A 56114-nucleotide genomic window follows, 5' to 3' on the forward strand; every position below is an offset into this window, starting at 1 on the left:
TGGTGTTGGACGCGCGGTATTTCCAGGCGAACAGGAAGGTCATGACGATGACCGGAACCACGACCAACAGCATCAGCAGCGTTGCGGTGATGATCAGGTTTTTCTGTTCCAGGCCAACCTGGCCCGTGGGATTGAGCAAGGTCATGTTGCAGCCTCCCAGCAACAACGTGCCGAGCAGCGGCACTAAGCCTAGTAGTCTGGGGTACCTGTTTTTACTCATCTCACGACCTCTAAAGCAGCTTGCGCAATGCAGTTGGGTTTTGATCGCCAACACTTCACCCTGCCAAGGGTTGGCATTTCTTTGGATTGAATAAGGGCTGCCCGTCGAGCGTCAGACGCGTTTCGACAAATCCTGGGCCAGCGGTGAGTTCTTATTCGAATTCGTGGTCAAAGGCCTTGTTACAGACCAATTCCATTTGGTGCGGATAGTTGGAGGCACCGACACCTGGGAGTCGCATGAAGCCACCCGGCCTCTCGACACCCTGATTCCGCTCAAACACCCCGAGAGGGTGAGCAGCGCCGGGAATTCAGTGCGGGCGATTGTAGTTATGTAGCGTTTTTTAAACCATGTCTCATCCCGAAATAATTTATATCCCGAGCCGCAACAATGCTTCGCCGAATTCGAAAAAGCGGCGCATTTTATCGAAATTGATTCTCAACAAAAACACCAAAAATAGTAGGGCTACCACCGGCAGTTCAGACAGTTTCCGCTGCTCGGCAACATCGCCCTACCCGGCGCAAGCCCCCATGTGACAAGGGCTCTGGCAAATCGCCAGAGCCTGTTAAAACTGCCTGTTCCAGCCTGATCACGAAGAGACCCGGCAGGCCGCAAAACAGACCAATTTCATTGCATGATCGCGTTCCAATCCGCAGCCTTGAAGGCCGCTGCGACACTCAAGATGTGACAACATGTCGCACACGTGTCGCACCCCTGGTTGCCGCATATCACGACCTTTTTACCTGACCTCTGACAACACAAAAACGCCCTGGCCCTCTCTATGAGGACCGGGGCGTTTTTTGTCCTGCAAAATGACCTCAGCGCAGTGCCTTGCGGTTACGCATCGTCAGTAACGGCACCAGTATGACCACCAGTACAAAGGCAACCAGCGCCCACTGCGCCAGCGACAAACCGAGGATCGGCGGGTACGGCGTGGAGCAGAAACCGTCGACCTGGAAGCCCAGCGGGAAGATCTTCGCCAGCGGCAAGCCATCGACAATCGGCTGCAAGACATCGATGCCACAACTGACGGCGGGATAGAACTGCGTGTAGACGTGATGCCCCGCCACGGCGACGCCTGCCAGGGCGCAGATCACCACCAGGGTTTCAAACACGGTAATGCTGCGACGGTTGCGCATGGCCGCGCCGATAAAGGCGAAAATCGCGATCAACAGCAGGGCATAACGTTGCAGGATGCACAGCGGGCATGGCGCCTCGCCCAGTACGATTTGCATGTACAGCGCGCCGCCGATCAGCGCCAGGCAGATGATGCCCAGCAACACCAGATAGCGCCGCTCACGGCCCAACCGCATTGTTTCCTCGCTCATCGCGTTTCCCTTGAAGATATCGATTGCCCGCCAGTCTACACGCTGGGCGCGTGCTGGGGGATGTCGAGGGAATAGACGATAAGCGGGTTAAGAAGGGATTAACTTTTGAATCGAAAAATCAAAAGATCGCCGCCTCCGGCAGCACCTGCATTGAGAGGATGAACATCCTGCAGGAGTTGTCGAAGGTGGCGACCTTTCAAGGGTTATTCCAACGCCGCCGCCGGCCCGAAGAACTCGTAACGGCTTTGCTTCTCCGGCACACCCAAGGCTTTGAGGTGGCGCTTGATGGCCGCCATGAAACCTTTCGGCCCGAGGAAGTAAGCGTCCAGGTCACGCTCTTGCGGCAACCATTCGCCCAATTGCTCCAGGCTCAACAGCCCGACCTTGTGCGCCGACGGGCTCACGCCGTCATCTTCGGCATAGCAGTAGAAACGCTTGAGTTGCGGATGACGCTCAGCCAGCCCGTCGATCCAGTCACGGAAGGCGTGGACGCTGCCGTTGCGCGCGCAGTGGATGAAGTGCACCGGACGCTCGGTCTGCAGCGCCGCTTCGAGCATCGCCAGGGTCGGGGTGATACCGACGCCGCCACTGATCAGCACCAATGGTTTGTCGCTGGCGGTCAGGGTGAACTCGCCCGATGGCGGGAACAGCTGGATGGTCGAACCCACGTGCAGTTGATCGTGCAGGAAGTTGGACGCGCGGCCACCGGCCTCACGCTTGACGCTGATGCGGTACTGACCTTTGTTCGCCAGGGCCGACAGCGAGTAGTTACGACGGATTTCTTCGCCATCGAGGATCAGTTTCATGCCGATGTACTGGCCAGGTTCTGCTGCCAGAATCAAGCCTTTGTCCACCGGTTCGAAGTAGAACGAGGTGATTTCGGCACTTTCCTCGATCTTCGCCGCGACGATGAATTCCCGCGCCCCGCGCCAGCCCCCCGGGGCCTGTTCCTTTTGGTCATAGATACTGGTTTCGGCACCGATCAGGATGTCCGCCAGTTGACCGTAAGCCGCGCCCCACGCTGCAATCACTTGCGGGGAGGCGATTTCTTCGCCCAGCACTTCGGCAATCGCGCGCAGCAGGCAGGTACCGACAATCGGGTAGTGTTCCGGCAGAATCTGCAAGGCCACGTGCTTGTTGATGATCTTGGCCACCAGGTCGCCCAACTGATCGAGTTGGTCAATGTGGCGCGCGTACATCAGCACGCCGTTGGCCAAGGCACGCGGTTGGTCACCGCTGGATTGGTGAGCCTGGTTGAACAGCGGGCGGACTTGCGGATACTCGGTGAGCATCATGCGGTAGAAGTGAGTGATCAGGGCTTCGCCACCGCTTTCCAGCAGCGGCACAGTAGATTTGACGATGGCACGGTCTTGAACGCTAAGCATAAAATGACTCCTGAGCAGCAGGGCTTTTTCTTGACTGTTGCCCTATGCACTTCAGTTTCCATGCCAACTACTAAATCTTTATAAATCAATAACTTAAAAACACGGTAGTCATAACGACACTGCCTGGCCTATAGTCGCACTGACTACATGGAGTCACTATGACTGCAAAATCCTTGCTTACCGCCCTGTTGCCACTGGTCTCCGACCTGTCCCGCGAACTCCCCGAAGGCGAGCGCTATCGACGCCTGCTCGAAGCCATGCGCGCCCTGCTGCCCTGCGATGCCGCCGCCCTGCTGCGTCTCGATGGCGAATGGCTGGTGCCGCTGGCCGTCGACGGGTTGAGTACCGACACCCTCGGCCGACGCTTCAAGGTCAGCGAACATCCACGCTTCGAAGCGTTGCTGAGCAACAACGGCCCGACCCGGTTCGCCGCCGACAGTGACATGCCCGATCCTTATGACGGCCTGGTCGATGGCCTCGATGACCATCTGGAAGTCCACGACTGCATGGGCTGCCCGCTGCTCATCGACGAGCGCCCATGGGGTTTGCTGACCCTTGACGCCCTCGACCCGGAGCAGTTCGAACCGATCGAACTGGACGCGCTGGAAGCCTTCGCCAGCCTCGCCGCCGCTACCGTCAATGCCGTCGAGCGCATCGAACGCCTGAACAATCGCGTCGAAGACGAGCATCAGCGCGCCGAGGTCTACCGTCAGGCCAGCGGCCAGCAGCATCGCGAAATGATTGGCCAGAGCAAAGCGCTCAAACGCCTGGTGGAAGAAATCAATCTGGTGGGCGGTAGCGACCTGACCGTGCTGATCACCGGGGAAACCGGGGTCGGCAAGGAACTGGTGGCCCAGGCCATCCATGCCGCCTCCCCACGCGCCGACAAACCGATCATCAGCCTCAACTGTGCGGCGTTACCCGACACGCTGGTGGAAAGCGAATTGTTCGGCCACGTGCGCGGCGCCTTCACCGGGGCGATGAATGACCGCCGTGGCAAATTCGAACTGGCCAACGGTGGCACGCTGTTTCTCGATGAAGTTGGCGAATTGTCGCTGACGGTGCAAGCCAAACTGCTGCGCGTGCTGCAAAGCGGTCAGTTGCAACGTCTGGGTTCGGACAAGGAGCATCAGGTCGATGTGCGGCTGATCGCGGCGACCAACCGCGACCTGGCTGAAGAAGTGCGCAGCGGCCGTTATCGCGCCGACTTCTATCATCGCCTCAGTGTTTATCCTTTATTGGTCCCGGCTCTGCGTGATCGTGGCCGGGACGTGCTGCTGCTCAGCGGTTATTTCCTGGAGCAGAACCGCTCGCGCATGGGACTCAACAGCCTGCGCCTGGGCAGCGATGCCCAGGCCGCGTTGCTCGCCTATGACTGGCCGGGCAACGTGCGGGAACTGGAACACCTGATCGGCCGCAGCGCATTGAAGGCGCTGGGCAACTGCAAGGAACGGCCGAAGATTCTCAGCTTGAGCGCCGCCGACCTGGACCTGCCCAACGGCAGCATTGAAGCCACTGCCGAGCAACCGGCCACGGCCGCTGCGGCGTTGGTGACCGGAGATTTGCGCGAGGCCACCGAGAACTATCAGCGCCAATTAATTGGGGCATGCCTGGAACGACACCACAACAACTGGGCCAGTGCGGCACGGGAGTTGGGACTGGATCGGGCGAACCTGGGGCGGATGGCTAAACGGTTGGGCATGAAGTAACAACCTCTCTACAGGGGTCGCGTTTACCGGTGCTAGAGGAATCAGTCTAAAGCCTGCCCCAAACAAGTCGATAACCCGGCATCGATAGCTGTCGGCAACTGTGACAGCCCATCACCTTTTGCCCAAGTAGGTTCTTAATGTCCTCCACCAAAGCCCGCGCAGATTCACTTTCGCTTCTGCTCTTTACCTTGCGCAGTGGCAAGTTGATGGCGATCAACCTGCTCAAAGTCAGTGAAATCATCCCCTGCCCGCCGCTGACCAAGCTGCCGGAGTCGCACCCGCACGTCAAAGGCATCGCCACGTTGCGCGGCGCCTCGTTGTCGGTGATCGACCTGAGCCGCGCCATCGGCGAGCGTCCGCTGGAAGACCCGAACGGCGGCTGCCTGATCGTCACCGATGTCAGCCGCTCCAAACAGGGCCTGCACGTGCAGGCAGTGAGCAAGATCGTCCACTGCCTGACCACCGACATCCGCCCGCCGCCGTTCGGTTCTGGCGGCGTGCGCTCGTACATCACGGGCGTGACCTCGGTCGACGGCACGCTGGTGCAGGTGCTGGACATCGAGAAAGTCATCCACGGCATCGCCCCGGTGCAGATCGAAATGGCGCCGACCGAACTCAGCATGGAAGACGCCGAAGTCTTGGGCAGCGCGCGAATTCTGGTGGTCGATGACAGCCAGGTCGCGTTGCAGCAATCGGTACACACCCTGCGCAACCTCGGCCTGCAATGCCACACCGCGCGAAGTGCCAAGGAAGCCATCGATTGCCTGCTGGACCTGCAAGGCACCGCCCAGCAGATCAACCTGATCGTCTCTGACATCGAAATGTCCGAGATGGACGGCTACGCTTTCACCCGCACCCTGCGCGAAACGCCGGACTTCGCACATCTTTATGTATTGCTGCACACCTCGCTGGACAGCGCGATGAACAGTGAAAAAGCGCGACTGGCCGGGGCGAACGCGGTGCTGACCAAATTCTCGTCGCCGGAACTGACCAAATGCCTGATCGAAGCAGCCAAGGCTGTGGCCGAACAAGGTCATTGAGTTGACCGTGGATTATTGCTGGCTGATGCGGCGCGACCTCGCCGAGGTGGTGCCGGCCATCGACTGGCCGACCGGCATCCAATTGATCGATTATCGCCCCGAGCTCGCCGAAGCGGTCCATCGCTTGATGGAACTGGGTTACCGCGACGGCGGTGGCCAGGTGCCGACGCTGGAACTCTGGCAGCAAAAGTTTGAAACCGATCCGGAATACGATCCCGCCCTGTGCTTCATTGCCCTGGATGGCGAAGGCGTGGTTGGCGTATGCCAATGCTGGACCAGCGCTTACATCAAGAATTTGGTGGTGCATCCACGGGCGCAACGCGAAGGCCTTGGCCGCGCGTTGCTGTTGCACGCCTTCAATGTATTCCAGCTGCGACGTGAAGGCTTTGTGGATTTGAAGGTACTGGAAGACAACCGGCGGGCGCGGCGGTTGTATGAACGTGTCGGAATGCATGAGGTGCGCCGGGAACCCGTTCCGGTCTGACACACTCAAACCCTGGCCCTCACCTGCCCAAGGAGCCCCGAACAATGAAAACCGCCACCCTGGCCTTCCTCTGCCTCACCGCCCTCGCTTCTCAGGCCCATGCTTCCAGCCCTGACGCCTGGGCCGCCTACGACAAAACCGTGCTCGCCAGTTGCACCAAGGCCAGCGGTCTGAAGGATGCCAAACCCGTCGGCAACGCCGCGCAGTTCGATGATCGTGTCGGCTACACCGCACTCCTGCTGCAAGGCCAATATCCGCAAAAACACATGAAAGGCGCTCAAGGCACTGAACTGTGCCTCTATAACAAAAAGAGCAAAACCGCGTACATCACTGAATGGGACTCCATCCGTCCGACCGCCAAGGCGCAGTGAGTGGCGCATAACTTGCTTTGATAGCAGTCTTTGCGGCGACATTCTGTCGCCGTTTCATGCTCTCGGATGCGACTGACCGTTCAATGAATACGACGTTTTCCTGCGTAGGCTGCGGCAAATGCTGCAATGATCACCATGTATCCCTGACCCTGCCCGAAGCCCGCATGTGGGCCGCCGACGGCGGTCAGGTGATCGTGCTGGTGGAAGCCTTCCTGAGCAACGGCCTGGGCCTGCCGGCGCAACAACGAGAACACGCCGAACGCCGTTCGGCGGTGGTTCGCAGCGCCGACGCCGAGGTTTACGTCGCCATCACCTTCGCCGCCTACAACGTCGGCCCCTGCCGTAATCTTGACGAAGACAACCTCTGTCGTATCTACGAACGCCGGCCGCTGGTGTGCCGCATTTACCCGATGGAAATCAATCCGCACATTGTGCTGAACACTGCCGTGAAGGAATGCCCGCCCGAGTCCTGGGAAAAAGGGCCGGACCTGATCGTCGGCGGCGAACTCGTCGACCGCGAGTTGTCGGAATTGATCCAGCGCTCCCGTCAGGCCGATCGCGATGACATCCATATGAAGGACGCGATTTGTGCATTGCTGGGGATTCGGACCACTGCGCTGAAGGGCGACGGTTTCACCGCTTATCTACCGGACATGAACGAGTTCGCCACGATCATCGATGAACTGACCGGGCAGACGTTGCCGCAGTGGAGCAGCGAGTGGCAGTTCCATGTGTCGGGAGAGGAGACCGCCGGGCAGGTGGTCGCGGCCGGGGCACTCGTGACGACAGAAGCGCCGACGAACTATGGGTTTATTTCGTTGCGGGCGGCTTGATCCGGAATCGGCAATGTTTGTACCGACCCCATCGCTAGCAGGCTCCCACAATGGTTATGAGGTGTTCACCACCGACCCTGTGGCAGCTAGCCTGCTAGCGATGACGATGATCCTGACAGCGCAAGGCCTGAAACTTAACGCTTGCCCATCGACCGCCGAGTCCCCGGAGGCGCCATGCCTGGGGTCTTGGTGTGGCCGTTCTTGGCGCCGTTCTTGTACCACGGCTGGTTCGAACCCTTGGCGGACGCCAGCTCTCCCGGTTTGAACGGGAACTTGAACGCCGGGATTTCGGCTTTGGTTTCGCTGTCGGCACTGGCGTCGACGTTGTCGCTCAAGTCGTCGGCGACCGGCGGTTGTATCGGGGAAGTCATGAAAGCTCCGGGTGATGCGCAAAGTGTCGGGCCCGGTCAGCGAGCCGCGAAAGGCGCCAGTATAACTGGATGAAGCGCGGCTAGCTGCTGTTAAGCGACTCGCACAAATCCCGGGAAGAATGTTAGCGTGCTCAGCATTCTCCTCCGCCAGACGAGCCTGCCTCCATGAAAAAAACCGTCCTCGCCTTCAGCCGCGTCACGCCTGAGATGGTCGAACGCCTGCAACAAGACTTCGACGTCATCGTGCCGAATCCGAAAAACGGCGACATCAACGACCAGTTCAACGAAGCCCTGCCCCACGCCCACGGTTTGATCGGTGTCGGCCGCAAGCTCGGTCGTGCGCAACTGGAGAGCGCCGCCAAGCTGGAAGTGGTGTCCAGCGTCTCGGTGGGCTACGACAACTACGACGTCGCGTACTTCAACGAACGCGGGATCATGCTCACCAATACCCCGGACGTGCTCACCGAAAGCACCGCCGACCTGGCCTTCGCGCTGTTGATGAGCAGCGCCCGCCGCGTCGCCGAGCTGGATGCCTGGACCAAGGCCGGTCAATGGCAAGCCTCCGTCGGCGCCCAGCTGTTCGGTTGCGATGTGCACGGCAAGACTTTGGGCATCGTCGGCATGGGCAACATCGGTGCCGCCGTCGCCCGCCGTGGTCGCCTGGGTTTCAACATGCCGATCCTCTACAGCGGCAACAGCCGCAAGACTGCGCTGGAACAGGAACTCGGCGCGCAGTTCCGCAGCCTCGATGAACTGCTGGCCGAAGCCGACTTCGTCTGCCTGGTAGTGCCGCTCAGCGAGAAAACCAAACACTTGATCAGTCATCGCGAACTGGCGCTGATGAAGTCGAGCGCGATTCTGGTGAACATTTCCCGTGGTCCGGTCGTCGACGAGCCGGCACTGATCGAAGCGCTGCAAAACAACCGCATTCGCGGCGCCGGGCTGGATGTCTACGAAAAAGAACCGCTGGCCGAGTCGCCGCTGTTCCAGCTGAAAAACGCCGTGACCTTGCCGCACATCGGCTCCGCCACTCACGAGACTCGCGAAGCGATGGCCAACCGTGCCCTGGCCAACCTGCGCAGTGCCTTGCTGGGTGAACGACCACAGGATCTGGTCAACCCGCAAGTCTGGAAGGGCTAAAGCGAAACGGGCAGGCGCCAGACACGCCTGCCCGTTTACTCGCAGATCGCTTCAGGCCAACTTGCCGTTGCACTGCACCAGCGGTGCCTTGGGCTTGCGGAACACCAACACGTTCCCCAGCATCACCATCACCAGTCCTGCGAGTGCCGGCGCGGTCCACTGGTAGCCTTCAGCGAACGCCGACACGTTCAGCGCCACCACCGGGAACAGCACGGTGCAATAGGCCGCCCGCTCCGGCCCCATGCGACCGACCAGCGTCAGGTAAGCGGTGAACCCGATCACCGAGCCTGGAATCACCAGGTACAGCAGCGAGCCGATGTAGCGCGCATTCCATTCCATATCGAACGGTATGCCTTTGACCAGGCACCACACCGACAACATTGCCGCGCCGTAAGCCATGCCCCAGGCGTTGGTCGTCAACGGCTTGAGCCCGGCTTTCTGTTGCAGGCTCGAGAGCATGTTGCCCGCCGAGAAACACAAGGTGCCGAGCAGCGCCAGGCCCAAGCCAAGGAGGGTTTCCGGGCTGGCGGTATGGCCGGCAAGCTCCGGCCAGAACAGCAGCCCCAGACCGAGCAAACCCAATGCACCGCCCATCAGCACATTGCGCGCGATTTTCTGGCCGAAGAACACCCGTGCATTCAGGGCGTTCCACAGCGTCGCGGTGGAAAACACCACGGCCACCAGACCGCTGGGGATCCACTGACTCGCCGTCAGGAAACACATGAAGTTGATGCAAAACAGGCACAGCCCTTGCGCCAGGCAGATCAAATGCCCGCGGCGGTTCATCACTTGAAGCTTGCGGCTGAGCAGCAACATGACGAACAGCACCAGCGCGGCGAGGCCGAAGCGATAGACGATCGACACGGGAATCGCCACCACGCCCAGTTGCCATTTCAGGGCAATCCAGGTGGTGCCCCAGATCAGCACGGTCAGCAGGTACAAAGACAGGTTCATGACAAAGGCTCCTCGATAGGTGCCCAGTGTCCTGCGCAGCGCCTTGGCGCACTTGCATAAACTTGCGCTTTTGTCAGGCGACGGGCTGGCAGGCGAACGTCTACGGAGTAGGATGCAAGGCGTTGGAGAGAACCGATCATGGCCGCACTGGATACCCTACAAGTCTTTCAAGCCCTCAACCGCTCGCCCAATGCTCGACTCGAGCACAGCGCCGAGCTCGGTGACGGCTTGTCCGCAGCCTTGTGGAGCAACCACCACGACGCCCAGGATTACGAAGCGCCGAGCCATCACACGCTGTCGTGCTACATCGCCGGCGGCACCGGCACCTTCCGCCGCGACCAACCCGGTAACAAGGGCGGTCCCGACAAGTTGTGCATCCTGCCCGCTGACCATCAGTCAGGCTGGGTGATTAATGGCGACATTCGCCTCGCGCACCTGTATTTCAGTCCCGAACAATTTGCCCTTGGCTGCGTCACCCTGCTCGACCGCGAACCGCGGGAATTGCAGTTGCGCGAGCAAACCTTCCTCGATGATCCGCAGCAGGCCGTGCGTTTTCGCCAGTTGATCACGCTCAACTGGGACGAACCGGGCGAGCGTTTGCTCACCAGCAGCCTGGCCCACGAGATACTCAGCCATGCACTGCTCAGCCAGGTCAGCGTGCGCCCGAACTTGCGCCTCAAGGGTGGTTTGGCTGCGCATCAACGGCGGTTGTTGGTGGACTACATTGACAGTCATCTGGCCGAAGCCATCAGCCTGGGTCAACTGGCAGCGCTGTGTGCGCTGTCGGAATACCACTTTGCGCGGATGTTCCGTGAGAGCTTCGGTTTGCCGCCGCATCAATATGTGCTGGCGCGACGCCTGAATCGGGCGCGGGAGTTGTTGCGCTCGACTGCACAGCCGTTGGGGGAGATTGCATTGGCCTGCGGGTTTGCCAGTGCCAGTCACTTTACCAACCGGTTTCGGCAGACGTTGGGTGGGACGCCGGGCGAATACCGGCAGGCGTTTTTGCGCTAGTCCGGGATATTCACACCCGTCAGACCGCCATCGCGGGCAGGCCCGCTCCCACAGTTTTTTGAGTCGATTTGTGGGAGCTGGCTTGCCAGCGCTGAACGATGACGCGATTTTCGATCAGAACTCCAAAGTGCTGGAAAGCGTCACCTGCCGCGAATCCCCCATCGACACAAAGAACCGGCTCGCCGCCGAGGTGTAGTACGTGCGGTCGAACAGGTTCTTCACGTTGAGCTGGAACTTGACCTTCTGCCCGTCGAGTTGCGTGTCGTAGGTGGCGAACGCATCGGCGACGGTGTAGCTCGGCAGCTCGAAATCGTTCACCGCATTCCCCGCCCGCTCGCCGACGTAACGCGCACCCGCACCGACCCGCAATTGATCGCCGCCCATGATCCTGCCGAAGTCATACACCGCCGACAGTGAGCCGCTGTTCTTCGCCACGTTTTGCAGTTTCTTGCCTTTGTAATCCGGGTCTTCTGTCACTTCGGCATCGGTGTAGGCATAGTTGCCGATCAGGCTCCAGCGGTCGCTGAGCTGGCCGCTCAAATCCACTTCCAGGCCACGGGAGCGCACTTCACCGGCGGCGCTGTAGATCGTCACTGGCCCTTCTGAGTTGGCGATCAGCACGTTGCGTTTCTTGATGTCGAACAGGGCGACGTTGCCCGTTACACGGCCCGGCATATCGAGCTTGGTGCCGATCTCCCAGGACTTGGCTTCTTCCGGCGCGACACTGCCGTCGAGCACAACGGTGCTGCCGCTCAATGGCGCGATGGTCGAGTTGGGTTTGAACGATTCGGTGTAGCTGCCGTAGAACGACAATTCATCGGTATAGCGGTAGACGAGGCCGGCGCGCGGTACCCATTTCTGCCCGTTGCTGTCGGTGTTGGCATGGAACGGCACGCCTTTGCCGGCGTATTGGTCGTACGCCTGGAAACGCCCGCCTGCCACGAAAATCCATTGGTCGGTGAGGTGGATCGAGTCCTGCAAAAATACCGAGTTGCTGCGCAGTTTATCCGTTTGGGCACTGTCAGCCGGGCTAACGGTGGAGCCTGGCACTTCGCGACCATACACCGGGTTGAGGTAGCTGAAGGTGGTCAGGCTTTTCTGGCGGATCAGGTCTTCACGGTAGATCTTGCGGTACTCGTCATCGATGCCGAACACCAGGTCGTGGCGCATGCCTGCAACATCGACGTTGCCTTCCAGACTCAGCGTGGTGAAACGGTCGGTGCTGATCGCATTCTGCGTGCCGTCCATGCTGCGGGTCAGCGTGCCTTTCTGGGTGTCGATGGCGGTCACACGGACCTGACTCGCGTCGTAGGTTTCGCGGTTCCAGCTGTAGCCGAAGTGGGCTTTCCAGTTGTCGTTGAGCTCGTGATCGGCCTCGAAGTGATAGAGATCAGAACGCCCTTCCATGTTGTTGAAAGGCTCGTCGAGCCGACGATCACGGGAAATGTCCAGCGGGTGGTTGTCGCGCGGGTCGATGATCGTGCCACGGTCGAACGGGGTCAGAAATTCACGGTGTTCGTAGGCGAACAACAACTTGGTGCTTTCGCCGAACCAGGCCAGCGACGGGGCGACCAGGGTTTCGCGATGCACGCCGTAGTTGCGCCAGTAATCTTCGTCTTCGTGGTCCAGCACCATGCGATAGGCGAGCCCGGTATCGCCCAATGCGCCGGTGCTGTCGAAGGTGCCACCGCTGCCGTTCTTGCCATCGCCATAGGTCGAGCCGCGCGCCGTCAAGGCGTTGTATTGCTCAAGCTCCGGTTTCTTGCTGACCATGTTCACCACACCGCCCGGGTCTTGAATGCCGTAAAGCAGCGAGGCCGGTCCCTTGAGCACTTCGACCCGGTCCACCGTGGCGTTCATGCCACGGCCCTGCACGATCGGCATGCCGTCGCGCATGATCGAACCGTTGCGGTTGTCGCCGAAGCCGCGAGTCATCACCGAATCCTGGGTGCTGCCCAACGTGTTGCCTTGGGTGATGCCGCTGACATTGGCCAGGGCATCATCGAGATTGCGCGGCGCCTGATCGCGAATGACCTGCGCCGCGACCACGTTGACGGTCTGCGGAATTTCCTGGAGCGGTGCGGAGCTGCGCATCACCGAACTGGTGGGCGGCGGCTGGTAGCTGGTGGACTCGTCCATCATGGAAGTAATGGTGGTCGCGCCCAGGTTCAGCGCGCCGTCGGTGGGCAGCGGCTCCAGCACCATCGTGTGGCCGTCGGTGCGGCGGAAGGTGAAACCGGAACCGCTGAGCAAACGTTGCAATGCCTGTTCGGCACTCAACTGGCCAATGACGGCGGGTGCAGTGATGCCATAAGGCGCTTCATCGGTGTAGACCACGCTGACGCCGGTGGTGCGGCTGAAATCGCTCAGGGCCTGGGGCAACGGCTTGGCGGCTATCGAAAAGCTGAATTGCGTCTGTTGCTGCGCACTGGTTTGCGCGGCCATCGCCACATTCAGCGGCAACAATGCCAACGCCGAAAAACTCAATGCAGAAACACCCAACCATTGTTTGACCGAACCCGATTTTGCCCTGGACTTCATGACTCATGACCTGTGTAGAACCGCAGCGGATGCGAATGACTCGCAGTTTCAGTCACTACACGGATGGCGTTCGGTTTTACCTCAGCAGAAAGTTGAAAATATTTTCATGCGAGTACTGTGGTGTTTGATCTACCGCTATCGCGAGCAGGCTCGCACATTTGGAATGTTTTCCCCTGTAGGAGCGAGCCTGCTCGCGATGAGGCCATTTGCCTCAGCGCAAAATAATCAGATGCCCCAACACCTGATGCTGCTCAAACCCTAAAACGCCCTGCAATGAACTCAACACCGCTTGCGGGTTCTTGCTCGGAAAGCTGCCGCTGACCCGGCGCTGGGCCAGTTCATCGTTGAGCAGCATGATCCGCCCCGGGTAGTAACGCCCCAAGTCCTGCACCACATCGGCCAGCGTCGCCTTGTAGTAATTGAGCCAACCCTGGCGCCAGGCCAGTTGCGCTTCGCTGTCCACCGCGTGAAGTGTTTCCGCCGAACCATTGCCGTACGCCACTTGCTGACCCGCCGTGAGGATTTGCTGCCCGGCGTTTTTGTCCGCCGTCACCCCGACCCGACCGGACAACACCGTGACCTGCGCGCCGTGGGGTTGCAGGCGCACTTCGAACTGCGTGCCGAGCACCCGCGCCTGGCCCTTTTCCGCGTCAACCACAAACGGCTCGCCGGTGTGGGTCACGCTGAAAAAACCGGCACCGCGACGCACCTGCACATGACGCTCACCGCCGCTGAAATCCACGGCGATGGCGCTGTCAGCATCAAGAGTGACTTGCGATTTGTCGGCCAGCGTAATGGTACGGATTTCCCCCGGTGCCGACACATAATCGGCGCCCAGATCATCGACCCAGCGCAGCGGTTGCCAACCTGTGCCGAGGCTGATCATCAGCATCAGGCAAGCGGCCATGGCCAGCGCGCCGGACCAACGCCGAACGCTGCTGCGCCGCGAGCGGCTCATCGCGTTGAGGTAACCCTGCAAGGCCAAGGCGTCTTCATCGGCCAGGGTGCGCGCCGGCACTTCACTCAATTCCCACAGCACTTGCGCACGCGCATAGGCTTCGGCGTGGGCCGGGTCGGCCTTCAGCCACTGGCTGAAAGTCGCCTGATCGCCACTGCTCGGCTGGTCATGCAACAGACTCAGCCAGGCCAGCGCGGCCTGTTCCTGAGCGGGCGTCGGGGTGACGCTCTGAAAATTGTTCACGGTGCTTTCCCTGGCGTACGCGGTTGCGGTTCTCGCAGGCTGGCCTTGCAGGCCTCGAGCGCGCGCATCATATGTTTTTCCACGGCACTTTGGGACAGGCCCATGGCCTTGGCGATCTCGGCGTACTTGCGGCCATGGATGCGGTTCAGCAAAAAGATCTGCCGCGTGCGCTCGGGCAATGCGCGCAACGCCGCTTCGACGTGGCGCAAATCGTTGCCTGCTTCCAGCGCCGCTTGCGGCTCGCCACCCACGCTGTCCGACGGTTCCGCCATCAAGCCTTCGCTGGCCCGAACCCGTGTGCCTTCGCTGCGCAAATGGTCGATGGCAATGTTGCCGGCGCATCGCAAGAGATAGGTGCTGAGCTCCTCGACCTGCACCAGCGGCCGTCGCCAGAAGCGCAGAAACAAGTCCTGCACCAGGTCCGCCGCCGTCGCCCGACAACCGACGCGCCGATTCACCAGCGCTTCCATTTGCGAACGTTGCGAGAGGAACACCTGAAGAAAATGCGCACGGTCGCCGCGCGGTTCATCGCGCTGGGTATCACCGGGTTCGGCTGGACGGTTGATCATCGATTCAGTACTGCGCAAACGCAACAAGCGGGCTGGCCAGCAGGCTGAACCCGGCCAATGCCAAGGCCAGGCGCGGGCGATACGGCATCAGCATGACCAGCATCAAGGCACTGAGCATCAGCACCGCAAACCACTCGACCAGACCCAGCGCCCAGCCTGTCGTCGACACCGCCGCCCACAGCGAAACGGCCAGCAGCAACCATCCCGCGAGTTTCATCTGTCGACGCATGACCCGCGTCGGCTTGCGACCCAACAACTCCGCATGGTGACGATCCATGGACAAACACAGCGCAGTAAAACCGCCGTAACACAGCAAGCAGGCCAGCAACATTCAGTTCGCCTCTTGCTCAAGGATGATCGATTGGGCACGTGGCCGGACGGACTCGGTCTTCCCGGCGCGCTGCATTTTCCACGCAGCCCAAGCGAGGAAAAATCCACTGCCCAGACACGCCAGGTCGAAACCGGCCATGGCCCAATCGCCCTGCACCAGTGTGACGCCGAGGTGATAAGGCGTGGTCAGCGCGTTGAGCAACGGCACCGCGCCAAACAGCAACGCGGCCAGCGCCAATTGTTCAACCCACGCCGCGCGACCTCGGCGGACCATGGCATGCAGCAGGCTAATACCCCAGACGATGAAGAAGCTGTTGACCTCCCAACCGGCCCGCTCGGCCATGCCAAGCGGCAACAAACGGTTGGCCCAGAAAAACGCCGCCACCGCCACGACCAGGCCTGACATGCCGGCAATGTTCAGCACTTCCACCAGCCGCAATTCGAAGGGCATCATACCGCTCTTGGCATGTTTGAGTTGACGCTTGCCGAGCCAGATCACCAGCCCGGTGCCGATCATCGCCGTACTCGCCAGCCCGCAGATGAAATACAACCAGCGCAACAGCGGGCCGGCGAAATGGCCCATGTGCAAACCGTAGAAACTGCCGGCAATGGCCATGGGCAGCGGTTGTGCCGGGGTCGCAGCGAGCAGTTGCCCTGTCACGCCGTTGAACGTCACGGCGCTGCCAAAATCGTGAACCACACGGTCCGCCCCACTGCGCGCCAACACCACCGAGGCGTTCGCATCGCCCGGATTGTTCACCGTCAAGCGCCCGACCTCTCCACCCGACCATTGCTCGCGGGTCTTTTCCAACAGTGGTGCCAGGGGCAGCAACGGCGTCGGTTGACCCGCGGCTTTCGCCGTATTGGCCGCTGGAAACACGTCGCTGAAGAACGCCTGCACGTCACCTTTGTACGCCGCCAGAATGCTCGCCGGCATCACCATGCTCATGAAAATCACCAGGCTGCTGTAGGTGATCATCAAATGAAACGGCAACACCAGCACACCCACCGCGTTATGCCCGTCGAGCCAGGAACGCTGGCCCTTGCGTGGGCGGAAGGTGAAGAAGTCCTTGAAGATTTTCTTGTGGGTGATGATCCCGCTGATCAGCGCGACGAACATCACCATGGCCGCGATGGTCGACAGCCAACGCCCCCACGGATAGGGCATTTGCAGTTGAAAGTGGAAGCGATAGAAAAATTCGCCGCCCTGGGTGTCCCGGGCCTGGACTTCGCTGCCGGTTTGCGGGTCGAGCAGTTTTGACGTGAGTTGCCCGCGCTCACCGGGCTTGGCCGGCGCCTGTTGCCAGCGCACCGATAGCGCGGGTTCACGAGCATCGGGTAGTTCGATGAGCCAGCGCGATGCGCCGGGCGCGTGCTGTTGAAGATACGCTTGGGCCAAGGTCAGACTGGCTTCGGAGGACACCGAACGCGCGGGGATTTCCGGCTGCATCCAGTGACTGGTCTCGTCCTTGAAGTAAGCAAGCGTACCGGTCAGGAAAATCGCAAACAGCAACCAGCCGAAGGTCAAACCGGCCCAGGTATGCAACCAGGCCATGGCCTGACGAAAGCCCTCTTTCATGACAGTTCCATCCAGTACGCCAGCCCGGCCAGTGCAGCCAAAAACAGGCTTGTCAGCAGCAACCCGAACCAGGCCCGCCATGCCGTTCGGCAGGCAAAGCACCAGATCACCGCCAGCAGATAGACCACGAACGAACTGGTCATCCCGGTCACTACCGCCTCGGCGCGGGCCATGGGCACCCACAACGTCAGACAGACACTCGCCAGCGCCGTGACCCCATAACCTCCGAACACAGCGGCAAGCACTCGCGAAGTGACCGCCAGTCGATAGGAAACGGGGAGCGTGGGGCTTTTGGCTTTCATGAACGACCTGGAAAACGGGTGGGCCCGCGTGCGGGGCCAGCAAGGCGCAATATTAATGATAAATATTCTCATACGCAAAACTGTCGGATGGGATTGGCTTGTCAGGTCGATTGCCGGAAAGCCCTCCTGACACTACAATGCGAACAATTCTTGTTCTCTAACGCATCCACATGCGTGCGGAGTGGTCCCGTTGCCGCCAGCCAATACCGTCGAAGTGCTCTATCACGCCCATCACAACTGGCTCACCGGTTGGTTGCGGCGCAAACTCGGCTGCCCGGACAGCGCCGCCGACCTGGCCCAGGACACCTTCATTCGGGTGCTGACCGCGCGGGAAACCCCGCAGATCATCGAACCGCGAGCGTTCCTCACCACTATCGCCAAACGCGTGCTGTTCAACCATTACCGTCGCCAGGATCTGGAGCGCGCCTACCTCGACGCGCTCGCGCAAATGCCGGAAGTGGTCGCGCCGTCCGAGGAAGAAAAAGCCATCATCCTGCAAACCCTGATGGAGCTCGATCAACTGCTCGACGGTTTACCACGCCTGGTCAAACGCGCCTTCCTCCTGGCCCAGGTCGATGGCCTGACTTATCCACAGATCGCCGCCGAACTGGGCATTTCCATTGCCACCGTCAAACGGCACCTGAACAAAGCGGCCATGCGCTGTTATTTCGCCTTATGAACACGCCACCGGACTTTTCCACCCAGGTCGCCGAGCAAGCCGTGCACTGGCTGATGGAAATGCAGCAAGGGCCGTTGAATCCGCGCCAGCAACAGGCCTGGCAGCAATGGCACGACGCGCACAGCGAGCATCAACGGGCGTGGGCGCATATCCAGCGGGTCAACCAGCGGTTGCGCGGTTTGTCTTCACCGCTGGCGCACGCTGCACTCAACGCGCCGAAATCCAGCAGCCGACGCCAGGCACTGAAGCTGCTACTGATTCTCGGTGCCGGTTCGGCGATGACCTGGGGCATGCGCGAGCACAACATGTTGCCCCCGCTGCTGGCCGATTACCGCAGCCCTATTGGTCAGCGACGCAACGTGCCGCTGGGCGACGGCAATCAGTTGCAACTCAACACCGCGAGTTCGGCAGACGTGCACCTCGACGGCCCGCAGCGCCTGATCCGCTTGCTCGAAGGCGAAATGCTGCTGACCGCCGTTCAGTCATTCCAGGTGCAAACCGCCCAAGGCCTGTTGATCACTCAGGGCGCGCGCCTGAACGTGCGGCAGTTTGCCGATCGCACCCATGTGGCCGTGTTTGAGGGTCATGTCCAATTGACGTCCAACGGTGGTTCGCCGTTGATGCTGCCAAGCGCCCGCCAGTTGAGCTTCAGCACAAAAGGCGTCGGCGCAGCTCTGCCGCTGGACGCCAACAGCGGCGCCTGGGCCGACGGCATGCTAGTGGCTGCGCACATGCGCCTCGGTGACTTCCTCGACGAACTCGGCCGCTATCGTCGCGGGCAACTCAATTGCGACACGAAGGTCGCCGACTTGCTGATCTCCGGCACTTATCCACTGGATGACAGCGAACGGATTCTGCAATTGCTGGAAATCAGTCTGCCGGTGAAGGTGAGGCGCTTTACGCGGTATTGGGTGACGGTTGAGGCAAAGGTCTAAAAAAAGATCGAAACACGTGAGCCGTTTTTCAGATCTGGCGTGACAGAGAAGGAAAGCCACCTTGATTCCACCTTCTCAGGACCGTCCTTCATGCAGCCCACCCGTCTCACCCCGCTTGCCCGCACCCTGCGACAACTCTTGCTCGGCGCCAGCCTCAGCTTCGGCGCCCTGCCACTGGTTCACGCTGCTGACACCCGCGCGTACCACATCGCGCCGTCTTCGCTGGAAAACGCCCTGAACCAGTTCGGCCGAGAGGCCGGCGTGCTGATCACCTTTGGTTCGCAGGTCACCAGCGGTGTGCAGAGTCGCGGCCTGGAAGGCAATTACACCCCCGAGCAAGGCTTGACCGCGCTGCTCGAAGGCACCGGCCTGCAAGCCCGCACCGAGGGTGACAATGCCTTCAGCCTGCAACCGGTGGGTGGTTCTGCATTGGAGCTGGATACCTCGACAGTCGTCGGCGACTGGCTCGGTGATGCTTCGCAAATCAACGTCTTCGAACATCCCGGTGCGCGCGATGTGATCCGTCGCGAAGAGTTCGAACGCCAGGGCGCGACCCAGGCTCGCGACGTGCTTAACCGCATTCCCGGCGTCAACGCGCCGGACAACAACGGCACCGGCAGTCACGACATGGCGCTGAACTTCGGCATTCGCGGTCTCAATCCGCGCCTGGCCTCGCGCTCGACGGTATTGATGGATGGCATCCCGGTGCCGTTCGCGCCTTACGGCCAGCCGCAGCTGTCGTTTGCGCCGGTCAGCATCGGCAACATGGACGCGGTCGACGTGGTGCGTGGCGGCGGCGCGGTGCGTTATGGGCCACAGAACGTCGGCGGCGTGGTCAACTTCGTGACCCGGGCGATTCCCGATGAACCGACAGTCAAGGGTGGCTTCCAAACTGAAACCAGCCCTTCCTCGAGCCACGACGGCTTCAAGACCACCGGCAATCTGCTGGCCGGCGGCACGGCCGACAATGGCCTCGGCGGCGCGCTTCTGTACTCGGGCACTCGCGGCGGTGACTGGCGCGAACACAGCGACACCGAAATCGACGACCTGATTCTCAAGGGCAAATACCAGCTCGACGACGCCAACAGCTTCAACGCCATGGCGCAGTATTACGAAGGCAAAGCCGATATGCCCGGCGGTTTGAACGTCGCCGACTACGATGCCGACCCGTATCAGTCGACCCGCCCGAAAGACCAGTTCTGGGGCCGTCGCACCCTGTTCAATCTCGGGTATCGCTATCAGCAAGATCGCCGCGAGTTCACCGCCAACACCTTCTTCACCAAGACCCTGCGCAGCGGTTATCTGGACCAGGGCACCTTCCTCTCGTTGTCGCCCCGCGAGTATTGGGTGCGCGGCCTGGAAACCCGTTTCGCCCAAGGCTTCGATCTCGGCGCTACCAGCCACGAAGTCGGCATCGGCTACCGCTACATCAACGAGGCGGGCCACGAACTGCGCTACCGCACGCCGATCACTAGCAACGAACTGCCCTCCACCAGCAGCCGCAATGATCGCGACACGCGCGGCGGCACCGAAGCCAATGCGTTCTTCGTCGATGACCGGATCGATATCGGCAAGTGGACCATCACGCCGGGCATCCGTTACGAGATGATCGACTCGCAGCAGACCAACAACCTGACCAACCAGAAATACCAGGGCGACTACAACACTGCGTTGCCGGCGCTGAACGTGCTCTATCACCTGACCGACACCTGGAACCTCTACGCCAACACCGAAGGCTCGTTCGGCAGCGTGCAATACAGCCAGATGCCGAATCGTGTGAACAGCGGCGAAGTCAAACCAGAGAAGGCGCGAACCTGGGAATTGGGTACGCGCTATGACAACGGTGCGCTGAGGGCAGAAATCGGCGCGTTCCTGATCAACTTCGACAACCAGTATGAAAGCAACCAGACCAATGACACGGTGATTGCCCGTGGTGAGACACGCCACCAAGGCATTGAAACCAGTATCAACTATGCCCTCGACGACCTGAGCCCGGCACTCGCCGGTTTCGACGTGTACGCCACTTACGCCTATGTCGATGCGACCATCCGCGAAGATGGGCCGAACAAGGGCAATCGTGTTCCGTTCTCGTCGAAACACAAAGGCACCCTTGGCGTCGGTTATACCGAAGGCGCGTGGAAGTTGAATCTCGACAGCAGCTACCAGAGCGACCAGTTTGCCGACAACGCCAACACCGCCGCTGAAAGCGCTGATGGCAGCACCGGCAAGATTCCGGGTTACATGCTGTTCAGCAGCCGAGCGGCCTATGACTTCGGGCCACAGCTATCGGACCTGACCGTGGCCGTAGGCGTGAAGAACATCCTCAACCATCAGTACTTCACCCGCTCGTATGACGACAATAACAAGGGCAAGTACGTGGGGGAACCGCGGACGGTTTATCTGCAAACATCCGTGGCGTTCTAAGCCGTAGCGCGCCCTGTGGCAGCTGGCGACGCCTGCGTTCGGCAGCTGCTACAAGGGAGGGCATCGCTATTACGGAAACAAAAACGGGCCTGCATTGCAGGCCCGTTTTTGGTGGGAAGGTTAAGAGTTGAACCCGCCGTCACCCGTTGAGCGCAGCCTGTTCGTTTTCCAGAAATTCCTCTTCCAGCAGCGTATCGGCATGGGCACCACGTTCGATGGGCACCACATTGGCTCGTTTGCCGCGTAATTTGCCGAACATATGCTCCAGCGCATGTTCAAGTTTGGTGGCCGCACCGTCGATCGCCAGTTCCAGGCTCTCGGCTTTATGGGTCACGGAAATCGGTTGATGGCCTTTCGGCCGCGCCTCCAGTTGGCAGCGCATATCGTGGGGACCGGGCTTGTCGCCGTTCTCGTCCCGCAGGTGAACCTCAACGCGTGTCAGGTCCTCTTCGTATCGTTCGAGCGTGCTCTCAATGGTAGTACGTACCCACTCCTCCAGTCGGATGCTGCTTTGAATATGGTTATCGCTATTGACTTGGATTTGCATAGTTCATCCCTTATTTCAGCTAGCTCGCGAGAGGCCGGTCAGCTAAGCCCTTGGGCGTCATCACCGTGACCTCTTACTTACACAATCGGTCTGTACGCTGAACAATTCAACCCCTAAAAAAAGATAATTTTGTAATCGCAAAAAAACCGGACAACCGACAAAAGCGCTGTTAAGGTCGGGAGTTGGGTCGACCTGCTTTTACGTAATAATTGCTCACATTTACCGCTCCCCCAGCGGGTGTAACCCGCGAAAAACCCCCGCCTCTTCCACCAGCCAGTCATGCACCGCCCGCACGCCCGGATGGCTCAGCGCACCCGGCGCATAAAGCACCATGTAGCGTTTGTGATTGGGCACCGTCAGGCCAAATGGCACGATCAGCGCACCGCGCTCCAGCTCGTCGTTCAACAGCGTTCGCCGTGCGATCGCAACCCCCATCCCGGCGATGGCCGCTTCGATGGTCAGGTGATTGCGATTGAAGGTGTGTCCGCGCCGCACATCCGCACCTTCGAAGCCGATCGCATTGAGATAAAACTCCCATTCCGCATATTCGTAACTGCCACGCCAGGCGGTGATGTCGTGCAGCAGCGGAAAATGCATCAGGTCGGCGGGGCCATGCAGCGGTGGACGACCGCGCAGCAGGCTCGGCGCGCACACAGGGAAAATCTGCTCATCGAGCAAGGCTGTGGATAACAATCCAGGGTAGCTGCCATCGTTCAGGTCGATGGCCAGATCGAAGTCACCTTCGTGCAACGGCACGCTGCTGTCCTCAGCCACCAGGCGCAGCTGGATGTCCGGAAAGCGCTGCTGTAGCCGAGGCAAACGCGGGGTCAGCCACTTGCTCAGGAAGGACGGAATCGAACGCACCCGCAGGGTCCCGCTGATCATGCCGGCATCCAGGCGGCGCAATTCCGCATCGATGCTGCCGTAGGCCTCGTTGACCGTAATGGCCAGACGCTGGCCTTCGGCACTCAACTCCACGCCCCGGGCACGTCGATGAAACAGGCGAAAACCCAGACGCTCTTCCAGTTGCCGGATCTGCTGACTGACCGCCCCCGGCGTGATGTGCAGCTCCTCGGCACAACGGGTGAACGACAAGTGCCGAGCGGCACAGGAAAACACCTGCAGCCACACGTAGGTCTGGGCGTGCAATTGACGACTCATCGTTTAGTCCTGCTAAAGGCTGTCTTAGGAAGTTTCGTTGGTCACGTAAGACCGAGGGAGGCAGTATCGCTGAAAGTGCGCTTGTCCTACAAAAATGGCAGCGATTCATCTTCCATTTCAGGAATAGGCTTTAGCATGGCTATCAGTGTTTTCGATCTCTTCAAAGTCGGTATCGGTCCTTCCAGCTCCCATACGGTGGGTCCGATGCGCGCGGCGGCGACCTTCGCCCAAGCGCTGATCGATCAGGCTTTGCTGAGGGACGTGCGACGCGTGGAGATCCGCCTCTATGGCTCCCTGTCGGCAACCGGCGTCGGCCACGCCACCGACCGCGCCTGCGTCATGGGCCTGATGGGCGAGTGGCCGGACCGTATCGACCCCACCACCATCGACAGCCGAATCGACACCCTGCGCGAAGCCGGTGAGCTTTCGCTCGCGGGCCAGTTCACGATCACTTTCGACTGGAAACGCGATCTCCTGCTGCTCGACGAGAGCCTGCCCTACCACCCAAACGCCATGTCTCTGACAGCCTTCGGCGAAACCGGCGCGCTGTTCGAGCAAACGTACTACTCGGTGGGTGGCGGTTTCATCATCGAAGCGGCGGAAGCCGAATCCGGTGTTGCACCCGCCAGCGACGTGGTGTTGCCATACGATTTCTCCAGCGCTGTCGAGCTGCTGCAGCTCTGCAACCAGCACGGTCTGCGGATTTCCGAGTTGATGATGGCCAACGAGCGGTCCTGGCGCAGTGACGCCGAGATTCGTCAGGGCTTGTTGCATATCTGGTCGGTGATGCGTGAGTGCGTCGAACAAGGCTTGCACCACGAAGGCATTCTGCCCGGCGGTCTGAATGTGCCGCGTCGCGCAGCGAAATTGCACCGCAGCCTGCTGGAAATCGGCAAACCGAATGTCATCACCTCGACCCTCTCGGCCATGGAGTGGGTCAACCTGTTCGCCCTCGCCGTGAACGAAGAGAATGCCGCCGGCGGGCGCATGGTTACCGCCCCGACCAACGGCGCGGCAGGGATCATTCCGGCGGTCCTGCACTACTACATGAAATTCAACCCGGACGCGTCGGACGACGATGTCGTGGCGTTTTTTCTGGGCGCAGCAGCCGTCGGCATCCTGTGCAAGAAGAACGCTTCGATCTCCGGGGCCGAAGTCGGCTGTCAGGGCGAAGTCGGCTCGGCCTGCGCCATGGCCGCCGCGGGTCTGGCGGAGGTGTTGGGCGCCACACCGGAGCAATTGGAAAACGCCGCGGAAATCGGCCTGGAACACAACCTGGGCCTGACCTGCGATCCGGTGGGCGGACTGGTGCAAGTGCCGTGCATCGAGCGTAATGCGATAGCGGCGGTAAAGGCGATCAATGCCACGCAAATGGCCCTGCGTGGCGACGGCAAACACTTCATCTCCCTGGACCGGGTGATCCGCACCATGCGTGACACCGGCGCCGACATGCATGACAAATACAAAGAGACCTCACGGGGTGGCCTGGCGGTGAACTGGGTGGAATGCTGACCGCTTTGGAGGCACGTCGGGGTTTATTGCCCTGAAACGGGCAGGAAAATGAACGCGGTCCCTGTGGCAACGAGCCTGCTCGCGAAAAACCCTCAGGCGCCGCGAACCATCTGGTTTGACGCGTTATCGTTCACGATCATCCCGAGCAAGCCGCTCCTACAGCCCGCGATCATTGTCCGACAATTTAGTCGGCATGCCCCTTGCTACATCCCTGTTGGAACAATGATGGCGATATGGCCCGTGAAATGGCCAGTGGTCCGGCGTTGCGAACCAACCCGATCACGGCCGGTCAACAACTGCACGTTCAATCAGGCGGTGACGCATCATGGACAACCCCTTTCAGCTCATTACCGATGCTTTTGCAGCGGATTATCAAATCAACCTGAGCATTCAGGGTCTGGACGGCAGCATCATGTTGACCCTGTCCAACAGTGGCCGCGTAGTCGCAAAGCGCATGATCAGTGCCGAACAACGCAATGACACCGAACGCCTCAAGCGACTGGTGCAGAGCATTCAGTTCGGCATTGCCATCGAACAAGGCCACAGCGCGGTGGCCATCCTCGAATCCATGACCGATGGCGGCACGCGCAGCCTGCCGCCACCAAAGGCCAAAGGGCGCCCCCGCCCCGCCATGGGGCTCTAAATCTCGCCCTTCTCCACTTCCGGATGTTCACTGGAACCCGCACCGGTCTTACGTTGCGGGTTTTCAATCTTCACCGACGGAAATTGCGACGAAGCGTAACGCACGACCAGGATCGCAAACGCCAGCAGCAGAATCCCGCCGCACAGGTAGATGATCCCCAGGTCAGGCGGATTGTGGTGGGAGACATTGGAAATCAGCAGTCGCGTCAACGCGGTGATCGCCACGTAGATCAGGAAGCGCACCGGCATGTGATTGGTCTTGAAGTAAATCCCGACCATCGCCCCCAGTTCCAGGTAGATGAACAGCAGCAAGATGTCATCGATCTTGATGTGCCCCTGTTCGAGCATCCCGAGAAACTCCATCACCGCCGCCCACGCGGTTACGGCCCCGATGGCGAACAGCGCCAGGTAGTGAAAGGTCTCGACGAACAGGTTGCCCAGGGACTCGGCCAGTTCATGCACGTTCTGCCGCAGCTTTTCGGCCCAGTTGATTTTCACGATGATGCTTCCTTAGGTCGGCTCGACCGGATAATGCAGGTTGGACGTGACGGTTTTCTGCATGCAGAAAAAAGGCCACCCCATGATGGCGAGCCGCTGTAAATTAAGCTGCGTGGCGTTTGGTCGCACCTGTCGTGACCTCGGCCTGACAAACCCTGAATCCGGACTACATTAAAAAGCCACTACCCAAAGCAAAGGGATTCGCTTATCCTTTTCGCTGTATATAGATACAGTAGTCGAAACCGACAACCAATGTGAAGGCATGTGAGGTGGTGAATGGCCGTCGAAGTGGTATACCGCAGCAGCCGAGATCTGGAGCGCTTGTTCATGGATAAAGCCGAAGCTGACCGTCATGACAAAATGCTCGAACTGGCCGAGCTGCTGGCTGAAGTGTTGCAAAAAGCCGTTCCGTCCCTGACCGAGCAGCAAGTGGAAGAAGCCGGGATCTACATGGCGAAGAATCGCGATGTGTTTGCCAAGGCCTTCAAGAGTCAGCCGGATGCCCTGTCCGAATTGCTGACCGCGCCGGTTGAAGTCGCGCAAACGGTTGAGGTGGTTGAAGCAGAAGCACCTGCGGCACCTGCCAAACCGGCCAAGGCACCGAAAGCCGCGAAGTGACATCCGAATTGAATAGGCCCTGAGTCGTATGGCTCAGGGCCTTTTTCATTTGCAGAATCAAAAGATTTTCTTAGCGGTACAAGACTTTCTCCGCCAATTCATCGGCCACACGCGCCGGCGAGCGTTTTTCCGCCTGTGCGTGGGCGAAGACCTCAGTGAGTCGAGAACTGATCTTCGACAGATGCGCGGTAATGGTGGACAGCTCTTCGCCACGATGCTTGAGCGAAACGTAGATCAGTCCGCCGGCATTGATCACGTAATCCGGCGCATACAAGATGCCCCGTCGCTCCAGTTGATCGGCCACATCCAGATGGGTCAGTTGGTTGTTCGCCGAACCCGCCACCGCCGAACAGCGCAATTGCGTCACGCTGTGACTGTTGAGCACGCCGCCCAGACCGCAGGGCGCCAGAATGTCGCAAGGGGTGCTGAGCAGTGCGTCGTTGGCAATCGGATGAGCGCCGAGCTGCTCCATCGCCAATTGCACCTTGCCGTGATCGATGTCGCTGACCAACAGTTCGGCGCCAGCGGCATGCAGCTGTTCTGCCAACGCAAACCCAACGTTGCCCAGGCCCTGAATGGCCACGCGCAGGCCTTCGAGATTATCGCTGCCCAGACGTGCCATGGCCGTCGCACGAATACCGGTGAACACGCCCATCGCTGCGTGCGGCGCGGGGTCGCCCGCGGACGTGGTGCTGGTGACGTGTTGGGTCTGCTGGGCGATGCAATCCATATCCGCTACCGACGTGCCACTGTCGATCGCGGTGATGTAGCGGCCGTCGAGCTGATTGATGCAGCGCCCGAAGGCCTCGAACAGCGCGGCACGGTTTGCTACATGGATCGGGCGGATAATCACCGCCACCCCACCGCCCTGGGCCAGACCGGCCAGCGCGGCCTTGTAGCTCATGCCCTGGGCCAGGCGCACCGCATCCTCGACCGCAGACTCGTCGCTGGGATAGGCAAGGTAACGGCAACCGCCCAGGGCAGGCCCCAGGCGACTGTTATGAATGGCAATCACCGCCTTCAACCCGGTGACCGGGTCGACGCTCAGATGCAGCGATTCAAGGCGAGTGCTTTGCATGAGAGCGAACATCGTAAGGCTCCCGAATCACTTCTTGTAGTCGCCAGTATAGGCTTGCGCTCAAAAATTGCAGAAGCGCACCGGAATAAGCGAAGCAGTCATTCAGGCATTCGGAAATAACCCGCCCCCCCCCGCTGCGGCACTGGACGAATGGCGCAGACGAGGCTAAAACGAGGCATAGCCCGGAGATTTCGATGACACCGCGCCAATCGTTTTTCGCCTGTCTGCAACGTTCACCGCCCGCGCTGTTCGAGGCGGCGCTATGGATTTCGGCCGAACATGACAGCGAGGTGAACTTCGAGGATCTACTGGCGAAATTCAAGATGTTGCAACAGCGGATCAGTGGCAGCCTGCCGATGTTGCCGGTCAGTGAACTGGCACAGCCGTTGCTGCGGCGCATGAATGACCTGGGATTTGCTCAGGACGACTCCACGCCTTTGCGTCCGCAAGTGGCGCTGCTCAATAAAGTGCTGGAACGTCGGCGTGGGCAGCCACTGGCTCTGGGACTGATTGCACTTGAACTGGCCAGGGGTTTGGAAATCCCGTTGGTCGGAGTCAATTTTCCGGGGCATTTTCTGCTGCGCGTGCCGGGCGCCGATCACCTGCTTGATCCCTGCGGCGGCCGTCGCCTGTATCCCAACGATTGCCGGGAACTGCTGCATCGCCAGTACGGCCCGAACCTGAAGCTCAGCGCCGAACACCTGGTCACCGCCGAGCCCGTGCAAATGCTGCAACGCCTGTCGCGCAACCTGCGCCAGCTGCACCTTTCCAACGATGACTACATCGGCGCACTGGTGGACGCCGAGCGCGTGCTGGAACTGGGCAACGGCACAGCCGCCGACTACCTGGCCCGGGCCAGCCTCTACCAACGGCTGGATTGCCCCAATGCCGAGCGCTTTGATCTGGAACATGCCCTGCTGCTCAGTGATGATCCGATCCAGCGGATTCGCCTCACAGAACGTTTGGGACATTTACCGCCCAATTCCATCGTCCATTAAACGCAAAAGATCGTAGCCTTCGGCAGCGCTTGCATTGGATTAGCGTAGGGGCTGCCGAAGGCTGCGATCTTTTGACCTTGCTTCTGATTTAAGGGGTGTCCGGCTGATTCGCCGGATGTGCCTTGACGAATGCCGGATGCACAATCGCCAACTCCGCCACTCGACGAATCCGTGGATAAGCCTCAAGGGAAATGTTGAAGCGCTCAGCGGCGTACAACTGTGGAATAAGATACACATCCGCCAGCCCCGGTTGCGGGCCGAAGCAATAACCTTCATCGCCGATCAACTGCTCAACAGCCGCCAGCCCTTGGCTGATCCAGTGGCCGATCCACTCGACTACCTGCACTTCGTCATGCCCCAAATGCCGCAGCCGGTTGAGCACGCTGACGTTGTGCAGTGGATGCACATCGCATCCGATCAACGCCGCCACGCCACGCTCACGGGCACGGGAAACGAGGTCTTTGGGCAGCAGCGGCACCTGTGGATAACGTTCCTCCAGATACTCGATGATCGCCGGTGACTGGACCAGCAACCCGCCTTCTTCGGTGCGCAAGGCCGGCACGCGCCCCTGCGGATTGATGGCCAGATACGGCGGCTGGCGGTGCTCGCCACCGGGCGGTGCGATCAGGTTGATCGGCAGCGCCTGGTAGTCCAGCCCCTTGAGTGCCAACACGATGCGCACCCGGTAAGACGAAGTCGAACGGTAATAGGTATAGAGCTCCATGACCCGTTCCCCTTAGCGCGCTGGCAGCACTTTGCCGCGGCATTCGCCGAAGCCGATGGAGGCGAAACCTTCGCGGTTGCAACGGCCGCGCAGAATGATTTCGTCACCGTCTTCAAGGAACTTGCGCACTTCGCCCGAGGCCAGTTCGATCGGCTTTTTACCGCCCTCGGTGATTTCCAGCAGGCTGCCGAACTGACCGTTTTCCGGTCCCGACAACGTCCCCGAACCGAACAGGTCACCGGCCTGCAACTGACAGCCGTTGACGCTGTGGTGCGCAACCATTTGCGCCACGGTCCAGTACATGTGTTTCGAGTTGCTCAGGGTCAGGCGATGGGCCGGCAGGTTTTTTTCGCGCATGGCTTCGGTGAGCAGCAGCACTTCCAGTTCGATGTCGAAGCCGCCCGCCGCCTGATCGCGTTTGTCGAACAGGTACGGCAGTGGCTGCGGATCGCCTTCAGGGCGTGCAGGCTGGGCACGGCGGAACGGTTCCAGCGCTTCGGCCGTGACAACCCAAGGCGAAATACTGGTGATGAAACTCTTCGACAGGAACGGCCCCAGTGGCTGGTATTCCCAGGCCTGGATATCCCGTGCCGACCAGTCGTTGAGCAGGCAGAAACCGGCGATGTGATCGGCGGCGTCACTGATGGCGATGGAGTCGCCCATGTCGTTGCCCTGGCCGATCCAGATGCCTAGTTCCAGTTCGTAATCCAGGCGTGCGCATGGACCAAAGCTCGGCTCGGTCTGGCCGGCCGGCAGCGTCTGGCCTTTCGGACGACGCACGTCGGTGCCGGACGGGCGAATGGTCGAGGCGCGTCCGTGGTAGCCGATCGGCACGTACTTGTAATTCGGCAGCAACGGGTTGTCCGGGCGGAACAGTTTGCCGACGTTTTGCGCGTGCTCGATGCCGACGTAGAAGTCGGTGTAATCGTTAATTTTCGCTGGCAGGTGCATGTCGCAATCCGCCGCCAGAGGCAACAGTTTTGCACCTTGGGCTTCGATCTTGCCGTGCAGGGTGCTGCCTTCGGCGAACAGTTCCAGCAGGCGTTCGCGCAGTGCCACGCGCGCCTCACGGCCCATTTCGAAGAACGCATTGAGCTGACCGCCACGGGTGGCTTCGACCGCTGCCTTCACCGCACCGTCGAACAGGCCGGCATCGAGCGCAGCCTGCAGATCGAAAATATGCTCGCCGATGGCGACGCCGCTGCGTGGCGCCGAACCATTCACGCTGAACACGCCCAGCGGCAGGTTTTGCAGCGGGAAATCAGCGTGGCCGTTGGCGGAAGCAACCCAGCTGCGAGTGATGGATGTCTGCGTCATGGGTTATCTCCGGGTCGGGTCGAAAGTGGCGGGCAGCGTGGCCCAGCAAGCGTCGTAAGTGGTTTGCAGTTGCGGGCAATCAAGGGCGAAGCGGCTCGGGCGTAACACTTGGCTGGTCTCGAACATAAAGGCCATGGTGTTGTCGATTTTCGTCGGCTTGAGGTCAGCGTTGATCGCTTTGGTGCAGGTTTCACCGTCCGGGCCATGGGCGCTCATGCAGCTGTGCAGCGACGCGCCACCCGGCACGAAACCTTCTGCCTTGGCGTCGTATTCACCCTGGATCAGGCCCATGAATTCGTTCATCAAGTTGCGGTGGAACCATGGTGGACGGAAGGTGTTTTCGGCCACCATCCAGCGTGGCGGGAAGATCACAAAGTCCAGGTTGGCCAGACCGTGAACGCTGGTCGGCGAGGTCAGCACGGTGAAGATCGACGGGTCCGGGTGATCGAAGCTGACGGTGCCGATAGTGTTGAAGCGGCGCAGGTCATATTTGTACGGCACATTGTTGCCATGCCAGGCGACGACGTTCAGCGGCGAATGATTGAGCTCGCAACCCCACAACTGACCGAGGAATTTTTGCACCAGCGTAGTGGGTTGTTGAAGGTTTTCGTAAGACGCGACCGGAGTCAGGAAGTCCCGCGGATTGGCCAGGCCGTTGCTGCCGATTGGCCCCAGATCCGGCAGACGCAGCGGCGCGCCATGGTTTTCGGCGATGTAGCCGCGGGCCTGGGGATCGAGCAGCTCGACGCGGAATTTCAAACCCCGTGGCAGTACGGCGATTTCCAGCGGCGCCACTTCCAGTACACCGAGTTCGGTGGCGATGCGCAGGCGGCCCAGTTGCGGCACCAGCAACATTTCGCCATCGGCATTGAAGAACACCCGCTCCATGGAGCGGTTGGCGAGGTAGTTGTAGAGGCTGATGCCGGCCGGTTTATCGGCGCCGGAGTTGGCCGCCATGCTCACCAGGCCATCGATGAAATCGGTCGGTTCGGCGGGAATCTCCAAGGCATTCCAACGCAAGCGATTGGGCGTTACGTCACCCAATGGTCCGCCAGCCAGTTGCCGATCGAGTTTGACGAACGCCGGATGATTGGCCGATGGCTGGATGCGATACATCCACGTCCGTCGCGCTTCGCTGCGGGCCATGGTGAATGCGGTGCCGGAAAACAGTTCGGTGTAGAGGCCGTAAGGGGCTTTTTGCGGCGCGTTCTGGCCGACCGGGAGTGCGCCGGGCAACGCTTCGCTGCTGAATTCGTTGCCGAAGCCTGACTGATAAGCCAGCGCTGGCGTCGTTGAATCGAGGTTCATGGAGCCTCCTGAACAGGGACTCGGCGGTGGCCGATCACTCTGTTGCAGAGCTTGTGGCACGCCGGGGTTATTTTTATCGTAATTCGATTACGCATAACGTAATTTGATTGGTATTGACCGTCAAGCTATAAAGACGCCCATTCATCCCGGGATCACTGCGCCACCATGGAAAAGCCCACCAGCGACAGCAACGGTAAACAGAAAGTCCGCTCCGCCGAGGTGGGTACCGACATCCTCAAGGCGTTGGCCGAGTTGTCGCCGTCGACATCACTCTCGCGCCTGGCCGAACACGTGCAGATGCCAGCGAGCAAGGTTCACCGCTATTTGCAGGCGCTGATCGCCAGCGGCTTTGCCGAACAGAACGCCGCGACCAACCACTACGGGCTGGGTCGTGAAGCCTTGCGCGTAGGCCTGGCGGCACTCAACAGTATGGACGTGCTGCAAGTCGCCGCCCTGCCCTTGGCCGAGTTGCGCGACGAGTTGAACGAAACCTGCTTTCTGGCGGTGTGGGGCAATCAGGGTGCGACCGTGGTGCGCATCGAACCGGCGGTGCGTGCAGTAACGGTGGTCACGCAATTGGGCTCGGTGCTGCCGTTGCTCAGTTCCTCGACAGGACTGGTGTTTGGCGCCTACCTGCCAAAGCGCGAGACCGTGGACCTGCGTGAGCAGGAGCTGCAGGGCCATGCCACTCACGCACTGGCAGACGATCAGGCCTACGCCCAGATGTGCGAGCAGATCCGTGCACGCGGCCTGCATCATGTACATGGCTTGCTGATGCCGGGCGTGGATGCCTTGTCGGCCCCGGTATTGAACGCGATGGGCAATGTCGTGGCGGTGCTGACCGTAGTCGGCCCGACATCGATGTTTCATGCCGATGAAAATGGCCCGGCGGCGCAGCGATTGCTGGCGGCGACGCGGGCCATCAGTTGGCGAATGGGCTACGAAGCCCGTTAATCATCCGTTCAGAAAGTCGGGAACAATATCGATCACCAGGTTGCCGATGTCGGTGATCGTGAGTTGCGCATGCCGGTGAATGTCCTCTGAACTGTAAGCCACCGAATAAACACCCAGTTGCTCGCCATGGTAATAAGGGATCTCGTCATGTTGCAGAGAAACATACAGATCCTCAGCCAGACTACGGGACCACAGCACTTTTCGTTCCCCGGATTCATCAATAAACGCCGTTACATACACGGTGTCGATGTTTACTTCCGGAACTCTGTATTTTAACGCCGCATGTACATCTTCAAAACTCAGCGACTTTACCGAGCGCTTCGATAGATTGACGGAAGGCACGTGTATGAGAATGCGGACAATATCAATAACGACACGTTCAAACTCCAACAACCCCAGACCTTCAACCCTGTCTTTCGACGCGAAGGAAAACCGCCGATGAAAAATACCGTTCTGAACTTGCGCATAATTAGGAAACTCTTCCTTCTCAACCCATGCCAATGTTTCATCGAACAAGGTGATTGAGTCGCTCACTTCCTCATCAATAATATCAGCCACCGTATTCAAATACGTCCTGAAAGGGCTTATCCCCAACGATTTAAGGCGCTCGGTCAATAGCACTTCCACCGCAAAATCCGGGCGAATCTTCTTCAATGCCAAAATGCGTGGATCGGTGTAAGAATAAGATTTTTTACTCATAAAAACTTCCTGTCATGTTGTCAGGCTCGAACATCCTGTACGGCCCGCTAATTATTTATATATCAATACAATAATTCGACACTAGCAAACCAAAAAAAGTGCAACACTTAATATATCGACAACTTTTCTTCATTGGCCGAGCATGAAGATACAACAAAACATCCAAACAACGACACAACCGACATGTGTGCATTCGTAAACACAACAACCCGACTCGCAACTTAAACTTCTAACCAACTATTCCTAACCGCTTAGCCTTGGCAACAGCTTGCGTGCGACGCTGTACACCCAACTTACTGTGAATTCGCCGCGCGTGAGTTTTCACCGTATGCAATGAGATAAATAATTGTTCGGCGATTTGTTGATTGGAGTTGCCTTGGGCGATCAGGCTGAGTACCTCCAGCTCCCGTGCGCTCAACGGATTGGCGTCAAGGGGCGACGCAGGCGTTTCGTCCACGCCCAGACGATTGAGCAACGTCGGCTGACGCAGCCGCAGGTCATTCAAGGCCTGTTGCAGATGGCAACGCCCCACCAATTCCAGACCCGCCTGCAAAGCCGACTTTGCCAACTCAGGTTCACCGATCAGATCCGCCGCTTCGCAGATCGCCAACTGCAACTCCGTTTCCAGCGCCAGCATCGCGTGCTGTTGCGCGTGTTCAAGCAAGGCTTTGAGCCGCTCCAGGGGTTGCTTCGCCTGGCGCAAATGGGTCTCGGCGAGCACCAGCAAGTACTCGACCCGTGCAACTAGCGCCACAGTCGCCGGTGGAGCCTGTCGAGCGTGAGGCCCGCGGTAATGGCGCAATACGCGGGTCAGTGCTTCATGGGCCAATTGCGGCCGACCTTGCTGAAGCCAGAAGTGGCTGCTGATCTGCAGCAGAACGCCGCGATACACCGTGTCGGGAATCTGCCGCTGTTGCATCAGCCGCTCGGCATCGCGCAAGCGGTCAAACGCATGAGCGTAATCGCGTTGATTGGCCGCCACCTGGGCCTGCCCGAGAAAGCCATACAACGCACGCTTGTCGTGACTGAGCAGGCAGTCTTGAAGACCGCTGTGGAAGAACTCACCGGCCACGTCGTCTTGCCCCTGACACAGTGCCAAGCGCCCGCGTCGCAAGGCAATCCGCCCCAGTAGCGGCGTCGGACGATCCGCCTGTCGAGACAACAAATCATGAACATCAGCCAACAGGCTTTCGGCACGCCGGGGAGCGCCGCGTTGTTCCAGCAATTGCGCGTGATCCAGTTCGAGCAAGCCTTCGAACAGCAACGAACCTTGCGCACGCGCCAGGCACAGTGCGTCACGGTTGAGGGTCTGCGCGACGTCGAACTCGGCATTGAGCAACGCCTGTTGGGTCAACCCGGACAGGCACAATAATCGCGCTGGCCAGGCGTCGGCCCCCAACTCGGCCAGCGCCTCGACAAAGTATCCGCGCGCCGACGCCATGCGTCCCTGCAAATGCAGGAGCCAGCCTTGCTGCGCCTGCCAACGCGCCAGCAGTTGCCGCTGTGACGATGCCGTCGGCTGCGGCGCGAACCGCGCCAGTTGCTCAATGCACTGCGCTGCTTGATCGAAGCGCCCGGCAAACAATAGCGCTGCTGTGATCAGCCCGACCAACTGCGGTGACCCCAAGGTCAACTCCTGGCCCTGGTGTTCGTGCAGGTCCAACAACAAACGTACATTCTCGCGGCGGAACAGATGCTCAAAACTGAAGTGCTGCAACAGACTCACCGCGGCTTCGAACTCTTCGGCCAGCAGCGCCTGTTCAAACGCACCCTGCCAGTCTTCCTCGGCGCAGAACCATTGGCACGCACGGCGATGCCAGGAACGACCGGCCGAACCCTGTTCGTCACGCATCGCACGGGCCAGGGGCACATAGACGCGCAGCCAGTCGACAGAGTCTTCCCACGGCTCGATGAAACACCCCATGTCTTGCAAGGTCTGCAACCCTTTTGCGCCTTCACCGGCGCCGAACAGATGCTCGCACAGGCTGGCATTGAATCGCGGCAAATGGGCCAGCACCTGCCAGGTTTCCACCAGCTCGGGCGGCAAGGTGTTGAACAGTTCATGTTGCAAATAATCGAGCAGCGTCACCGACCGTTCCTGCTTGTCCTGACTGGCAGCCCACTGGCAACCGTCGAGCAAGGCAATGCGCACACCGGCGCACCAGCCGCCGCTACGTTGAATGACTCGCCTGGCGATGCTTGTCACTCGCGACGGCTCGACATGGCCGAGCATCTGCTCGACGTCACGCTCGGTAAACGTCAAGGCATGCCCGTCGTACTCGTACAACTCGTCATCGAGCAACAGGCGGGGCCAGTTGCAGGAGGGTCGTCGACGCGAGCCCAGCCACCAATTCAACACAGGGCTTCTGACAGCCAGTAAACGATCCAGTAAACGGTCGAGCTCAGGATTGGCAACGCGACAGTAGTCATCGATAAACAGCCAGGTCGGTGTCTGCAACCGGGCCAGGTAATCCAGTACCGCCGGCTCATCCGTTGCTCCCAGTCCCAACACCTGCGCCAGCCGCTGCAGCAAATCGGCAGCACTCAACGGCTCACCCGCCAGCGGCAGCCAATACACCCGACAATGCGCCGGCGCACGCAACAGGCACTCGGTGAGCAGCGCACTCTTGCCACTGCCGGGCGGCGCACAGAGCAATTTCACCCGCGCCGTCGAGGCCAGCAAAGGCTCGACCAGGCGCTCGCGGGGCTGATGATGGGAAGACAAGCGAGGCAGAAGTCCAGGACGGTCCAGACACGTCGTCATGGCAGTCATAGTGATGCGCCTTTTTATAGTTGTGGCGCCACCCTAGCCCCCTCCCGAGCGCTTGTTGAAGAAGTATTCAGCAGACTGATTTGCAGCCATAAAAAAGGTGACCGCGAAGTCACCTTTTTGTGTAGGAGCCTGTAGGACGATTACCTCACACCCGTACTCCGCAGGGCCGCTGGCGTGTAGTCCCCGGCTTTTGCCGCGATGTTGAATTCGAAGCTGCGTTTTTCCTCGTTCTTCATCCCGAGGGCGATGTAGCGACCGGCAATCAGGTCATACAGCGCTTCGACGGTATAGGCCGGGACCTGATGATCGTAGTAGAACTGCGCATGCCCTTCGGCCACCCGCCAGAGCTGGCCGCGACCGTCATAGTGATCGGCCAGCGCCACCTGCCAGGTGTCTTCGTCGATGTACATGTGGCGCTTGGCGTACACGTGTCGCTCATTAGGCTTGACCGTGGCCACCACTTCCCAGACCCGGTGCAATTCATAGCGCGTCAGGTCCTGATTGATGTGACCGGCCTTGATCACATCGGTGTACTTCAGGTCAGGCGAATCGAGTTTGTAGCTGTTATACGGAATGTACATTTCCTTCTTGCCGATCAACTTCCAGTCGTAGCGATCCGGTGCGCCGGAAAACATGTCGAAGTTGTCGGTGGTGCGCAATCCGTCCGACGAGGTGCCCACGCCGTCATACGCCACTTGCGGTGCACGTCGCACGCGTCGCTGTCCGGCGTTGTAGATCCATGCCTTGCGAGGTTCCTGGACCTGATCGAGGGTTTCGTGAACCAGCAGCACGTTGCCCGCCAACCGCGCCGGCGCGGTCACTTCCTGTTTGAAATAGTTGAGCACGTTGTCATCGCTGCCCGGCTTCAAATCCCCCAGCAGCGAAGGCACGGCCACTTCGTCCTTGAAGCGGATAATGGTGAAGTCACCGTTGGATTGTGGTGTTGCCTGGGTAATGGTGCGACGCAGGTTGCCGCCGTGGTAGCGGGTGATGTGGTTCCAGATCACCTCGACGCCGTTCTTCGGAATCGGGAAGGCGTAGTAGCGATTGCCGGTGAAGTTGGCCAGGCCGTTACCGTCATTGATCGGCGTTACGTTTAGCGCACTGCGCTTGGCCGCTTCATAAACTTCCGGCGGCAGAGCTGCCGTGCGGTGAGTGGGATAGACCGGAATCCTGTAGGTTTCGGGATAGCGCTTGAACATCGCGATCTGCCCGTCGGACAACTTGTCCTTATACTTATCGACCGTCGCCGCGGTGATGATAAACAGCGGTTTTTCATTGGCGAACGGATCCGCGAGGAAACCCTTGCTGTCCACCGCGCCAGCGTTTTTCGGAATGCCACCGGTCCACGGCGGAATCGAACCATCGGCATTACCGGCCTTCTCGCCCCCCAGCGGCGTGAGTGTAGTGCCGAGCTTGTTCGCTTCTTCCGGTGACACCGCTGCCATCACATTCACGGCCAGCACGCTCAAGGCCAGGGCGGTGCCCAATTGCAGAATTATCTTGCGCATTGAATTCATCCTTTTCAGCCAGATCAGAAGTTCACGCCAAAGCTCAGCGCCACGAAGTCGCGGTCTTCGAGCACGTTATAGTCACCGCCGAAGAAATCGGTGTAACTGAGGCTTGCGGTGTAAGTGTTGCGGTAGTCCGCATCGACGCCGAGGCTGACGGCCTTGGCGCCCTCGTTGAACAACCCGTTGGGGCCGTAACCGGCGACGTCGTGGGACCAGGACAGGTTGGGTTTGAAGTTGATCCCGGCGATCACGTTGCTGTAATCGAGAATTGCCCGGGCCCGATAACCCCATGAGGTCGAGGTCACGAAACCGTCGGTGTCACCACCGAAACCATACTGGCCGTACACCGAGTCACGGCCGTAGCGCAGCTTGCTACGGGATTCCAGGCCGCCGACATGCACCACCGCCGCTTCGCCCACCAGGGTCAGGCGATCGGCACCGGCGATCTGATCAATGAAGTGCGTGAGGGTGCTCTGCACCTGCGTCACTTCCTTGCGTCGATAACCTTTGTTGTCGGCACCTGGCGAGGTGGCGATGGGCGACGCCGCGCCACCGGCGATGGGGTTGAGCATCGTCAGGGTCAGGTCGTTGGTGTTGACCTGCACCGGCAGGTTCGGCCGATAGCTGATCTCGCCGGACCATGCCGTGCCGGTGGACAACGTGGTGGCGAAACTCGCACCGTACAGGCGAATGTCTTCAGGGTATTCGAGGTAGTACTGACCGCGACCGAGCATCACGCTTTGCGCCAGCCCCGAACCACTGCCAGGGGCAATGCCGTTGGCCGTGGCGACGATTCGCGGAATGGTCGCCAGCGTCGCAAGGCTGGCAGTCGTCGTGCCGACGTTTGGTGTGCGGCTATGGTAGTTCATGAAATACATGCCGTACTCGGTGTCATCACCAAGCCAGCGCAGCGCCGTGCCCCACTGCCCGGAATCGCGGGCATCACGATCGCCGCCACGGGGAACGACCACACCCTCCTTGGTCACTTCGAAACCTTGGCCAAATGCAGCGGCAACCGGTTGCAACGGGGCAATGGCCGGGCTGGCGACGGTGTACCCTTTGTCGCAACCGTCCGCTACCACATCGACCCCGAAGAAGGTGCCGCAGTTGTCGACGACGGTCTGGTCCCACTCCAGCTGATAGAAACCTTCTACCGTCAACTTGTCCGTCAGGCCCTGGGAGGCAAACAACATGTTGACCGGAATCAGCCCTTCCTTGATCTCGGCGCCAGGACGACGGAAAGCGGAAACGTCGACGGGGTTGATGCTGTTGATCGAGTTGCCGATGAAGGTACTTTCACCCCAACTGACCACCTGTTTACCCGCACGCACGGTGCCCGGCAGATCGGCGATGGAATAGTTGTGATAGACGAACGCATCGAGGATTTGCCCACCGGACGACTTGGAACCCTCTTTGCGATTGTGATCACTGATCGGCTTGAACGGCCGGTCTTCGTCCTTGAGCTCAAAGTCATACCAGTACTTGCCGCGCACGAACACACCGGTATCGCCGTACTTCAATTCGAGGTCGTGGATGCCTTTGAAGATCTTCGAAAAGGTTTCACCTTTCTTGAAATTCTGACGCCCGTCATCACCGGTCGACGCCTGCCCGCTACCACCGTTGACGGTGCCCACCAGAGCATCGTCCGCATCGCGCATGCCCCAACTCGCGCCGACCGACAGCGAAGAGTCGAACGTCCCTTCGATTTCCCCGATGTTGAATGAAACAGCCTGCGCCTCGGCACAGCAGCCCAAGGCAACCGCAGCGGCCAGCGCCTGCGGTGTGAAGATGGCGCGCATTGTTGTTTTTGTCATGCGTCTTCCCCGGTGAGTGACAGAAGGCCTCACCCTACTGCCGCATGCCTGGGGCGATAAGCGCACCAAGGAGGTATTCGTGATGTACCTCTAAAGGATGACTGGCCCCATGGCACGGGCAATTGCACGGAGCATAGATTCACTGGATGTGGCGGCATAAGTCGAAATCATGGGCTACGCTGGGGCACACACGACTGTTACGCAGGTGGTAACGGTGCATGTCCGCATTTGCTGTTTTTCCTTTGCTGGCAAAGACTTATTCTTGCCGGGCTTCCACGGAAAACAGCCGGAAAGCGCGAAGCGACGACAGGTGATCCCAACCTTCGCCATTCGCAACAAATTTCAGGTGAGTTGAAGCGTTCGACTCATCACCCCGTGTACACCGACGTTGATTTGTAGCTCCTGGATCCAACGTCTTGCTTTGGCCGCTGCGTTTGCAGCGGCCTTTTTTATGGGCGTTTGTTTTGTGAGCTGGCGTATCTCGCTTGATGTTTAAAACAAATCCTACAAGACACTTCCTGTAACAGCATAAGAAACATCCTTTTTACACAGAAGACAACTTGGTCTTTGCTCCCAACCCCCTGAAACATCACTCAACTCTCTATGTAAAAGCCTACATAGTTCTCAGACACATTACTTTTCATTCCGCTGTAACTTTAAATGGCAAGAAAGGCATGCATCGCAAGCAGGCCAAACTTGCACACCTACAACGTGCAAACTCAAAAGGATATGAATATGCAAAGACCACCAACGCGACCCAAGGACAAAAAATCGAGGCCAGGCTTTCTTGAAATAGATACCCCTGTCGATATAGTCGGGGTAGCACCCGATCATTTTATTTCCCCAGCACGAGCGGGAAACAATCTGCAAGCGGGCCCCTTCGGCCCTGGAGTATCAACTTACAATCAAAATCGAGGCACCGTAATAAACACCACTCGGGCGCTGGAACAGGAATATCAAATCAGGCTCGGCCAATTACCGCAAACCATCGAATCAGAACTTTCAACTACTCGACTTGAAGGCCCGATGGACCCGGTTCCACCATTGCAATCAGTTGCTCGGGAATTAGGTATATTGAGCAAAATTACACAGCTCAAAACCGCACAACTCAACGTCAATACTGCCATTGCCAATGCGTTTTATGGAGGTGATCCATTTAATCGGCACATCAATGAATTCATGGTAAGGGCCACAAAAATAGAGAAGTGGCCCGGCCCAAATGGCATTGCCATGCAAACCCTAAATCAATCGCTTAGAGCCGCGATCGAAGCAAGATTACTAGCTCAAACCCTGCAGTCGCTCCACCAGCGCGCCGTCAATCTTCAGCACACCTTCAGCGTCATGCAGGCCGCTGAGCAGGCGCGTATCAGGGCGGAAGCTGAAGCGCTGGCACATGCTCAAGAGCAAGCGCGATTAAGCGCATTGGCAGAAGCCGAGCGAGTGGCCGCCGAACAAACCCGGATTGCCGCGGAGGCAGCCGCTCAGTACTTCGCAGCGGAACAGGCTCGACTTGAAGCCGAAGCCGAGGTTCAACGGCAAGCCGAACTACTGCGCCTCGAAAATGAACGGCAAACGGAGGAACAAGCGCACCTTGAGGCGATGGAAGCGCTGGATACCGTTCAAGGCATTCGCCCGTTTCCCGTCTCGGGCGCAGCGGCTGCAAATGGTGCGGTATTTGCCGTCGGAGCAGGAACTCTGGCAGTCGATGTGGCAACGACTATCGCGATCAGGACAGCTCTGCGATCGGCGGCGGCCGCCGCAATCACGGCTTCGGCAGCAGTGGTCGGAACAGCATCAGGTGCGGTGATAGTCGTTGGTGTCGCAGCGCTGGTTTATTACGCGCTACGGGATAAACAAGAACCGCACACTTTGAGCGTCCCACTCTCGGATCTCACGACATACGACGCCGATGGCTTGTATGCCATTGCTGAGGTCAATGGGGAAATCGAACTGCCGGTTGCGCTGGGCTCCAAAACTAAAGAGAACACCACGGAGTTCGTTGTTGCCGCTGCAAACGGCACCGCGGTGCCTGACAAAGTCCCGGTGCGGCTCGCCACTTATGATCCAGTTCTAAACGTTTACAGCGCCCATCACCCTGATGGTCCGGGTATCGGCATGACCTGGACGCCGATGGTCAGGCCGGGAAATGAATCAACGGTGCTTCCGGTACATGAGCCGGATGTTGTCGCGTACGACGGCGCAACGCTCACAGTCCTCGAAGGACGGATTGATACATCGCCAGCGCTGGATCTCTACAGCTTTGGTGGATTCATCTATGTGTTTCCGATTGAGTCGGGTATCGCGCCGCAATATGTGATGTTCAGTACCCCCTACGACGGGGCCACCGCAGTGGGAAGGTACAGCGGTCGAAAATTCAATCCAGAAAAATCAGGTGGGCCGATACTTGAGCTGGACTGGAGAACAGCAACTGTTACACGGCAAGGAGTCGACTTGGTAAAACTGCATACCGCGCGACTCGATCAGTCAGATGCCAATGACATTATGATCAGGCGACTTGAAAAAATACTGAAAGGCGAAATAGTTATAACTGATACGGACCGCCGCTATTACACTCATGAAATCCGCGAACTGGAAAGATTCAGAGTCATGGGATTGAGTGACACTTTTATACCCGAAGAAGGTTCGCCTGAATGGAACAACGCTCATACAGCCACACTGGAAGATTTTAAACTTGGCGCCAGTGATTCACTATTGTACTCCGCTGATGCACTCGACGCGGGGGAGAAACAAATCGAGCGAATCTACGAAAATCTTCTTAAAGGAGGCGCCCAGTGAACACTATTGAGCAAATCGTAAAAAACGAACCCATTGAGGATATCGTGACCGCGTTCGGCGCAAGCCTCGCGTATCCATCGCTGGATAGAATGTTCAGCCGATATCGTTTTGAAGTTATTGCCAATGGGGAGTTGCTGCGAGTTTATGCACAACTTTTCCAGGAAGGCGTACTCGCTAATAGTGAAGGCCCAATCCCCGTGAGAGGCCCTAACTGGAAAGCACCACAGTTCGTCATAGAAAAACGTTACGCCGAGTAAAATTAACCCCCCAAGTCGCAACAACGACTTGGGGTTTCGCACTCACCCTTAAATCGCATACCTCTGCAAATTCCCCATCATCTCCTTCAACGCCTCAATATTGTCCTTCGGATGCGCCGCCCCTTCGAAGTCGCAAATCTGCTGCCAATGCGCCGCCACGTCTTCCGGAGAGAAACCCTCTCGTGGGTCGAACCCGGCGCCAAGGCTGCGTTCCCAGCGGACTTTGCCTATCCAGCCGCCGCCGACTTCGAACAGGCCGGAGGTTTCCTGGCAGTTTTCGCTGGCCAGGTACACCACCAGCGGGCTGACCAGTTCCGGTTTGAGTTGTTCGAAGACTTGCGGCGGGATCAGGCCTTCGGTCATGCGGGTGCCGCCGGTGGGGGCGATGGCATTGACCAGGATGTTGTTCTTGCGGCCTTCGATGGCCAGGGTGCGGGTCAGGCCATAGAGGCCGAGTTTCGCCATGCCGTAGTTGGACTGGCCGAAGTTGCCGTAGATGCCGGAGGTGGATGCGGTGAAGATCACCCGACCGTAGTTTTGCTCGCGCATGTGCGGCCAGGCGGCGCGGGTGACTTTGTAGGCGCCTTCGACGTGGACGCGGTAAACCAGGTCCCAGTCGGTGTCGTCCATTTTGTGGAAGGTCTTGTCGCGCAGGATCCCGGCGTTGTTGACCACCACGTCGACACGGCCGAAGGCGTCGAGGGCGTGCTGGACCAGTTTGTCGCCGTCGGTGACCGAGTCGTGGTTGGCCACGGCAGTACCGCCCGCCTCGCGAATTTCCGCGACCACGCGATCAGCCGCCGAAGCGTTCGCGCCTTCGCCTTGAGCCGAACCGCCGAGGTCATTGACCAGCACTTTCGCGCCCTGTTTGGCGAACAGCAGTGCATGCGCCCGTCCCAGGCCGCCACCCGCACCGGTGATGATCACGACTTTATCTTCGAAGCGCACAGACTCATTCATGTGGGAAAACTCCAGCAGGCCAGGGACATTGCCTTGGAGTTTCAGGCACGGCGCTGCGGGTCACAATGAACACGGGGAGGCTGAATGGTGTGCGATAAGGCTGGGGGATGATGAGCCCCAGCCCTCAGGAACAGGCCACCTTGAGCGGCGGTGACAGCAACTGATCGCGAAACGCCAGGTAATGCTTGAGCACCTGGCACGGCGCCTCGATCTGCGGGTAATGCCCGATGTCGCTGAGCAGGACCGCGTCCGGGTCGGGAATCAGCTCCCGGTAGCGCGCGACCATGTGTGCGCCGGAGATCGGGTCGACCTCGCCATCGATCACCCGCAGCGGTACTTCACCGCGCTGCATCGCGCCGACCCAGCGCTCGCGCTGTGTGCGCCGCTCGGGAATGTAGGTGATGAGTTTGTGCATGATCCGTGGGCCGTGATTGCTTTCGATCAGGCTCCAGAAGTCATCCATCTCGCTTTCACTGGGACGGGTCTGTGGACCGAAGATCTGGTGGAAACTCTTCACCAGTCCATCACGGCTGAACGCACGACCGATCATCCAGCCCAAAGGACTGAGCAACAGTTTTTGTATCAACACTGGACGATGGGTTTCGGGAAACAGGCCGCCGTTGAGGAACACACAACTGGCGAGGTGAATGCGCGACTCGTAATGCCGGGCCAACAGTTCCTGCGCCACGCTGTCGCCATAATCGTGGGCCAGCACATGCAGCGGTTGTTCGACACCCAGGTAAGCCAACAGCGCCTGTTGCAGATCAGCCTGCTCCAGCAAGCTGTAGTCGTGGTTCACCGGTTTGGCCGAGTCGCCGAAACCGAGCATGTCGCAGGCGATGACGCGATAGCGCTGAGCCAGTGGCTGCCACAGGTAGTGCCAATCCCAACTGGCGCTGGGAAAGCCATGGATGAGCAACAGCGGCTCACCCTGCCCCGCCGCCCAATAACGAATGGTCTGGCCGCGGAACACGAATGTCTGGCTGCGTTTGCGCCAGACCGACAGGGGAATCTCGGCGAGTGCCATTAGAGTTTGTATCCCGGGTCTTGTTTATCGAGTTTGCGCAGCAACGCCGGCCACGCCAGCGCTCCGCCCATGCCTTGAGCACTTTTCGTGACACCGGCGATCATCGCCTTGGCGCCCGCCAGAATCTGCGGTTCGATGGCGATCAGCTCGGCGCCGCCAGTCTGCGCCATGACCTGAATATCGCAGGCGCGCTGGAAGATGAACATCATCAGGAACGTGTCGGCAATGCTGCTGCCGCAGGTCAGCAGACCGTGGTTGTGCAGCATCAGGAAATTGTTTTCGCCGAGGTCGGCTTGCAGTCGCGCTTTCTCTTCGTGGTTGAGCGCAACGCCTTCGTAAGCGTGATACGCCAGGCTGGAGAGGACGAACAACGACTGCTGGCTGATCGGCAAAATCCCTTGTTTCTGCGCCGACACCGCGACACCCGATGCAGTGTGGGTGTGCAGCACGCAGACGACATCGTGACGGACTTCATGCACCGCGCTGTGAATGGTGTAACCGGCCGGATTGATCTCGTAAGGGCTGTCCATCAGCTTGTTGCCGGCCTGATCGACCTTGACCAGGCTCGACGCGGTGATCTCATGGAACATCATGCCGAACGGATTGATCAGGAAGTCTTCGGTGCCCGGTACTTTGGCGGAGATGTGGGTGAAAATCAGATCATCCCAGCCATGCTGGGCCACCAGGCGATAACAGGCGGCGAGGTCGACGCGGGCCTGCCATTCGGCGGGGCTGACCAGGTCTTTGACACTCTGGGGCGATTGGACGGGGACTACGCTCACGGCTAGGAACCTCTGGTTTTTATTATGGAGTGTTTCCAATGACTACCGAGTCTAGTCAGCCCTCCGGGTTCGTGTAGTTGCATTGGCAGCCAGCTTGATGACCGAACGAGTCAGCGGGCGAGGAAGTTTGGATCCGTGTCAATTGGCCGCCGCCAGAGAAGGTACGGGGCGCGCATTCAGCCGCCCCGTCAGAACCATGACGAGCCCCATTGCGGGTGCTCCAGGCACATCGATCAGCCGCGCAGAGCGCCGACCAGTTCCGCCAGCCAAGGCTCGGCATCCGCTTCCGGATTCACGCTTTCGCTGGCGTCCAGATGCAGCATCGGCAGCACTTCGCGGATGCCCAGCTCACCGAACAACTCACGCATCAACTCGCCACCACCGCAGAACGTATCGCCATAGCTCGCATCGCCCAGAGCGATCACCGCACCCGGCAAGCCACGCCAGGCAGCAGGCAACTGGTCGCGAATCGAGAAATACAGCGGCTGCAGATTATCCGGCAACTCGCCCATGCCCGTGGTCGAGGTCACGGCCAGGAACGCCTCGGGGCCGAAGGCTTGAAGGTCGGCAAGGCTAGCACGCGGGTTGTACGACGTTTCGAAACCGGCTTCCTTCAAAAGGCTGGCGGCATGCCGGGCGACTTCTTCTGCCGTGCCGTACACCGAGCCGGAAATGATGGCGACTTTCATCAATCTGATCCTGAACCTGAGTAAAGGACCGGGATATTAACAGCACACACCCGATTGTTCTTTTAGAATGCCCTAGACAACCAACAAGGAAGGGTTTGACCGATGATCAACGCAAAACTGCTGCAACTGGCCATCAACGCCTCCAACGACGGCATCGTGATCGCGGAAAAGGAAGGCGATCAGGACAAGATCCTGATTTACGTCAATCCCGCATTCGAACGCCTGACCGGTTACACCAGCGAAGAAATCCTCTATCAGGATTGCCGTTTCCTGCAATCGGGTGATCGCGATCAGGAAGCCCTGCCGAACATTCGCGACGCGTTGAACAGCGAAGGATCGTGCCGGGAAATCCTGCGCAACTACCGCAAGGACGGCACCCCCTTCTGGAATGAGCTGTCCCTTTCGACGGTAAAAAATCCGAGCGACGGCCAGGTTTATTTCATCGGCGTGCAGAAAGACGTGACCGTGCAAGTCAAGGCGCAGCAGCGGGTGGTGCAGCTTGAGGCGCAACTGGCTGAAGTCCAGGCTGAGCTTGCCGCACTCAAGGCGACGAACGGCGCAAACAAATCAGCGAATTAGTTGTCATTAACTACAATCACCAATGACTTTGTAACTATATCTTTCGAGTTTGCCATGCAACGCGACGCGCTCCTGACCCAGGATGAGCTGGATTTCATCCAGACCATGCAACATAACCCGCAACTCAATGTGCGGGATGCGACGTCGAGTCTGCTCGTCAACGGTGGTTCGCAAATCCGTGATTTGCTCACGCGCCTCGCCGCCCATGAGCAAGTCACCATTCAAGCCAACTTCGAAAACCAGCAAATGACCTTCCCGCTGCACCTGGTGGAAGACGAGTTTCACGCGTTGCATTTGCGTCTTGGGGTTCCCAGCATCTATGAAGACGGACCTCTGGTCCGGCCATGGCGACTGGTGCTCGACGAACCGGTTGCGCTGGAAAACGCCAAGGGCCAGCCCGGCACGATGTGGGTGCATGAAGTGTCGTTCAAGGGTGTTTTACTGGAAGTTCGCAACAAGACCAAAGCGCCGAAGCATTTCGCGTTGTGGTTCAGCCCGTCAGGCTATGAGCGAATTGCGTTGCGTGGCACGTTCGAGAAAGAAACCGAGCAAGGCTTCTATGCCTATCAGTTGAGCCAGGACGACAAGGACGAAACCGAACGCCTGCGCCAGTACATTCTGCAGCAGCATCGGCTGACCCACCCTACCCTGCATCTCTGACATCACGTATCGAGGTTGCCCGCCAGGAACTGCTTGAGTCGCTGGCGCATCACTTCGCCCTCATTCCCCAAGCACCCGATCGATGATCCGGCCAGGCTTTCCTCGGCCAGATCCGACGCATCGCCCGCCAGCAACACCGGACAATCCAGGCTCATCGCCAGGCGATTTAAACGCCGTGGAAGCTCGGGTGAAGGGACGTGATTGGAAAACAGCACCAATGCCTGGGGCTTGATCCGTTCGCAGATCAGCGTCAATTCGTCGAACGGCTGGCCGGTGGTAAACACGCGCACACCGATTTGCCCGCTGCTCAGGAACAGGGCGGCAATCAGCAACTCAAGCTCCCGGCACTGACCTGCCAGGGCGCTGACGATCACTCGCCGTGGTTGCTTGTCACGGATCAACAGCAAGCGCTGCAACACCCGTGACCGCAGAAACCCATCGAAGAACAACCACTCGCTCGTTCTGCCGAAAGACTCCTGCCGTTGCAGCATCTGCTTCCAGAGCGGGATCAGGATGTCCTGGAACACGACCGGCTGGGAGTAACTGGAAAAAATCTGCCCATAAACCTGCTCCAGTGCCACATCGTCAAACGCACTCACCGCCGCCTGGACCTGCTGCTGCCATTGCGCATAGTCGGCTTGCACCAGGTCGTCTGGAATGATGTGAGACAGGGCTTCAAGCGGTGCGGCCTTGGCCAGTATCTTGCCGATCTTGCTGACCGCCACGCCGCGCTCGATCCAGTCGAGGATGCTGCGCACGCGTTCAATATCGGTCATCGAATACAGGCGATGTCCGCTTTCGGTGCGCGTTGGCACGATGAGCCCATAGCGTCGCTCCCATGCGCGAAGCGTGACCGGGTTGACTCCCGTCAGACGCGCCACCTCGCGAATGGGAAAGAGCTCCTCTCGGTCAAGAGAGCGCGTATGCGACACACCAGCCGCAATGTCAGTGAGCACAGGCATCTGGGGGGCTACATCCATGTGTGAGTTGGATCCCATTCTAACTCGCCTGCCCCATCATGGTTCAAGACATTGGTCGCTTCGAAGGTCGCAGACGTCGCTGATGGAATCAGGAATAATCCTTGCTTGTCCCAAGGCGCAGCCCACCACCCCGGTGCTGCGTCTGGCGAAGCTCCTACCCGGAGCGACGCGTTTGTTTACGGAGATACATGATGTCTACCTCCCCCGTCACGCTGATGGTTGCGCGCCGTGTCGCCAATGGGCGTTATCAGGACCTGATTGCCTGGTTGCGCGAAGGCGAACAACTGGCCACCGATTTTCCCGGTTATCTCGGTTCAGGCGTGCTGGCACCGCCACCCGAGGATGACGAATTCCAGATCATTTTCCGTTTTGCCGATGAACAGACCCTGCACGCCTGGGAGCACTCCGCCTCACGCACCGCCTGGCTGGCACGCGGCAGCGATCTGTTCGCTCACCCGACGGAACACCGGGTCAGTGGCATCGAAGGCTGGTTCGGCGCCGCGGGTCAACGCCCACCACGCTGGAAGCAGGCCGTGGCGATCTGGCTGGCGTTTTTCCCGGTGTCCCTGCTGTTCAACTTCGCCCTGGGGCCGTTGCTCGGCGAAATGGGCCTGCTGAGCCGGGTATTGATCAGCACGTTGTGCCTGACGCCGTTGATGGTTTATTTCTTCATTCCATTGTCGACCCGATTGCTGGCCAACTGGTTGAACTCGACGCCAACGCGGCGCTTGCCCGCCGAGCCAAGCCCTCAAAACCGCTAAAAGATCGCAGCCCGCGGCAGCGCCTGCAAGGGATCGCCTTTCAAGACAGGCGTTGTCGCAGGCTGCGAACTTTTCAGCGGCATTACACGGCCTGTCGCTGGTATAGTTTTGCTCTTACCGCGACGCGAGCCGTTCATGACTTCTTCCGCAGCCCCTATCCTCATCACCGGTGCCGGCCAGCGTGTCGGCCTGCATTGTGCGCAGCGCCTGCTCGAAGACGGCCATCGCGTGATCTTCAGCTACCGCAGCGAACGCCCCGGCGTACAAATACTGCGGGACCTGGGGGCGACGGCGGTGTTTGCGGATTTCTCCAGCGAAGCCGGAATCCTTGCCTTCATCAGCGAACTGAAAACCCATACCGACAGCCTGCGGGCAATCGTCCATAACGCCTCCGAATGGCTGGCCGAAACCCCGGACACCGATGCCACAGCATTCACCCGCATGTTCAGCGTTCACATGTTGGCGCCTTACCTGATCAACCTGCATTGCGCCGACCTGTTGCATCGCTCAAGTCCCGCCGACATCGTGCACGTCAGCGATGACGTGACCCGCAAGGGCAGCAGCAAACACATCGGTTATTGCGCCAGCAAAGCCGGGCTCGACAGCCTGACCCTGTCCTTCGCGGCCAGGTACGCGCCGGCCATCAAGGTCAACGCGATCGCCCCGGCCCTGCTACTGTTCAACCCTGACGACGACGCAGCCTATCGTGCCAAGGCATTGGCAAAATCCGCGCTGGGCATCGAACCCGGCAGCGAAGTGATCTATCACAGCCTGCGCTATTTGCTCGACAACCCTTATGTCACCGGCACGACCCTGACCGTCAACGGCGGAAGGCACATCAAATAAGTGTCCCGCGAGGATCTTCCATGACGCAATCCCTGCACCAGAACGCCCTGTCCCAGAGCTATCGCGAGATCCTCACCGGCCTCGGTGAAAACCCCGATCGCGAAGGCCTGCGAGATACCCCGGTGCGTGCGGCCAAGGCCATGCAGTACCTTTGTCATGGCTACGGGCAAAGTGTCGAAGAGATCGTCAACGGCGCGCTGTTCGCCTCCGACAACGATGAAATGGTGATCGTCGACAACATCGAGCTCTATTCGCTTTGCGAACATCACATGCTGCCCTTCATCGGCAAGGCGCATGTGGCTTATATTCCAACGGGCAAAGTGTTGGGCCTGTCGAAGATTGCGCGATTGGTGGACATGTTCGCCCGGCGCCTGCAAATCCAGGAAAACCTCACCCGGCAAATCGCCGAGGCGGTGCAGCAAGTCACCGGCGCGGCGGGTGTCGCGGTGGTCATCGAAGCCAGGCACATGTGCATGATGATGCGCGGCGTCGAGAAACAGAATTCGACCATGAACACCTCGGTGATGCTCGGCGCCTTCCGCGAGTCGAGCAACACCCGTCAGGAGTTCCTGCAATTGATTGGACGGAGCAAGTAGTAATGCCACAACTTCAACCAGGCATGGCACGCATCCGGGTCAAGGACCTGTGCCTGCGCACCTACATCGGCATCAACGAGGATGAAATCCTCAACAAGCAGGATGTGTTGATCAACCTGACCATCCTCTATGCGGCCCAGGAAGCAGTGCGTGACAACGATATCGATCACGCGCTGAACTACCGGACCATCACCAAGGCGATCATCGCTCACGTCGAGGGCAACCGCTTTGCCCTGCTCGAACGCCTGACCCAGGAAATTCTCGATCTGGTCATGGCCAACACATCGGTGCTGTACGCCGAGGTCGAAGTCGACAAGCCTCATGCCCTGCGATTTGCCGAGTCGGTGTCGATTACGCTGGCGGCGAGCCGCTGAGCGCGTCTGGCGCATTGCCCCTCAGACTCTTATCATCCGCGCACGATTGAGTAACACAGAGCCCGCCATGAACGACCAACAACGCCTGGAACTCGAAGCCGCCGCCTTTCGCCGGCTCGTCGCGCACCTGGACAGCCGCAAGGATGTGCAGAACATCGACCTGATGAACCTCTCGGGTTTCTGCCGCAACTGCCTGTCCAAGTGGTACAAGGCCGCCGCCGACGAGCGCCAGATCGAGGTCAGCCTCGACGACGCCCGCGAAGTGGTTTACGGCATGCCGTACGCCGAGTGGAAAGCCCAATATCAGCAAGAAGCCAACGCCGAACAACAAGCGGCGTTCGCCAAAGGAAAACCCAATGAGTGATTTGAATACCCTGCGCGCCAGCTTCAAGAGCGGCGAACATGCCTTCGCCGACACCCTGGCCTTCATCGCCGCCGGCTACGACTATCAGCCACAGGCCTTCAACAATGGCGGCGTGGAAAACGCTGCCGGGCAGAACGAAGGTTCGTGCAAGACCCTGGGCCTGGCTTTGCTGGAAGGCCTAAGCGATGAAGAAGCACTGCTGGCGTTCGGCGAGCATTACCGCTCCGTGCTGGCGACGCCGGAAGGCAGCGATCACGGCAATATCCGTGCGTTGATCGCCCATGGCCTGGCAGGTGTGAAGTTCACTCAACAGCCGCTGACGCGCCGCTGATAACGCGTCACCTGTGGCGTGGGAGCTTGCTCCCGCTGGGCAGCGAAGCGGCCCCTTCGTTTTCCTGAAGAACCGGGGACTGCTACGCAGTCCAGCGGGAGCAAGCTCCCTCGCCACAACCAGCACCGGGGAATGTCCCGACTTTTAAGATTGACCCTGCCACTTTATTTCGTTTGCCGGGTACCGCTGCTGACGGCTTAGATAAAAAGAAGTCCTCCTTCTTCCGAGCCGGTCATCCATGCGCAGCGAAACCATCAGTCAGTCGATCAATATCGTTCACCCTGTCACGCTCAGCCACGGCAAAAACGCCGAGGTCTGGGACACCGATGGCAAACGCTACATCGACTTTGTCGGCGGCATCGGCGTCCTGAACCTCGGCCATTGTCATCCGCGCATCGTCGACGCCATTCGCGAGCAAGCCACCCGGCTGACCCATTACGCGTTCAATGCCGCGCCGCACGAGCCTTATCTCGAACTGATGGATCGTCTCAGCGCGTTTATCCCGGTCGATTATCCGGTCAGCGGCATGCTCACCAACAGCGGCGCTGAAGCGGCTGAGAACGCGCTGAAGATCGTCCGCGGCGCCACCGGTCGCACTGCCGTGATCGCCTTCGATGGCGCCTTCCACGGCCGCACCCTGGCCACGCTCAACCTCAATGGCAAAGTCGCGCCTTACAAACAGAAAGTCGGCGTACTGCCGGGGCCGGTCTATCACCTACCCTTCCCCAGCCAGGACAACGGCGTGACGTGCGCTGAAGCGCTGAAGGCCATGGATCGGTTGTTCAGTGTTGAAATCGACGTTGAAGACGTGGCCTGCTTCATCGTCGAACCGGTACAGGGTGAAGCGGGCTTCCTGACCATGGACGTCGAGTTTGCCCAGGCGCTGCGCAAATTCTGTGATGAAAAGGGCATTGTGCTGATCGCCGATGAAATCCAGTCCGGCTTCGGCCGCACCGGTCGGCGTTTTGCATTCTCGCGGCTGAGCATCGAACCGGACCTGATCCTGCTCGGCAAGAGCATCGCCGGCGGCGTGCCGCTGGGTGCGGTGGTCGGGCGCAAATCACTGCTCGACATTTTGCCCAAGGGCGGGCTCGGCGGCACCTATTCCGGCAACCCCATCGCCTGCGCCGCTGCATTGGCAACGCTGGACGAAATGACCGATGCCAATCTGCAAGCGTGGGGCACGCAGCAGGAAGAGGCGATTGTCAGTCGCTACGAAACCTGGCGTGCGAACAAGCTGTCGCCGTATCTGGGACGCCTGACCGGTGTTGGCGCGATGCGCGGCATCGAACTGGCAAATGCCGACGGTTCGCCCGCCGCGGCGCAGTTGACGCAACTGCTGGCACTGGCGCGAGACGCCGGTTTGTTGTTGATGCCAAGCGGCAAGTCGAGACACATCATTCGACTGTTGGCGCCGTTGACGACCGAATCTGCGGTACTGGAGGAAGGCCTGGACATTCTTGAGGCCTGCCTCGCAAAACTGAGCTGATCAATTAATATTGGGCACAAAAAAACCGGCCGAACAGACTGTGTGAAAACGCACTGAAGGCCAGCCCAACAAACGCCCCGACTTGTTCGGGGCGTTTGTTTTTGTGTGAGCAACAGACGAAAAAAGGCCTTTCAGCCCATTAGCGCGATTAACTGGCGGGCTCCGAGCACGCTAATCGCTCGCTTGAGGTTATAAGCGTTCACCGCCAAGGCCATTTCTGCTTTTGCTCCCTCCAACTGGCGCAGCAGGAACCGACCATTCCCAAACAGCCATTGCTTGAGGTTGCCGAAAGGATGCTCGACGATGGATCTTCGGCTGGCCATCATCTGCGGATGGGCCAGAATTCGCTGCTCCATTCGCTCAAAAGCTTCCTCGTGGGCATGGCGTGAGACATAGCGGCGTTGGGCGCCAGTGCATTGGGATTTGAGCGGGCAGGCAGCGCAGTCGCTGACATCGGCCTGATAGATCCGATCCCCCTTGTTGCGCTGCTTGAGCGTCAGCCAGTTGCCCGCCGGGCACTGATAACGGTCGTGTTCGTCTTCATAGGTAAAATCTTTGCGCTCAAAGAGCGCCTCGCCGCCAGGATTGACCGAACGATTGGGTGGTACATAGACCGTAATGGCAGCCTCCTCGCAGGCCTGAAACTGCTGGCCGTTTGAATAGCCGGCATCGGCCGTCACGCTGAGGGCCTCTTGTTCCAGGTGTTCTTTGGCGGCCTTGGCCATTGGCTCAAGCTGTTTTCGGTCGTCGCCGTCCTGGGTCACTTCGTGATGCAGAATCAGGCAATGTGCGGCGTCCACGGCGGTTTGTACGTTGTAGGCCACCCGCGGGCCCTTGGCGGTGCGCATCATGCGGGCATCACTTTCGTGGGTGTTGAACTGCTCAAGTCCCATCGAGCTCATCAGCGCCTGGCAGCTCTGATTGTTCTGCTGGCGAACTTCAAGCTGCGCCAGGGCTGTTTTGATTGCGCTGCGATCAATCGTCTCTGTGGTTTCGGCCTGGTCGGCTTCATCCAGCTCGGCCAGATACTGAGCAATGCGCTTATCCAGCTTCTCTTCCTGACGTTTGAGCTGTTTCAAATTCATATGACGCCGCGAGGACGCCACTGCCTGAAATTTGCTGCCATCGATGGCCACCAATTCACCGGCGATCAGGCCGGCAGTGCGGCAAAACCGGACGAAGGCACGGCACGTCGCCACAAAAGCGAGTTTGTTGTTTTTACGAAAGTCGGCGATGGTCTTGAAGTCGGGTTTTAGCCGGTTGATCAGCCACATCACTTCGATGTTGCGCTGGCACTCGGCTTCGAGACGCCGCGATGAGCGAATCCGCTGAAAATAGCCGTAGAGATAGAGTTTTAGCTGATCGGCAGGGTCATAAGAGGGGCGGCCGGTGCCTTTGGGCAGCGCCTTATCGAAGCCCAACTGCAACAGATCCAGCTTGGCGACGTAGAGGTCGATGACTCGAACGAGGTGATCCTCGGGGATCAGTTCTTCCAGCGAAACCGGGAACAGGCTGGTCTGGCTGCGGGATTCGCCTTGGATGTAGGCCATAACGAAAAATGCTCCGTATCTTTCGATACGGAGCATTTTCTTTGAGCGCTGCGCAGATTGCTAGGTTTTCACACAGTCTGCGAAGCCGGTTTTTCACATCGACAAAAACAGAATCAAGCGTTCTGCAGATTGTCGAGGTAACGCTCGGCATCCAGTGCCGCCATGCAACCGGCACCGGCCGAGGTGATGGCCTGACGGTACACGTGGTCAGCCACGTCGCCGGCAGCGAAGATGCCTTCGAGGTTGGTGGCGGTGGCGTTGCCGTCACGGCCGCCGTGCACAACCAGGTAGCCGTCTTTCAGGGTCAACTGGCCTTCGAACAGCGAAGTGTTCGGGGTGTGGCCGATGGCGATGAACACGCCGTCGACTTTCACTTCGTCGAAGCTGCCGTCGTTGTTCTTCAAGCGGGCACCGGTCACGCCCATGTTGTCGCCCAGGACTTCGTCCAGAGTCGCGTTCAGCTTCAGGATGATCTTGCCTTCGGCTACGCGTGCATTGAGCTTGTCGATCAGGATCTTCTCGGCGCGGAACGTTTCGCGACGGTGGATCAGGGTCACGGTGCTGGCGATGTTGGCCAGGTAGAGGGCTTCTTCAACCGCGGTGTTGCCGCCGCCGACCACAGCCACTGGCTTGTTGCGATAGAAGAAACCGTCGCACGTTGCGCAGGCCGAAACGCCTTTGCCCATGAACGCTTCTTCCGATGGCAAGCCCAGGTAACGAGCGCTGGCACCGGTGGCGATGATCAGGGCGTCGCAGGTGTAAGTCGCGCTGTCGCCGATCAGGGTGTACGGCTTGGAAGCGAAGTCCACGGCATTGATGTGATCGAAAACGATCTCGGTTTCAAAACGCTCGGCGTGTTCGCGCATGCGCTCCATCAGCGCCGGGCCGGTCAGGCCGTGGACGTCGCCCGGCCAGTTATCGACTTCGGTGGTGGTGGTCAGTTGACCGCCGGCCTGCATGCCGGTGATCAGCAGTGGCTTGAGGTTGGCACGGGCGGCGTATACCGCAGCGCTGTAACCGGCAGGGCCGGAACCGAGAATAATCACTCGCGAATGACGGGCTTCAGACATGACCTGCTCCTGTTGACCGGCCCGGAACACCTGGCGCGGAACGCCGGATCACCGGCGGGAATAAAAAAGAACGGTTGAAAGCACTTGGGGAAGGCTTGAACACGACCGTCCTGTAAAAAGATTGGGTGCAGCGTATCGAGGGGGCGAAGATTAAGGAAATACGGTTTAACAATCCAGCTCATAGGTGGTCTCTATCCCCTCAGCGTGATTTTCAGGACGCCTTTGTTACAGTGAATGTCGATACCGCTGCCGCGCTTTCGCCGGTCAGGCAAAGCCGGTAAGGTCGGCGCGTTTACCCTCTGCTCGGAGCACGTTATGCCCGCCCCCGTTCTGTCCGGCCCGCAATACCTGCGCGAAGGCCTCAAACTGGTCCTCAGCCCAAGCCTGCGTTTGTTCGTGTTGTTGCCATTGGCGATCAACCTGGTGCTGTTCGTCGGATT

At 59.4% G+C, this 56114-nt stretch carries 55 protein-coding genes and 1 pseudogene (2 of these 56 only partly in view); 27 read left to right on the forward strand and 29 right to left on the reverse strand.

The window, feature by feature from the left end; all coding sequences use genetic code 11:
• The 3 genes from cyoA to hmpA all read right to left on the reverse strand — a co-directional run.
• Nucleotides 1–220: the 5' portion of a ubiquinol oxidase subunit II gene (gene cyoA, locus ACNYC6_RS08770; RefSeq protein ID WP_419711961.1), read on the reverse strand. 716 nt of this gene lie to the left of the window's left edge; 220 of the gene's 936 nt are visible here — the first part of the coding sequence; it begins with the start codon at nt 218–220; the stop codon falls past the left edge of the window.
• A gap of 815 nt (nt 221–1035) precedes the next feature.
• Nucleotides 1036–1545, reverse strand: coding sequence for a disulfide bond formation protein B (locus tag ACNYC6_RS08775; protein ID WP_419711962.1), 510 nt, complete (start codon nt 1543–1545; stop codon nt 1036–1038).
• A 203-nt stretch (nt 1546–1748) separates the two neighbouring features.
• A complete protein-coding gene (gene hmpA, locus ACNYC6_RS08780; RefSeq protein ID WP_419711963.1) occupies nt 1749–2930 on the reverse strand; it encodes an NO-inducible flavohemoprotein in 1182 nt (393 codons plus the stop codon).
• Between the two features lie 158 nt (nt 2931–3088).
• Between hmpA and norR the strand changes: the two genes are divergently transcribed.
• The 5 genes from norR (at nt 3089) to ACNYC6_RS08805 (ending at nt 7367) form a co-directional block, all read left to right on the forward strand.
• The gene (gene norR, locus ACNYC6_RS08785; RefSeq protein WP_419711964.1) at nt 3089–4639 is read left to right on the forward strand and encodes a nitric oxide reductase transcriptional regulator NorR; all 1551 of its coding nucleotides are present in this window, start codon (nt 3089–3091) and stop codon (nt 4637–4639) included.
• A 137-nt stretch (nt 4640–4776) separates the two neighbouring features.
• A complete protein-coding gene (locus ACNYC6_RS08790) occupies nt 4777–5679 on the forward strand; it encodes a chemotaxis protein CheV (RefSeq protein WP_419711965.1) in 903 nt (300 codons plus the stop codon).
• 25 nt (nt 5680–5704) lie between these two features.
• The gene (locus tag ACNYC6_RS08795) at nt 5705–6163 is read left to right on the forward strand and encodes a GNAT family N-acetyltransferase (RefSeq protein WP_419712936.1); all 459 of its coding nucleotides are present in this window, start codon (nt 5705–5707) and stop codon (nt 6161–6163) included.
• 44 nt (nt 6164–6207) lie between these two features.
• Nucleotides 6208–6534: a hypothetical protein gene (locus ACNYC6_RS08800; RefSeq protein ID WP_419711966.1), complete on the forward strand. Its 327-nt coding sequence runs from the start codon at nt 6208–6210 to the stop codon at nt 6532–6534.
• 83 nt (nt 6535–6617) lie between these two features.
• Entirely contained in the window at nt 6618–7367 is a 750-nt protein-coding gene (locus ACNYC6_RS08805) for a YkgJ family cysteine cluster protein (RefSeq protein WP_419711967.1), read from the forward strand.
• A 134-nt stretch (nt 7368–7501) separates the two neighbouring features.
• Here ACNYC6_RS08805 and ACNYC6_RS08810 read toward each other — a convergent pair whose 3' ends face one another.
• On the reverse strand, nt 7502–7738 hold the full coding sequence (locus ACNYC6_RS08810; RefSeq protein ID WP_338584813.1) for a hypothetical protein: 237 nt from the start codon (nt 7736–7738) through the stop codon (nt 7502–7504).
• A gap of 165 nt (nt 7739–7903) precedes the next feature.
• On the opposite strand from ACNYC6_RS08810, the gene ACNYC6_RS08815 reads away from it, so the two are divergent.
• Nucleotides 7904–8878 carry a 2-hydroxyacid dehydrogenase gene (locus ACNYC6_RS08815; protein ID WP_419711968.1) on the forward strand — a complete coding sequence of 325 codons (975 nt, stop codon included), beginning with the start codon at nt 7904–7906 and terminating at the stop codon, nt 8876–8878.
• A gap of 51 nt (nt 8879–8929) precedes the next feature.
• Here the strand turns inward: ACNYC6_RS08815 and ACNYC6_RS08820 are convergent, their stop codons facing one another.
• On the reverse strand, nt 8930–9832 hold the full coding sequence (locus ACNYC6_RS08820) for a DMT family transporter (RefSeq protein ID WP_419711969.1): 903 nt from the start codon (nt 9830–9832) through the stop codon (nt 8930–8932).
• Nucleotides 9833–9970: 138 nt separating this feature from the next.
• On the opposite strand from ACNYC6_RS08820, the gene ACNYC6_RS08825 reads away from it, so the two are divergent.
• Entirely contained in the window at nt 9971–10846 is an 876-nt protein-coding gene (locus ACNYC6_RS08825) for a helix-turn-helix domain-containing protein (RefSeq protein WP_419711970.1), read from the forward strand.
• Between the two features lie 114 nt (nt 10847–10960).
• Here the strand turns inward: ACNYC6_RS08825 and ACNYC6_RS08830 are convergent, their stop codons facing one another.
• The 6 genes from ACNYC6_RS08830 to ACNYC6_RS08855 form a co-directional block, all read right to left on the reverse strand.
• The gene (locus tag ACNYC6_RS08830; protein WP_419711971.1) at nt 10961–13387 is read right to left on the reverse strand and encodes a TonB-dependent siderophore receptor; all 2427 of its coding nucleotides are present in this window, start codon (nt 13385–13387) and stop codon (nt 10961–10963) included.
• A 211-nt stretch (nt 13388–13598) separates the two neighbouring features.
• Nucleotides 13599–14588 carry a FecR family protein gene (locus tag ACNYC6_RS08835; protein ID WP_419711972.1) on the reverse strand — a complete coding sequence of 330 codons (990 nt, stop codon included), beginning with the start codon at nt 14586–14588 and terminating at the stop codon, nt 13599–13601.
• On the reverse strand, nt 14585–15157 hold the full coding sequence (locus ACNYC6_RS08840; protein WP_419711973.1) for an RNA polymerase sigma factor: 573 nt from the start codon (nt 15155–15157) through the stop codon (nt 14585–14587). Before ACNYC6_RS08840 ends, ACNYC6_RS08835 begins: the two co-directional genes overlap by 4 nt.
• Before the next feature lie 4 nt (nt 15158–15161).
• The gene (locus ACNYC6_RS08845; RefSeq protein WP_419711974.1) at nt 15162–15488 is read right to left on the reverse strand and encodes a DUF3325 domain-containing protein; all 327 of its coding nucleotides are present in this window, start codon (nt 15486–15488) and stop codon (nt 15162–15164) included.
• Nucleotides 15489–17066 carry a PepSY-associated TM helix domain-containing protein gene (locus ACNYC6_RS08850; RefSeq protein WP_419711975.1) on the reverse strand — a complete coding sequence of 526 codons (1578 nt, stop codon included), beginning with the start codon at nt 17064–17066 and terminating at the stop codon, nt 15489–15491.
• Nucleotides 17063–17368: a DUF3649 domain-containing protein gene (locus tag ACNYC6_RS08855; RefSeq protein ID WP_419711976.1), complete on the reverse strand. Its 306-nt coding sequence runs from the start codon at nt 17366–17368 to the stop codon at nt 17063–17065. Before ACNYC6_RS08855 ends, ACNYC6_RS08850 begins: the two co-directional genes overlap by 4 nt.
• Before the next feature lie 190 nt (nt 17369–17558).
• Here ACNYC6_RS08855 and ACNYC6_RS08860 point away from each other — a divergent pair, with 190 nt between their 5' ends.
• The 3 genes from ACNYC6_RS08860 (at nt 17559) to fecA (ending at nt 21406) form a co-directional block, all read left to right on the forward strand.
• Nucleotides 17559–18047 carry a sigma-70 family RNA polymerase sigma factor gene (locus tag ACNYC6_RS08860; RefSeq protein WP_419711977.1) on the forward strand — a complete coding sequence of 163 codons (489 nt, stop codon included), beginning with the start codon at nt 17559–17561 and terminating at the stop codon, nt 18045–18047.
• Nucleotides 18044–18982: a FecR domain-containing protein gene (locus tag ACNYC6_RS08865; protein ID WP_419711978.1), complete on the forward strand. Its 939-nt coding sequence runs from the start codon at nt 18044–18046 to the stop codon at nt 18980–18982. Before ACNYC6_RS08860 ends, ACNYC6_RS08865 begins: the two co-directional genes overlap by 4 nt.
• A gap of 90 nt (nt 18983–19072) precedes the next feature.
• Entirely contained in the window at nt 19073–21406 is a 2334-nt protein-coding gene (gene fecA / locus ACNYC6_RS08870; RefSeq protein ID WP_419711979.1) for a TonB-dependent Fe(3+) dicitrate receptor FecA, read from the forward strand.
• 139 nt (nt 21407–21545) lie between these two features.
• On the opposite strand, the gene ACNYC6_RS08875 is transcribed toward fecA, so the two are convergent.
• On the reverse strand, nt 21546–21953 hold the full coding sequence (locus tag ACNYC6_RS08875) for an HPF/RaiA family ribosome-associated protein (protein WP_419711980.1): 408 nt from the start codon (nt 21951–21953) through the stop codon (nt 21546–21548).
• A 219-nt stretch (nt 21954–22172) separates the two neighbouring features.
• Nucleotides 22173–23114, reverse strand: coding sequence for a LysR substrate-binding domain-containing protein (locus ACNYC6_RS08880; protein WP_419711981.1), 942 nt, complete (start codon nt 23112–23114; stop codon nt 22173–22175).
• 135 nt (nt 23115–23249) lie between these two features.
• On the opposite strand from ACNYC6_RS08880, the gene ACNYC6_RS08885 reads away from it, so the two are divergent.
• Together ACNYC6_RS08885 and ACNYC6_RS08890 are read left to right on the forward strand one after the other, a co-directional pair.
• Entirely contained in the window at nt 23250–24626 is a 1377-nt protein-coding gene (locus ACNYC6_RS08885) for an L-serine ammonia-lyase (RefSeq protein ID WP_419711982.1), read from the forward strand.
• Between the two features lie 325 nt (nt 24627–24951).
• Nucleotides 24952–25269 (forward strand): DUF3509 domain-containing protein, encoded by a 318-nt coding sequence (locus tag ACNYC6_RS08890; RefSeq protein ID WP_419711983.1) that lies wholly within the window; start codon nt 24952–24954, stop codon nt 25267–25269.
• Here the strand turns inward: ACNYC6_RS08890 and ACNYC6_RS08895 are convergent.
• Nucleotides 25266–25766 (reverse strand): phosphate-starvation-inducible protein PsiE, encoded by a 501-nt coding sequence (locus ACNYC6_RS08895; protein WP_419711984.1) that lies wholly within the window; start codon nt 25764–25766, stop codon nt 25266–25268. The genes ACNYC6_RS08890 and ACNYC6_RS08895 overlap by 4 nt on opposite strands.
• 276 nt (nt 25767–26042) lie before the next feature.
• On the opposite strand from ACNYC6_RS08895, the pseudogene ACNYC6_RS08900 reads away from it, so the two are divergent.
• Nucleotides 26043–26282: pseudogene (locus ACNYC6_RS08900) on the forward strand (YebG family protein); the annotation flags it as partial.
• A gap of 172 nt (nt 26283–26454) precedes the next feature.
• Here ACNYC6_RS08900 and ACNYC6_RS08905 read toward each other — a convergent pair.
• Nucleotides 26455–27474: a Glu/Leu/Phe/Val dehydrogenase dimerization domain-containing protein gene (locus ACNYC6_RS08905; protein WP_419711985.1), complete on the reverse strand. Its 1020-nt coding sequence runs from the start codon at nt 27472–27474 to the stop codon at nt 26455–26457.
• Between the two features lie 182 nt (nt 27475–27656).
• Here ACNYC6_RS08905 and ACNYC6_RS08910 point away from each other — a divergent pair, with 182 nt between their 5' ends.
• Nucleotides 27657–28460, forward strand: coding sequence for a SirB1 family protein (locus ACNYC6_RS08910; RefSeq protein ID WP_419711986.1), 804 nt, complete (start codon nt 27657–27659; stop codon nt 28458–28460).
• A gap of 88 nt (nt 28461–28548) precedes the next feature.
• Here the strand turns inward: ACNYC6_RS08910 and maiA are convergent, their stop codons facing one another.
• The 3 genes from maiA to hmgA are packed head-to-tail and all read right to left on the reverse strand — an operon-like array spanning nt 28549 to nt 31809.
• On the reverse strand, nt 28549–29184 hold the full coding sequence (gene maiA / locus ACNYC6_RS08915) for a maleylacetoacetate isomerase (protein ID WP_419711987.1): 636 nt from the start codon (nt 29182–29184) through the stop codon (nt 28549–28551).
• A gap of 12 nt (nt 29185–29196) precedes the next feature.
• Nucleotides 29197–30501, reverse strand: coding sequence for a fumarylacetoacetase (gene fahA, locus ACNYC6_RS08920; RefSeq protein ID WP_419711988.1), 1305 nt, complete (start codon nt 30499–30501; stop codon nt 29197–29199).
• A gap of 3 nt (nt 30502–30504) precedes the next feature.
• Nucleotides 30505–31809 (reverse strand): homogentisate 1,2-dioxygenase, encoded by a 1305-nt coding sequence (gene hmgA, locus ACNYC6_RS08925; protein ID WP_419711989.1) that lies wholly within the window; start codon nt 31807–31809, stop codon nt 30505–30507.
• Between the two features lie 165 nt (nt 31810–31974).
• Here hmgA and ACNYC6_RS08930 point away from each other — a divergent pair, with 165 nt between their 5' ends.
• Nucleotides 31975–32763 carry an IclR family transcriptional regulator gene (locus ACNYC6_RS08930; RefSeq protein WP_419711990.1) on the forward strand — a complete coding sequence of 263 codons (789 nt, stop codon included), beginning with the start codon at nt 31975–31977 and terminating at the stop codon, nt 32761–32763.
• Here the strand turns inward: ACNYC6_RS08930 and ACNYC6_RS08935 are convergent, their stop codons facing one another.
• The 4 genes from ACNYC6_RS08935 to ACNYC6_RS08950 form a co-directional block, all read right to left on the reverse strand.
• Nucleotides 32764–33462, reverse strand: coding sequence for a hypothetical protein (locus ACNYC6_RS08935; RefSeq protein WP_419711991.1), 699 nt, complete (start codon nt 33460–33462; stop codon nt 32764–32766).
• A 229-nt stretch (nt 33463–33691) separates the two neighbouring features.
• Nucleotides 33692–36235 (reverse strand): LuxR C-terminal-related transcriptional regulator, encoded by a 2544-nt coding sequence (locus tag ACNYC6_RS08940; RefSeq protein WP_419711992.1) that lies wholly within the window; start codon nt 36233–36235, stop codon nt 33692–33694.
• A 140-nt stretch (nt 36236–36375) separates the two neighbouring features.
• A complete protein-coding gene (locus ACNYC6_RS08945) occupies nt 36376–37746 on the reverse strand; it encodes a DUF1329 domain-containing protein (RefSeq protein ID WP_419711993.1) in 1371 nt (456 codons plus the stop codon).
• 23 nt (nt 37747–37769) lie between these two features.
• A complete protein-coding gene (locus ACNYC6_RS08950; protein ID WP_419711994.1) occupies nt 37770–39563 on the reverse strand; it encodes a DUF1302 domain-containing protein in 1794 nt (597 codons plus the stop codon).
• A 696-nt stretch (nt 39564–40259) separates the two neighbouring features.
• Between ACNYC6_RS08950 and ACNYC6_RS08955 the strand changes: the two genes are divergently transcribed.
• Entirely contained in the window at nt 40260–42359 is a 2100-nt protein-coding gene (locus tag ACNYC6_RS08955) for an S-type pyocin domain-containing protein (RefSeq protein WP_419711995.1), read from the forward strand.
• Nucleotides 42356–42616 (forward strand): immunity protein, encoded by a 261-nt coding sequence (locus ACNYC6_RS08960; protein WP_419711996.1) that lies wholly within the window; start codon nt 42356–42358, stop codon nt 42614–42616. The genes ACNYC6_RS08955 and ACNYC6_RS08960 overlap by 4 nt, the downstream gene beginning before the upstream one ends.
• Before the next feature lie 48 nt (nt 42617–42664).
• On the opposite strand, the gene ACNYC6_RS08965 is transcribed toward ACNYC6_RS08960, so the two are convergent.
• From ACNYC6_RS08965 to ACNYC6_RS08980, 4 genes are all read right to left on the reverse strand, one after another.
• A complete protein-coding gene (locus ACNYC6_RS08965) occupies nt 42665–43576 on the reverse strand; it encodes an SDR family oxidoreductase (RefSeq protein WP_419711997.1) in 912 nt (303 codons plus the stop codon).
• A 124-nt stretch (nt 43577–43700) separates the two neighbouring features.
• Nucleotides 43701–44603: an alpha/beta fold hydrolase gene (locus tag ACNYC6_RS08970; RefSeq protein ID WP_419711998.1), complete on the reverse strand. Its 903-nt coding sequence runs from the start codon at nt 44601–44603 to the stop codon at nt 43701–43703.
• On the reverse strand, nt 44603–45385 hold the full coding sequence (locus tag ACNYC6_RS08975) for a class II aldolase/adducin family protein (protein WP_419711999.1): 783 nt from the start codon (nt 45383–45385) through the stop codon (nt 44603–44605). The genes ACNYC6_RS08970 and ACNYC6_RS08975 overlap by 1 nt, the downstream gene beginning before the upstream one ends.
• Nucleotides 45386–45618: 233 nt before the next feature.
• On the reverse strand, nt 45619–46074 hold the full coding sequence (locus ACNYC6_RS08980) for a flavodoxin (RefSeq protein WP_419712000.1): 456 nt from the start codon (nt 46072–46074) through the stop codon (nt 45619–45621).
• Nucleotides 46075–46176: 102 nt separating this feature from the next.
• Here ACNYC6_RS08980 and ACNYC6_RS08985 point away from each other — a divergent pair, with 102 nt between their 5' ends.
• Both ACNYC6_RS08985 and ACNYC6_RS08990 read left to right on the forward strand, forming a co-directional pair.
• Nucleotides 46177–46653, forward strand: a complete 477-nt coding sequence (locus tag ACNYC6_RS08985; protein ID WP_419712001.1) for a PAS domain-containing protein — start codon at nt 46177–46179, stop codon at nt 46651–46653.
• A gap of 54 nt (nt 46654–46707) precedes the next feature.
• Entirely contained in the window at nt 46708–47313 is a 606-nt protein-coding gene (locus tag ACNYC6_RS08990) for a hypothetical protein (RefSeq protein ID WP_419712002.1), read from the forward strand.
• Nucleotides 47314–47315: 2 nt separating this feature from the next.
• Here the strand turns inward: ACNYC6_RS08990 and ACNYC6_RS08995 are convergent, their stop codons facing one another.
• Nucleotides 47316–48275, reverse strand: a complete 960-nt coding sequence (locus ACNYC6_RS08995) for a MerR family transcriptional regulator (RefSeq protein WP_419712003.1) — start codon at nt 48273–48275, stop codon at nt 47316–47318.
• A gap of 209 nt (nt 48276–48484) precedes the next feature.
• On the opposite strand from ACNYC6_RS08995, the gene ACNYC6_RS09000 reads away from it, so the two are divergent.
• The 7 genes from ACNYC6_RS09000 to ACNYC6_RS09030 all read left to right on the forward strand — a co-directional run bounded on the left by ACNYC6_RS09000 (nt 48485) and on the right by ACNYC6_RS09030 (nt 53054).
• Complete coding sequence (locus ACNYC6_RS09000; RefSeq protein WP_419712004.1) at nt 48485–49054, forward strand: antibiotic biosynthesis monooxygenase; 570 nt, start codon at nt 48485–48487, stop codon at nt 49052–49054.
• A gap of 135 nt (nt 49055–49189) precedes the next feature.
• On the forward strand, nt 49190–49900 hold the full coding sequence (gene folM / locus ACNYC6_RS09005) for a dihydromonapterin reductase (RefSeq protein ID WP_419712005.1): 711 nt from the start codon (nt 49190–49192) through the stop codon (nt 49898–49900).
• A gap of 20 nt (nt 49901–49920) precedes the next feature.
• Nucleotides 49921–50496: a GTP cyclohydrolase I FolE gene (folE, locus tag ACNYC6_RS09010; RefSeq protein WP_419712006.1), complete on the forward strand. Its 576-nt coding sequence runs from the start codon at nt 49921–49923 to the stop codon at nt 50494–50496.
• Nucleotides 50497–50498: 2 nt separating this feature from the next.
• On the forward strand, nt 50499–50870 hold the full coding sequence (folX, locus tag ACNYC6_RS09015) for a dihydroneopterin triphosphate 2'-epimerase (RefSeq protein ID WP_027924563.1): 372 nt from the start codon (nt 50499–50501) through the stop codon (nt 50868–50870).
• Nucleotides 50871–50937: 67 nt separating this feature from the next.
• On the forward strand, nt 50938–51234 hold the full coding sequence (locus ACNYC6_RS09020) for a DUF1244 domain-containing protein (protein WP_095129425.1): 297 nt from the start codon (nt 50938–50940) through the stop codon (nt 51232–51234).
• Entirely contained in the window at nt 51227–51565 is a 339-nt protein-coding gene (locus ACNYC6_RS09025; RefSeq protein WP_419712007.1) for a HopJ type III effector protein, read from the forward strand. Before ACNYC6_RS09020 ends, ACNYC6_RS09025 begins: the two co-directional genes overlap by 8 nt.
• A gap of 238 nt (nt 51566–51803) precedes the next feature.
• Nucleotides 51804–53054 (forward strand): aspartate aminotransferase family protein, encoded by a 1251-nt coding sequence (locus ACNYC6_RS09030; protein WP_419712008.1) that lies wholly within the window; start codon nt 51804–51806, stop codon nt 53052–53054.
• 131 nt (nt 53055–53185) lie between these two features.
• On the opposite strand, the gene ACNYC6_RS09035 is transcribed toward ACNYC6_RS09030, so the two are convergent.
• Nucleotides 53186–54604: an IS1182 family transposase gene (locus ACNYC6_RS09035; RefSeq protein WP_419708291.1), complete on the reverse strand. Its 1419-nt coding sequence runs from the start codon at nt 54602–54604 to the stop codon at nt 53186–53188.
• Nucleotides 54605–54717: 113 nt separating this feature from the next.
• Nucleotides 54718–55674: a thioredoxin-disulfide reductase gene (gene trxB / locus ACNYC6_RS09040; protein ID WP_419712009.1), complete on the reverse strand. Its 957-nt coding sequence runs from the start codon at nt 55672–55674 to the stop codon at nt 54718–54720.
• Between the two features lie 315 nt (nt 55675–55989).
• Between trxB and cysZ the strand changes: the two genes are divergently transcribed.
• On the forward strand, nt 55990–56114 hold the start of the coding sequence (gene cysZ, locus ACNYC6_RS09045) for a sulfate transporter CysZ (protein WP_419712010.1). Its footprint extends 628 nt past the window's final position; the window shows 125 of its 753 coding nt (coding positions 1–125); it begins with the start codon at nt 55990–55992; its stop codon lies off the right edge, out of view.

It is taken from the genome of Pseudomonas sp. NFX224 (assembly GCF_048565165.1).
Lineage (GTDB): Bacteria > Pseudomonadota > Gammaproteobacteria > Pseudomonadales > Pseudomonadaceae > Aquipseudomonas.

Coding starts and splice junctions, on each gene's coding strand:
- ACNYC6_RS08805 (WP_419711967.1), top strand. CDS start 6,618: ATGAATACGACGTTTTCCTGCGTAGGCTGCGGCAAATGCTGCAATGAT.
- ACNYC6_RS08875 (WP_419711980.1), bottom strand. CDS start 21,953: ATGCAAATCCAAGTCAATAGCGATAACCATATTCAAAGCAGCATCCGA.
- ACNYC6_RS08840 (WP_419711973.1), bottom strand. CDS start 15,157: ATGATCAACCGTCCAGCCGAACCCGGTGATACCCAGCGCGATGAACCG.
- ACNYC6_RS09000 (WP_419712004.1), top strand. CDS start 48,485: ATGTCTACCTCCCCCGTCACGCTGATGGTTGCGCGCCGTGTCGCCAAT.
- ACNYC6_RS08935 (WP_419711991.1), bottom strand. CDS start 33,462: ATGAGTAAAAAATCTTATTCTTACACCGATCCACGCATTTTGGCATTG.
- folM (WP_419712005.1), top strand. CDS start 49,190: ATGACTTCTTCCGCAGCCCCTATCCTCATCACCGGTGCCGGCCAGCGT.
- folE (WP_419712006.1), top strand. CDS start 49,921: ATGACGCAATCCCTGCACCAGAACGCCCTGTCCCAGAGCTATCGCGAG.
- ACNYC6_RS09035 (WP_419708291.1), bottom strand. CDS start 54,604: ATGGCCTACATCCAAGGCGAATCCCGCAGCCAGACCAGCCTGTTCCCG.
- ACNYC6_RS08815 (WP_419711968.1), top strand. CDS start 7,904: ATGAAAAAAACCGTCCTCGCCTTCAGCCGCGTCACGCCTGAGATGGTC.
- ACNYC6_RS08855 (WP_419711976.1), bottom strand. CDS start 17,368: ATGAAAGCCAAAAGCCCCACGCTCCCCGTTTCCTATCGACTGGCGGTC.
- ACNYC6_RS09020 (WP_095129425.1), top strand. CDS start 50,938: ATGAACGACCAACAACGCCTGGAACTCGAAGCCGCCGCCTTTCGCCGG.
- ACNYC6_RS08790 (WP_419711965.1), top strand. CDS start 4,777: ATGTCCTCCACCAAAGCCCGCGCAGATTCACTTTCGCTTCTGCTCTTT.
- ACNYC6_RS08930 (WP_419711990.1), top strand. CDS start 31,975: ATGGAAAAGCCCACCAGCGACAGCAACGGTAAACAGAAAGTCCGCTCC.
- ACNYC6_RS08850 (WP_419711975.1), bottom strand. CDS start 17,066: ATGAAAGAGGGCTTTCGTCAGGCCATGGCCTGGTTGCATACCTGGGCC.
- ACNYC6_RS08800 (WP_419711966.1), top strand. CDS start 6,208: ATGAAAACCGCCACCCTGGCCTTCCTCTGCCTCACCGCCCTCGCTTCT.
- ACNYC6_RS08845 (WP_419711974.1), bottom strand. CDS start 15,488: ATGTTGCTGGCCTGCTTGCTGTGTTACGGCGGTTTTACTGCGCTGTGT.
- trxB (WP_419712009.1), bottom strand. CDS start 55,674: ATGTCTGAAGCCCGTCATTCGCGAGTGATTATTCTCGGTTCCGGCCCT.
- ACNYC6_RS08825 (WP_419711970.1), top strand. CDS start 9,971: ATGGCCGCACTGGATACCCTACAAGTCTTTCAAGCCCTCAACCGCTCG.
- ACNYC6_RS09030 (WP_419712008.1), top strand. CDS start 51,804: ATGCGCAGCGAAACCATCAGTCAGTCGATCAATATCGTTCACCCTGTC.
- fecA (WP_419711979.1), top strand. CDS start 19,073: ATGCAGCCCACCCGTCTCACCCCGCTTGCCCGCACCCTGCGACAACTC.
- ACNYC6_RS08865 (WP_419711978.1), top strand. CDS start 18,044: ATGAACACGCCACCGGACTTTTCCACCCAGGTCGCCGAGCAAGCCGTG.
- ACNYC6_RS08965 (WP_419711997.1), bottom strand. CDS start 43,576: ATGAATGAGTCTGTGCGCTTCGAAGATAAAGTCGTGATCATCACCGGT.
- ACNYC6_RS08940 (WP_419711992.1), bottom strand. CDS start 36,235: ATGACTGCCATGACGACGTGTCTGGACCGTCCTGGACTTCTGCCTCGC.
- ACNYC6_RS08910 (WP_419711986.1), top strand. CDS start 27,657: ATGACACCGCGCCAATCGTTTTTCGCCTGTCTGCAACGTTCACCGCCC.
- maiA (WP_419711987.1), bottom strand. CDS start 29,184: ATGGAGCTCTATACCTATTACCGTTCGACTTCGTCTTACCGGGTGCGC.
- ACNYC6_RS08990 (WP_419712002.1), top strand. CDS start 46,708: ATGCAACGCGACGCGCTCCTGACCCAGGATGAGCTGGATTTCATCCAG.
- fahA (WP_419711988.1), bottom strand. CDS start 30,501: ATGACGCAGACATCCATCACTCGCAGCTGGGTTGCTTCCGCCAACGGC.
- ACNYC6_RS08775 (WP_419711962.1), bottom strand. CDS start 1,545: ATGAGCGAGGAAACAATGCGGTTGGGCCGTGAGCGGCGCTATCTGGTG.
- ACNYC6_RS08905 (WP_419711985.1), bottom strand. CDS start 27,474: ATGTTCGCTCTCATGCAAAGCACTCGCCTTGAATCGCTGCATCTGAGC.
- ACNYC6_RS08810 (WP_338584813.1), bottom strand. CDS start 7,738: ATGACTTCCCCGATACAACCGCCGGTCGCCGACGACTTGAGCGACAAC.
- ACNYC6_RS08890 (WP_419711983.1), top strand. CDS start 24,952: ATGGACAACCCCTTTCAGCTCATTACCGATGCTTTTGCAGCGGATTAT.
- ACNYC6_RS08985 (WP_419712001.1), top strand. CDS start 46,177: ATGATCAACGCAAAACTGCTGCAACTGGCCATCAACGCCTCCAACGAC.
- norR (WP_419711964.1), top strand. CDS start 3,089: ATGACTGCAAAATCCTTGCTTACCGCCCTGTTGCCACTGGTCTCCGAC.
- ACNYC6_RS08950 (WP_419711994.1), bottom strand. CDS start 39,563: ATGACAAAAACAACAATGCGCGCCATCTTCACACCGCAGGCGCTGGCC.
- ACNYC6_RS08995 (WP_419712003.1), bottom strand. CDS start 48,275: ATGCCTGTGCTCACTGACATTGCGGCTGGTGTGTCGCATACGCGCTCT.
- ACNYC6_RS08970 (WP_419711998.1), bottom strand. CDS start 44,603: ATGGCACTCGCCGAGATTCCCCTGTCGGTCTGGCGCAAACGCAGCCAG.
- ACNYC6_RS08795 (WP_419712936.1), top strand. CDS start 5,705: ATGCGGCGCGACCTCGCCGAGGTGGTGCCGGCCATCGACTGGCCGACC.
- ACNYC6_RS08830 (WP_419711971.1), bottom strand. CDS start 13,387: ATGAAGTCCAGGGCAAAATCGGGTTCGGTCAAACAATGGTTGGGTGTT.
- ACNYC6_RS08885 (WP_419711982.1), top strand. CDS start 23,250: ATGGCTATCAGTGTTTTCGATCTCTTCAAAGTCGGTATCGGTCCTTCC.
- hmgA (WP_419711989.1), bottom strand. CDS start 31,809: ATGAACCTCGATTCAACGACGCCAGCGCTGGCTTATCAGTCAGGCTTC.
- folX (WP_027924563.1), top strand. CDS start 50,499: ATGCCACAACTTCAACCAGGCATGGCACGCATCCGGGTCAAGGACCTG.
- hmpA (WP_419711963.1), bottom strand. CDS start 2,930: ATGCTTAGCGTTCAAGACCGTGCCATCGTCAAATCTACTGTGCCGCTG.
- ACNYC6_RS08880 (WP_419711981.1), bottom strand. CDS start 23,114: ATGAGTCGTCAATTGCACGCCCAGACCTACGTGTGGCTGCAGGTGTTT.
- ACNYC6_RS08945 (WP_419711993.1), bottom strand. CDS start 37,746: ATGCGCAAGATAATTCTGCAATTGGGCACCGCCCTGGCCTTGAGCGTG.
- ACNYC6_RS08980 (WP_419712000.1), bottom strand. CDS start 46,074: ATGAAAGTCGCCATCATTTCCGGCTCGGTGTACGGCACGGCAGAAGAA.
- ACNYC6_RS09025 (WP_419712007.1), top strand. CDS start 51,227: ATGAGTGATTTGAATACCCTGCGCGCCAGCTTCAAGAGCGGCGAACAT.
- ACNYC6_RS08820 (WP_419711969.1), bottom strand. CDS start 9,832: ATGAACCTGTCTTTGTACCTGCTGACCGTGCTGATCTGGGGCACCACC.